Here is a 56238-nt window from a genome sequence, read left to right on the forward strand (position 1 = left end):
GGGGCCGCTCGGCGCGCCGGTGACGGCCTGCGCGGCCAGCGTCCAGGCGATCGGCGATGCGGCGCGGCTGATCCGCTCCGGCGAAGCCGATGTGGCGATCTGCGGCGGCGCCGAGGCCTGCATCGACAAGGTGAGCCTCGGCGGCTTTGCTGCTGCGCGTGCACTTTCCACCGGTTTCAACGAGACGCCGGAGCTGGCCTCGCGGCCCTTCGACACGGCGCGCGACGGTTTCGTCATGGGCGAAGGCGCCGGCATCCTGGTCATTGAAAGGCTCGAGCATGCGCTTGCCCGTGGCGCTACGCCGCTTGCAGAACTCGTCGGCTACGGCACGGCGGCGGACGCCTACCATATGACGTCAGGCCCCGAAGACGGCAACGGCGCACGCCGGGCGATGGAGGCCGCCCTCCGGCAGGCGAAGATTGCGGCTTCTGAGGTCAAGCACCTGAACGCGCATGCAACCTCGACACCGGTCGGCGACAGAGGCGAGATTGCCGCGATCGGCACGGTCTTCGGGCGCGATGGCGGCATTGCCGTCAGTGCGACGAAATCGGCGACCGGCCATCTGCTCGGGGCGGCCGGCGGGCTGGAGGCGATCTTCACCATCCTGGCGCTGCGCGACCAGATCGCCCCGCCGACCCGCAACCTGGTTGAGGCCGATCCTGATGCCGACGGCATCGATATTGTCGGCAAGACGGCGCGGCCGGTGGCGATGGACTATGCCATTACCAACGGCTTCGGCTTCGGCGGGGTGAATGCCAGCGCCCTCTTCCGGCGCTGGTCGTAAATCAGCTTTCCCTAAACGGAAAATCGCCTACACTTCTGCTCCATCAGGGATGCCTTTCCTGATGGAGCTGGAGATCACCCATGCGCGCCTTCTTCGCAGTCGTCATTCTGTGTGCCGCGTCCATACTCTCCGCCATCTCGGCCCGCGCCGAAGATCCGATCGACACGACGCGGGCGATGATCGAGGAACAGATCAAAGCCTTCCTCAAGGACGATGCGGAGACCGCCTATTCCTTCGCCGCTCCCGGCATCAGGGCGATGTATCCCGACAAGAACCTGTTCTTCGCCATGGTCAAGAAGAGCTACGAACCGGTCTACCATCCCGGCAACTACGCCTTTGGCCGCAGCCGCTCGATCGACAACGGTGCGCTGATCTATCACGAGGTGCTGATCTCAGGCCGCGACGGCAAGGACTGGACGGCGATCTACCAGATGACCCGCCAGCCGGACGGCAGCTACAGGATCAACGGCGTACAGATCATGCCGGATGCCGACAGCAAGGGCATCTAGTGGATTAAACATCCCTGCAGATTAAAGTTGTGTCCGTCGTTCCCGGAACGTATAGGGCTCAGGTCTTTCAATCCGGGGATGAAACTCGATGCTTTCCTTCAAGTGGTTGGTCACCGCTACGGTGATCGGCGTCGCCGCCATGCCGACGATTGCGCAGGCGGAATCCTTTTCGAAGCTTAAAGGGCAGGATTACGCCATCGGCAAACTCACCAAGGGGAAGGCCGGCGGCTACGGTTGGGTCGTCTCAAACGGCAGCAAGCGGTTCTTCTGCCGGCTGGATGCCAGCCTGGCTTATGTCGACAAGAAAGAGATGGTGAGCATCCTTGCGAGCGGACGGCTGATCAAGCTGGACCGTGCCGCGTTTGAGGCGTCGATCGGTGGCCCAGACCCGTCGATCCCGCAATGGAGCGATCTTCAGGCCGGCCGCGTCAAGCCGGCGGACGTTGGAAGCTGCACTCCTGCGGCCTGACGAACAGAAGATATCGGCAGCAGGTGACCGTCACCACGAGAGGGCAGATCATACGGGTTGGAGATCGCCCCTCGCCCATTCCTCCTGCGTCTCCGCCATGAAATCGGCGAACCGACCTTCGGCGATCGCCTTGCGGATGCCCTGCATCAGTTCCTGGTAATAGGCGAGATTGTTCCAGGAGAGCAGCATGCCGCCGAGCGCCTCGTTGGAGCGGACGAGATGGTGGAGATAGGCGCGGGAATAGTCTCGCGAGGCCGGGCAGTTCGACTGTTCGTCGAGCGGGCGCATATCCTCGGCATGGCGGGCATTGCGGATATTGACCTTGCCGCGGCGGGTAAAGGCCAGGCCGTGGCGGCCGGAACGGGTCGGCATGACGCAGTCGAACATGTCGATGCCGCGGGCGACCGACTTCAAAATATCGTCCGGCGTGCCGACGCCCATGAGGTAACGGGGCTTTTGCCCGGGCAGCACCGGCAGCGTCGTTTCCAGCATCTGCAGCATGACGTCCTGCGGCTCGCCAACGGCAAGGCCGCCGATCGCATAACCTTTGAGGTCGAGCTGGCTCAGCGCCTGCGCCGAACGGATGCGCAGGGCCGGAATATCACCGCCCTGGACGATGCCGAACATCGCCTTCCCCGGCTGCTCGCCGAAGGCGACCCTGCAGCGCTCGGCCCAGCGCAGCGACATTTCCATGGCGCGCTCGATCTCCTTCGGCTCGGCCGGCAACGCCACACATTCGTCAAGCTGCATCTGGATGTCGGAGCCGAGCAGGCCCTGGATTTCGATGGACCGCTCCGGCGACATATGGTGCAGGCTGCCGTCGACATGCGATTTGAAGGTGACGCCTTGCTCGTCGAGCTTGCGCAGGCCGGAGAGCGACATGACCTGGAAACCGCCTGAGTCCGTCAGGATCGGATGCTCCCAGCGGATCAGCTTGTGCAGGCCGCCGAGGCGGGCGACGCGCTCAGCCGTCGGGCGCAGCATCAAGTGATAGGTATTGCCGAGGATGATGTCGGCGCCGGTTTCGCGCACCTGGTCGAGATACATGGCCTTGACGGTACCGACGGTGCCGACCGGCATGAAGGCCGGCGTGCGGATTTCGCCGCGCGGCATGGAAATTTTTCCGAGGCGAGCACCGGCATCGGTCTTGTCAAGCGTGAATTGGAAGGTCTCTGTCATGTATCTTTCCGGAAAAGAAGGCTCGCGTCGCCGTAAGAGTAGAAGCGGTAGCCTGTCGAGATGGCGTGATTATAGGCCGCGTGCATGGTCTCGAAGCCTGAAAAGGCCGAGACCAGCATGAACAGCGTCGAGCGCGGCAGATGGAAATTGGTCATCAGCATGTCGACCGCCTTGAAGCGGTAACCGGGCGTGATGAAGATGCCAGTGGCGCCGGCCCAGGGCTTGATCTCGCCGCTTTCTTCCGCGGCACTCTCGATCAGCCGCAGCGAGGTGGTGCCGACGCAGATGATGCGCCCGCCCCTTGCCTTGACGGCATTCAGCCGTGCGGCGGCCTCAGCGCTGACGGTGCCGGTTTCCAGATGCATCTTGTGATCGGCGGTATCGTCTGCCTTCACAGGCAGAAAGGTGCCGGCGCCGACATGCAGCGTGACAAAATCGCGTTCGATGCCGGCTCTGTCGAGCGCTTCGAACAGGCCAGGCGTAAAATGCAGGCCGGCGGTTGGCGCGGCGACGGCGCCGTCTTCTCGAGCATAGATTGTCTGGTAATCCGCGCGGTCGCGCTCGTCCTCCGGGCGCTTGGCGGCGATGTAGGGCGGCAGCGGAATATGGCCGACGGCGGCGATCGCCTCGTCGAGCGCCGGGCCGGAAAGATCGAAGGCGAGCGTCACTTCACCAGCCTCGCCCTTTTCCTCGACGGTAGCATCGAGCGAGCCGAGGAAGCAGCTTTCGCCGCTATGACCAAAGGAAATGCGGTCACCCTCCTTGATGCGCTTGCCGGGCTTGGCAAAGGCTTTCCAGCGGCTCGGGCCGACGCGCATATGCAGCGTCGCCGACACCTGCTGGCCGCCGGCGCCATCGCGATGGCGGATGCCCTCGAGCTGGGCGGGAATGACCTTGGTATCGTTGAAAACAAGTGCGTCGCCCGCCCGCAGGAAGGAGGCGAGATCGCTGACGCGATGATCGGAGAGCACGCTGCCTGCATTGGGATCGACGACGAGCAGGCGCGCGCTGTCTCGCGGCTCGGCGGGCCGCAACGCGATGCGTTCATCGGGCAGATCGAAATCGAAAAGGTCTACGCGCATTAGGGCACTTTCAAAGCGAAACCCGCCCTCGCGCAGTCACGCAAGGGCGGGTTTCAGCAGAAATCACAATCAGACGTCGGCGGCAACCCGCATCGAGACGATCGAGTCCGGATCGGAAACCGGCTCGCCGCGCTTGATCTTGTCGACATTGTCCATGCCTTCGATGACCTGGCCCCAGACGGAATACTGCTTGTTCAGCCAGGGCGCATCGGTAAAGCAGATGAAGAACTGCGAGTTGGCAGAGTTCGGGTTCTGCGAACGGGCCATCGAGCAGGTGCCGCGCGTATGCGTGGTCGCGGAGAATTCAGCCTTCAGATCCGGCTTCGAGGAGCCGCCCATGCCGGCGCGACCGGGATTGAAGGTTTCCGAACCCTTCTTGCCGAATTCGACATCGCCCGTCTGGGCCATGAAATCCTGGATGACGCGGTGGAAGACGACGCCGTCATAGGCCTTCTCGCGAGCGAGTTCCTTGATGCGGGCGACATGTTCAGGGGCGACCTGCGGCAGAAGCTGAATGACAACCTTGCCCTTGGTGGTTTCCAGAATGATGGTGTTTTCGGGATCCTTGATCTCGGCCATAATCTTCTCCTCTTGTTTCTCTCGTAACTTACTTCTTGCCCAGGGTGACCTTGATCATCCGGTCGGGACTTTTGACTTCGCCGTTCTGGCCTTCGCCGCGCTTGATCTTGTCGACATTCTCCATGCCGGAAACGACCTTGCCGACGACGGTGTACTGGCCGTTCAGGAAGGAGCCGTCGGCGAACATGATGAAGAACTGCGAATTGGCGGAATTCGGATCCTGCGAGCGGGCCATGCCGACCGTGCCGCGCACAAACGGGGTCTTGGAGAATTCAGCCGGAATGTCGGGCATGTCGGAGGAGCCGGTGCCGGCAAGGCTGGCATCGAAGCCCTTTTCCATGTTGCCATATTTGACGTCGCCGGTCTGGGCCATGAAACCCTCGATGACACGGTGGAAGGCGACGTTGTCGTATTCGCCCTTATTGGCCAGCGCCTCGATCTGGGCGACATGCTTCGGCGCCACCTCAGGCATGAGCTGGATGACGACAGGGCCGTCCTTCAACTGCACGGTCAGATAATGATCGGCCGACTGGGCGAAGGCATCGCCGGCGAAGGAGGCGAGATACAATACGCCGGCAAATGCGAGATAAAAGAGTTTCATGTGGGCTCCATTGCGGCGGGTTCCGCCTGGTCTTTGCGCTTGCTCGTCTTTGTCTTGCAAGTCTTTGTAGTTGTTAATTTTGGCGCTTGGATGTGAGGGCTTGTAAGACGGCGGCCGGCACGAAGGCGCTGACATCGCCGCCCATGGCGGCGATCTGGCGGACCAATGTGGCGGTAATGGGCCGAGAGGCCGTGCCCGCCGGCAAAAAGATGGTCTGGATATCGGGCGCCATCGTCCTGTTCATGCCGGCCATCTGCATCTCATAATCAAGATCGGTGCCGTCGCGAAGCCCGCGGATCAGAAGCGTGGCGCCATGGGTGCGGGCGGCATCGACGACCAGATTGTCAAAGGCGACGACGGCGATATCGCCGGTCTTGCCGGGCAGCGCTTCGGCGAGCGAAAGGCGGATCAGCTCGGCCCTCTCCTCGAAGGAAAACAGCGGCGCCTTGCCGGGATGGATGCCGATCCCAACGATCACCTTTTCGGCGACGTTCAGCGCCTGGACCAGAACATCCACATGCCCGTTGGTGATCGGGTCGAAGGACCCCGGATAAAAAGCTGTCGTCATCTGGCCCGACCGTTGTTTGACGCCTTTTGTCACGGATGCCGCCTTCCCGCAAGTGATTTGGGCAACCATCCCGGACGGTTGAACGGCGGATGAATGACCCGTTCAAGGCGGTTTCAGACAGGATCTGCTTAATTCAAATCATCAAGACAGCCGATGCCATTCTGGCATCCGGCGCTCCCCGAAAGACCGGACCCATGCTGATCGTGCTCGTTGCACTTGCCGTCGTTTCCTCGCTGGCCGCCGAGATGGCTTATGGCTATTTCGCCGATCGATACGAGGTCAGCTGGGTGCGGCCGGCGCTTGCCGAGCACGCGGCGATCGTGCGGGCGCAAGGCCGCCTACGTGAAAGAAACGACGTTCGAATCTGAACGCCAGATGAACGAGACATTCAAGGAGGCTTCAGATCGGCATTGGTAAACACCGCCTCAACATCCGGCGGAACCATTTTAAAACGGATGCGTTCATTCAACCGACACATAGATGCGATTATCGCGGCAGGAAGGACTAAAGATGCCCGGCAAGATTACGATGATTAACGTGCTCTGGATGGTAATGGTCACGGGCATGCTGACCGCAACTGTCGCGCTCTATGATCAGAAGGCTGATACGTCCAAGGTTTATGGTCCCTATGCTTCGGCCCGGACGGCCGTACTGGGCCAGTACTGAGGGGCGACAACGCAACTCCCCAGGAAAGGAATGCCTATGTTCACGATCTTGACAGTGCTCACCGCCCTCATCAGCGTCATGTTCATAGTGTCTGTTGCCTCGACGATATCAGCGCTCCGGCGCGAAGGTGACGAGGTCAAGGCGCTGAACGAAAAACATAGAGCGTTCTAACTTTCCTTTTTTGCCAACCCCTTCCCCACCTTGAGCGGCCCCCTTCCGCTGCCCGAGGCCTTTCAAGCCGGATGCACCCAGCATCCGGCTTTTTCTTTGGATGTGGCGACCATTCCGGCTTGAAAGGAAAAGGCGACCTGAAAAGAAAAGGGCGGCCCGAAGCCGCCCCGTTCATCTGATCATTCTTCGGCAGGCCCGGCTGGACCACCATCGGCAATCGGCGCCTCACCGGCAGCACCTTCGTCGGCAGCAGCACCTTCGGCCACCTCGACAGCCTCCTCCGTCTCGTCGTCCTCCGGTTCACTGATGCGCTCGACCGAGACGACCTTTTCGTCCTTGTGCGTCGAGAAGATGGTGACGCCCTTGGTGGCGCGGCTGGCGATGCGGATGCCGCCGACCGGCACGCGGATCAGCTGGCCGCCATCGGAAACCAGCATGATCTGATCGCCGTCATCGACGGGGAAGGCCGCGACCAGCTCGCCGATCTCGCCTGTCTTCGACGTGTCGGTGGCGCGGATGCCCTTGCCGCCGCGGCCGGAGATGCGGAAGTCGTAGGACGACGAACGCTTGCCGAAGCCCTTTTCCGAGACCGTCAGTACGAATTGTTCACGGGCTCTCAACTCGTCGTAGCGCTCGTCGGAGAGTTGTCCCTCTTCGGTGACTTCTTCACCGACCAGAGCGATGTCTTCCTCGTCAACGCCCGTGGCACGCCGTTCGGCGGCGGAGCGCTTCAGATAGGCGGCGCGCTCCCACGGCTCGGCATCGACATGGCCGACGATCGTCATCGAGATAATGCGGTCGCTTTCGCCGAGATTGATGCCGCGCACGCCGATCGAGTTGCGGCCGGCAAAGACGCGAACGTCGTCGACGGAGAAGCGGATGCATTGGCCGAGCGCCGTGGTCAGCAGAACGTCATCACGTTCCGTGCAGGTCTCGACGGAGAGGATTTCGTCGCCCTCCTCCTCGAGCTTCATGGCGATCTTGCCGTTGCGGTTGACCTGGACGAAGTCCGACAGTTTGTTGCGGCGAACCGTACCGCGCGTCGTCGAGAACATGACGTCGAGATTGTCCCAGCTCTCCTCGTCCTCGGGCAAGGGCAGGATGGTGGTGATGCGTTCGCCGGGTGCCAGCGGCAGCATATTGATCAGCGCCTTGCCGCGCGAGGTCGGCGTGCCGATCGGCAGACGCCAGACCTTCTCCTTGTAGACGATGCCGCGCGACGAGAAGAACAGAACCGGTGTATGGGTATTGACCACGAATAGCCGGCTAACGAAATCCGCGTCGCGAGTGGTCATGCCGGAGCGACCCTTGCCGCCGCGGCGCTGGGCGCGATAAGTGGTCAGCGGCACGCGCTTGATATAGCCGAGATGCGAAACGGTGACGACCATATCCTCGCGGGCGATCAGATCCTCATCGTCCATTTCGAGGCCACCATCGACGATCTCGGTTCGGCGCGGCGTGCCGAATTCGTCGCGGACGGCAATCAGTTCGTCCTTGACGATCGTCTGGATGCGGACGCGCGACGAGAGAATATCGAGGTAATCCTTGATCTCTTCGCCGATTTTGTTGAGTTCGTCGCCGATTTCGTCGCGGCCAAGCGCCGTCAGACGGGCAAGGCGCAGTTCGAGGATGGCGCGGGCCTGCTCTTCGGAGAGATTGTAGGTCAGGTCCTCGTTAATGCGGTGACGCGGATCGTCGATCAGACGGATCAGGCTCTCGACATCTTCGGCCGGCCAGCGGCGGGTCATCAGTTCTTCGCGGGCCGACTGCGGATCGGGCGCCTGGCGGATGACGCGGATGACTTCGTCGATATTGGCGACGGCAATGGCAAGGCCGACCAATACATGGGCACGGTCGCGCGCCTTGCGCAGCAGGAATTTCGTTCTCCGGCTAACGACTTCCTCGCGGAAGGAGACGAAAGCACGCAGCATGTCAAGCAGCGTCAGTTGTTCCGGCTTGCCGCCGTTCAGCGCCACCATATTGCAGCCAAAGGATGTCTGCAGCGGCGTATAGCGGTAGAGCTGGTTGAGGATCACATCGGCATTGGCATCGCGCTTCAACTCGACGACGACGCGATAACCCTGGCGGTCGGATTCGTCGCGCAGATCGGAGATGCCTTCGATGCGCTTGTCGCGCACCAGCTCGGCCATCTTCTCGATCATCGTCGCCTTGTTCACCTGGTAGGGAATCTCGGTGATGATGATCTGCTCGCGATCGCCGCGCATCGGCTCGATGGCGGCGACGCCGCGCATGATCACCGAACCGCGGCCGGTCTCATAGGCCGAGCGGATGCCGGCACGGCCGAGGATCTTTGCACCCGTCGGGAAGTCAGGGCCGGGAATGATCTGCATCAGGTCCGGCAGTTCGATGGCCGGATCGTTGATCAGCGCGATGCAGCCGTCGATGACTTCGGAGAGATTGTGCGGCGGGATGTTGGTCGCCATGCCGACGGCAATGCCCCCGGCGCCGTTGACGAGCAGGTTCGGGAATTTGGCCGGTACCACGACCGGCTCGGAGAGTGTGCCGTCATAGTTATCGCGGAAATCGACGGTTTCCTTGTCGAGATCGTCGAGCAGCGAATGGGCCGCCTTTTCCAGGCGGCATTCGGTGTAACGTTCGGCCGCCGGTGGATCGCCGTCGACGGAGCCGAAATTGCCCTGACCGTCGATCAGCGGCAGCCGCAGCGACCAGGGCTGGGCCATGCGGGCAAGCGCGTCATAGATCGCGGAATTGCCGTGCGGATGGTATTTACCCATCACGTCACCGGTGACGCGGGCGCATTTGACGTATTTCTTGTTCCAGTCGATGCCGAGCTCGGACATGCCGTAGAGGATGCGCCGGTGCACGGGCTTCAGGCCGTCGCGCACGTCGGGCAGTGCGCGGCTGACGATGACGCTCATCGCGTAATCGAGATACGACCGCTGCATTTCCTCCATGATGGAGATGGGCTCGATGCCTGGCGGGAGCTTCCCGCCGCCGGGGGGTGTTTGCTCAGTCAAAACAGATCACGATCTCTTCTAGAATCACTTGAAGATTTATAGCGGAAAGCCTGTTCCCGCGCCAATTTCACGGTGCGTTTTGAACAGGCTTTTGCGGCTTAAAGAGGGTAAAACATACAAGTCGCGGGGCGGGAGCGGACAAATCCGCTGCCGGCGGCCGCGGGATATTTGCCAAATCGGAATCCCCGCTTCACAATCATAAAAACCTTGTGACTATATGCGGTTTCGGAGAGACGATGGCAAGCGCCGACCAATTGATCAACGCCTTCACGACGCTGCTCGTCACCATCGACCCGCCGGGGCTGGCGCCGATCTTCCTGGGGCTGACGACGGGCATGAGCCGGGCCGAGCGCACTCAGGTGGCGCTGCGCGGTTCGACCATCGCCTTCATCATCCTCGCCGTCTTCGCCCTGTTCGGCGCAAGCGTTCTCGGCGTGCTCGGCATCTCGATCGGCGCCTTCCGCATCGCCGGCGGGCTGCTGCTCTTCTGGATCGCCTTCGAGATGGTGTTCGAGCGGCGGCAGGAGCGCAAGGAGAAGGCCAGCGAGGCTGCCGTCACCAAGGATCACATCGAAAATATCGCCGTCTTCCCGCTCGCCTTGCCGCTGATCGCAGGCCCCGGCGCGATCTCGGCGACGATCCTGCTGGCCGGCACTCTGCCGACCACCGTCGAAAAAGCCCAGTTGATCGGCGTCATCGCCGCCAATCTGTTGCTGACCTTCCTGATGCTGCTGATCGCCGACAGGCTCGACCGCTTCCTCGGCGTCACCGGCAGGGCGATCCTCACACGGCTCCTAGGCGTCATCCTCGCCGCCCTTGCGGTGCAATTCGTCGTTGACGGTGCAAAAGCCGCGCTCAATCTCATCAGCGCGACGCCGCATTGAACGGCGCAATTCCAAAGAAAAAGAGCATGATGCCATTCAAAGGCATCATGCTCTCAACTCTTCTCCAAGCTAGGAAAAGCGGTTGATCAGAACGGGATGTCGTCGTCGAGATCGCGCGAGAAGTTACCGCCGCCACCACCGCCGCGGCTCGGCGATGAGGAGGGAGCCGGGGCGCCGTAATCGTCGCCGTAATCATTGTTGCTGCTGCCACGGCCGCCGCCGGAGCTTGCACCGCCGCCTTCACCGCGGCCGTCGAGCATGGTCAGCGTCGAGCCGAAGCCCTGCAGCACCACTTCAGTGGAGTAGCGGTCCTGGCCCTGCTGGTCCTGCCACTTGCGGGTCTGCAACTGGCCTTCGATATAAAGCTTGGCGCCCTTCTTCACATATTGTTCAACGACCTTACAGAGGCCCTCGTTGAAGACCACGACGGTGTGCCATTCGGTCTTTTCACGGCGCTCGCCGGAATTGCGGTCGCGCCAGGTCTCCGAGGTCGCGATACGAAGATTGGCGATCGGCCGGCCATCCTGAGTGCGGCGGATTTCCGGGTCCGCACCGACGTTTCCAATCAGAATTACCTTGTTTACGCTACCAGCCATGCTTCTCACCCTGCCTGCCGCCCTGCCCGGCGGCGTTAATCGATCAGCGCACCTTAAACCATCGCGGACCGCCGATGCGCGTGAACGGTCGTTAATCCACATGTTTATCCCATCAGAAAGCCGCATGCATTCATCAGGAATTTTGTTCTTTCTTTGTTCTAGTTTATCCGTATGATCCTGTCAACAGAATCGAAAACCTTGACTGTAGCGGACATTCAGCCTCGACTCGCCGGTCGGCATCACTAAATAAGGGCTGTTATCCCAAAGGACCAAAGCTGAGACGATGAGCGAACTGAAGACGATCTCCATCCGCGGCGCGCGCGAGCACAATCTCAAGGGCATCGATCTCGATCTGCCGCGCAACAAGCTGATCGTCATGACCGGTCTTTCCGGTTCGGGCAAATCCTCGCTGGCCTTCGACACGATCTATGCCGAGGGCCAGCGCCGTTATGTCGAGAGCCTGTCTGCCTATGCCCGGCAATTCCTCGAAATGATGCAGAAGCCCGACGTCGACCAGATCGACGGGCTGTCGCCGGCGATCTCGATCGAGCAGAAGACCACTTCGCGCAATCCGCGTTCGACGGTCGGCACCGTCACCGAGATCTACGATTATATGCGCCTGCTGTTTGCCCGCGTCGGCGTTCCCTATTCGCCGGCGACCGGCCTGCCGATCGAGAGCCAGACGGTCAGCCAGATGGTCGACCGCGTCCTCGATTTCGGCGAGGGCACCCGTCTTTATATTCTCGCGCCGCTCGTGCGCGGGCGCAAGGGCGAATACAAGAAGGAACTCGCCGAGCTGATGAAGAAAGGCTTCCAGCGCGTCAAGGTCGATGGCCAGTTCTACGAGATCGCCGAGGCGCCGGTGCTCGACAAGAAATACAAGCACGACATCGACGTGGTCGTCGACCGCATCGTCGTGCGCTCAGATGTTTCGGCCCGCCTGGCCGACAGCCTGGAGACCTGCCTGAAGCTCGCCGACGGGCTGGCGGTTGCCGAATTCGCCGACAAGCCGCTGCCGCCGGAAGAGACCTCGGCCGGCGGCTCGGCCAACAAATCGCTGAACGAGACGCATGAGCGCGTGCTGTTTTCGGAGAAATTCGCCTGCCCGGTCTCCGGCTTCACGATCCCGGAGATCGAGCCCAGACTCTTCTCCTTCAACAATCCTTTCGGCGCCTGCCCGACCTGCGACGGCCTCGGCGCCCAGCAGAAGATCGATCCGGACCTGATCGTGCCCGAGCCCGAGCGGACGCTGCGCGACGGCGCGATCGCGCCCTGGGCCAAATCGACCTCGCCCTATTACAACCAGACGCTGGAAGCACTTGGCAAACATTACGGCTTCAAGCTCGGCACCCGCTGGAACGATCTGTCCGACGAAGCCAAGGACGTTATCCTCAACGGCACCGAAGACAAGATCGAATTCCATTACGCCGACGGAGCGCGCTCCTATACGACGCACAAGAATTTCGAGGGCATCATCACCAATCTCGAGCGCCGCTGGAAGGAGACCGATTCCGCCTGGGCGCGCGAGGATATCGAGCGCTTCATGTCGGCTGCTCCCTGCCCTTCCTGCAACGGCTTCCGCCTGAAGCCGGAGGCCTTAGCGGTGAAGATCGGCACGCTGCATATCGGCGAAGTCACCGGCATGTCGATCCGCGTCGCCCGCGACTGGTTCGAGACGCTGCCGGCGAGCTTCAACGCCAAGCAGAACGAGATTGCGGTGCGCATCCTGAAGGAAATCCGCGACCGGCTGCGCTTCCTCAACGATGTCGGCCTGGAATATCTCAGCCTGTCGCGCAACTCGGGCACGCTGTCTGGCGGCGAAAGCCAGCGCATCCGGCTTGCCTCGCAGATCGGCTCGGGGCTGACCGGGGTGCTCTACGTGCTCGACGAGCCGTCGATCGGCCTGCACCAGCGCGACAATGCCCGGCTGCTCGATACGCTGAAGCACCTGCGCGACATCGGCAACACGGTCATCGTCGTCGAACATGACGAGGACGCGATCATGACGGCCGACGACGTGGTCGATATCGGCCCGGCTGCCGGCATTCATGGCGGTGAGGTTATCGCCCACGGCACGCCGCAGGATATCATGGACAGTCCGATGTCGCTGACCGGCAAATACCTCTCGGGCGAACTCGGCGTTCCCGTTCCCAACGAGCGCCGCAAGCAGAAGAAGGGCCGCGAGATCAAGGTCGTCGGCGCCCGCGGCAACAATCTGAAGAACGTTACGGCATCGATCCCACTCGGCGTGTTCACGGCGGTGACCGGCGTTTCCGGCGGCGGCAAGTCCACCTTCCTGATCGAGACGCTGTATAAATCGGCGGCACGGCGCGTCATGGGCGCGCGTGAAAACCCGGCCGATCACGACCGCATTGACGGCTTCGAGCATATCGACAAGGTGATCGACATTGACCAGTCGCCGATCGGCCGCACGCCGCGCTCCAATCCGGCGACCTATACCGGCGCCTTCACACCGATCCGCGATTGGTTCGCCGGCCTGCCGGAAGCCAAGGCGCGCGGCTACCAGCCCGGCCGCTTCTCGTTCAACGTCAAGGGCGGGCGCTGCGAAGCCTGCCAGGGCGATGGCGTCATCAAGATCGAGATGCACTTCCTGCCGGATGTCTATGTCACCTGCGATGTCTGCCACGGCAAGCGCTACAACAGAGAGACGCTCGACGTCACCTTCAAGCAGAAGTCGATTGCCGACGTGCTCGACATGACCGTGGAGGAAGGCGTCGATTTCTTCGCGGCGGTGCCGGCCGTGCGCGATAAGCTGCAATCGCTGAAGGATGTCGGCCTCGGTTATATCAAGGTCGGCCAGCAGGCGAATACGCTCTCCGGCGGCGAGGCGCAGCGCGTCAAGCTGGCCAAGGAGCTGTCGAAACGCTCGACGGGGCGCACGCTCTATATTCTCGACGAACCGACGACCGGCCTGCATTTCCACGACGTCGCGAAGTTGCTCGAAATGCTGCACGAACTGGTCAACCAGGGCAATTCGGTGGTGGTGATCGAACACAATCTCGAAGTGATCAAGACGGCCGACTGGGTGCTCGATTTCGGTCCCGAAGGCGGCGATGGTGGCGGAGAGATTGTGGCTGTCGGCACGCCCGAAGCGATCGTCAAGGAGAAACGCTCCTATACCGGACATTTCCTGAAGGAATTGCTGGAGCGGCGGCCGGCGAAGAAGGCGGTTGCGGCGGAATGACGATGCGGCTGGCGTCGCCCGATGATCTCAAAACGATCGCGACACTGACGGCAGCCGCATATCTGCTCTATACCCATCTCTTCGGTGCGCCACCGATCCCGGTGCCCTCTACAGTGCCTTCGGATTTCAGGGAACGGGTCGCCGGCCGAGCGCATATCGGCCAGGATGGTCGCTCGTCGACGTGACGAAAGAGATCGATGCGGCCAGAACGGCTGCGAACGGGGAGGACGACATGACGAAATCCGGCACTATCCGCACCGGCATCGGCGGCTGGACCTTCGAGCCCTGGCGCGGGCATTTCTTTCCCGATGACCTGAAGCAGAAGGATGAGCTGAATTTTGCCAGCCGCCAGTTGAAGGTTATTGAGGTCAACGGCACCTATTACAGCACGCAGAAGCCGGCGGTCTTTGCCAAATGGGCAGCCGACGTGCCCGAGGGTTTCATCTTTTCACTGAAGGCGACGCGTTTCGTCACCAATCGGCGGGTGCTTGCCGAAGCCGGTGAATCGATGGAGCGTTTCCTGTCATCGGGGATCAGCGAACTCGGCGATCATCTCGGGCCGCTGCTCTGGCAGTTCGCTCCGACGAAGAAGTTCGATCCGGACGATTTCGAGGCCTTCCTCAAACTGCTGCCGACAAAACAGGACGGGCTGGCGCTCCGCCACGTGGTCGAGGTCCGGCACGATTCCTTCAAGGTGCCGGAGTTTGTGGCGCTGCTTGCCAAATATGGCGTGGCGCCTGTTTGCGCCGAACATTTCGAATATCCGATGATCGCCGATGTCACGGCCAATTTCGTCTATGCCAGGCTGCAGAAGGGTTCGGACGATATTCCGACCTGCTATCCCGACAAGGACCTGGAGGCTTGGGCAAAGCGGCTGGAGACCTGGGCCGAGGGCAAGGTCCCCGACGATCTGCCGCTGATCGACGGGGATCGCAAGGTCAAGGCCGAGCCGCGCGACGTCTTCGCCTTCATGATCCATGAGGGCAAGGTGAATGCGCCGCATGGGGCGATCGCCCTGCAGCAGGCGCTGGCGAAATAAGCCAGCCCAATCTCGGAGCGGTTATGCCCCGACCGGGCTAGAGCGGCAATACGTGGGCCGCGAGTTCCTCCGCCGTCAGCCCCTTGCCGGCGCGGTGGCCGGCTGCGCCGTGCAGCCAGACGCCGGCGGCGGCGGCCTCGAAGGCCGGCAGGCCCTGCGCGAGCAATCCGCCGATAACGCCGGCGAGCACATCGCCGGATCCGGCGGTGGCAAGCCAGGCGGGCGCGTTGGTATTGATCAGCGCCCGGCCATCTGGCGCGGCGATGACGGTATCGGCGCCCTTGTAGACGATCGCGGCATTGGCGCGGCGGGCAGCGGCCAGGGCCTTGTCCACCTTCCCCAGCCCATCGTCGCCTGAGATATCGGGAAAGAGCCGCGAATATTCACCTTCGTGCGGCGTCAACACCAGGCGCGGTTCGCCTCGGAAAAGATCGAAAAGCTGCTGCGGATCGTCCTTGAACGAGGAGATGCCGTCGGCATCGAGCACGAGATGGCGATCGGCAAGGGCGGTGACGAAGCCGCGTGCCCTGGCGCCGATGCCGAAACCGGGACCGAGGACGAATGTCTGCAGCCGCTTGTCGGCAAGCCAGGCATCGAGTTCGGCCTCGTCGTCAATGGCATGCAGCATCACGGCTGTGAGATGCGCGGCATTGGCGGCCATCGCCGCATGCGGGGCGGCGATCGTCACCAGGCCGGCGCCGGCCTTCAGGCCCGAGATCGCCGACATGCGCGCGGCCCCCGTCTTGTCGGCCTCGCCTGAAAACACCACCAGATGACCGCGCTTGTATTTGTGGGTTTCCAGCTGCTCGACCGGCAGCACCGCCCTCCAGGCGTCAGGCCTGTTTTCGTCGATGGCGCCACTTGCCTCGGCCCTGACGATGCGGGCGGGAATGCCGATATCGAAGACTTCCAGTTCACCGCAAAGCTCCCTGCCCGGCATCAGCAGGTGCCCGGGCTTGCGGGTCATGAAGGTGATGGTGTTCTGCGCCTTGAAGGCCGCACCCAGCACCCTGCCGGTACGGCCATCGAGGCCGGAGGGCAGATCAATGGCGAGCACCGGAGGACCGGCCTCGGCGACCCGCTCGATCACCGCGCGGACTTCGGCCGGCACGTCGCGGCCGAGCCCTGCGCCAAACAACCCATCGATGACGACGTCGCCGCTTTCGGGACTATAGAGGTAGAGCTCCTGTCCCTGGAGCGCGCAGCCGGCGTGGGCGCGGGCGGCATCGCCCTTCAGCCTGGAGGGATCGCCAAAATGGAGGACTGCCACTGCAGCTCCGCCCTCCTGCAGGTGCCTTGCTGCCACATAGGCGTCTCCGCCATTGTTGCCCGGCCCGCAGAGCACGACGAAGCGCCGCGCGCCGGGATGAAGGCGCAGGGCCGCAGCCGCGACCGCGGCACCTGCCCTTTCCATCAGGCCAAAAGAATCAATACCGGATGCGGCAGCCGCCGCATCGACTGCGGCCATCTCGGCAGGCGTGAGAAGAAGGTCGGACAGTTGGTGACTCATTGGTCTATTCAATCGAAAAACGCCTAAAAAACAACCGCCTGAAAAATTAAAGAAACGAACTAATTTTGTGCATTTGCCTATCTTTTCATCCTACCCAGACGTGATTGCGCGACTCCTTAAACATAGGTTTTTTCCGACTTTCGATATGATTTTGATCGAAGGGCAGAGTTTTGCGGCAGTTTTGTCACCAAATCGACATCAGAATCTCCGCAAATGCGGCGGTTTCGGCGAAATTCGCGGATTTTTTTAGGAAGACGGATTTCAAACTGGCACGATATCTGCATCATATCCGGCGAGCGGGAAAATTCCTGCCATAACGGGAGAAGCGGAGAGACATTTTCTCATGAAAAAGATCGAAGCGATCATTAAGCCTTTCAAGCTGGACGAAGTGAAGGAAGCTCTTCAGGAAGTCGGCCTGCAGGGTATCACGGTCACTGAGGCCAAGGGTTTCGGCCGTCAGAAGGGTCACACGGAACTTTACCGCGGCGCCGAATACGTCGTCGATTTCCTGCCGAAGGTGAAGGTCGAGGTCGTGCTGGCCGACGAGAACGCGGAAGCGGTCATCGATGCGATCCGCAAGGCGGCGCAGACCGGCCGCATCGGCGACGGAAAAATCTTCGTCTCCAACGTCGAAGAGGTTATCCGCATCCGTACCGGCGAGACCGGCATCGACGCCATCTGACCCACTTTGCCAAGCGCGCAAAGTTCGATACGGTCAGCGCAGCCATGTATTGTCATCGTAAATCGGAGGAAGGTATTTAATGGCGTCCGCAAGCGAAATTCTGAAGCAGATCAAGGAGAACGACGTAAAGTTCGTCGATCTGCGCTTCACCGACCCAAAGGGCAAGCTGCAGCATGTGACGATGGACGTTGTCTGCGTCGACGAGGACATGTTCGCTGACGGCGTGATGTTCGACGGCTCCTCGATCGGCGGCTGGAAGGCCATCAACGAGTCCGACATGGTGCTGATGCCCGATACCGAGACGGTGCATATGGACCCGTTCTTTGCTCAGTCGACCATGGTCATCATGTGCGATATCCTCGATCCGGTCTCCGGCGAGGCCTATAACCGCGATCCGCGCGGCACCGCCAAGAAGGCCGAAGCCTATCTCAAGGCATCCGGTATCGGCGACACGATCTTCGTCGGCCCGGAAGCCGAATTCTTCGTGTTCGACGACGTCAAGTACAAGGCCGATCCCTACAATACCGGCTTCAAGCTCGACTCGACCGAACTACCGTCGAACGACGACACCGATTACGAAACCGGCAACCTCGGCCATCGCCCGCGCGTCAAGGGCGGTTATTTCCCGGTTCCGCCGGTCGACAGCGCCCAGGACATGCGCTCGGAAATGTTGACTGTGCTCTCCGAAATGGGCGTCGTCGTCGAAAAGCATCACCATGAAGTGGCAGCCGCCCAGCACGAACTCGGCATCAAGTTCGACACGCTGGTGCGCAACGCCGACAAGATGCAGATCTACAAATACGTCGTGCACCAGGTGGCCAATGCCTACGGCAAGACGGCGACCTTCATGCCGAAGCCGATCTTCGGCGACAACGGCTCGGGCATGCACGTGCACCAGTCGATCTGGAAGGGCGGCAAGCCGACCTTTGCCGGCGACGAATACGCCGGTCTCTCCGAGAGCTGCCTCTACTACATCGGCGGCATCATCAAGCATGCCAAGGCGATCAACGCCTTCACCAATCCGTCGACGAACTCCTACAAGCGTCTCGTTCCGGGTTATGAGGCGCCGGTGCTGCTGGCATACTCGGCTCGCAACCGCTCGGCCTCCTGCCGCATTCCGTTCGGCTCCAACCCGAAGGCCAAGCGCGTCGAAGTCCGCTTCCCGGATCCGACCGCCAACCCCTATCTCGCCTTCGCCGCCATGCTGATGGCCGGCCTCGACGGCATCAAGAACAAGATCCATCCCGGCAAGGCCATGGACAAGGATCTTTACGACCTGCCGCCGAAGGAGCTGAAGAAGATCCCGACCGTCTGCGGCTCGTTGCGCGAAGCGCTCGAAAGCCTCGACAAGGACCGCAAGTTCCTGACCGCCGGCGGCGTTTTCGACGACGACCAGATCGATGCCTTCATCGAATTGAAGATGGCAGAGGTGATGCGTTTCGAAATGACGCCGCATCCGGTCGAATACGACATGTATTATTCAGCCTAACCGGCTGCCAAGAAGGAATGCCCCGGTTCGCCGGGGCTTTCCCCTCCCCGGGTCATGGACGCCAGCAGGAGGATATGACGTTCATGTGACGCGTTCGCGCAAAAATCTTGATTTGCGCGGCACCAATCACCAAATTTGGTGATGAAAGGAAGTCGTACCATGAAAGAAAGAATAGCAAAGTTCAGTATCGGCGAAGTGGTTCGGCACAAGGTTTTTCCGTTTCGCGGCGTCATCTTCGACGTTGATCCGGAGTTCGCGAATACGGAGGAATGGTGGAATTCCATTCCGGCCGAAGTGCGCCCGAGCAGGGACCAACCCTTCTATCACCTGCTCGCCGAAAATGACGAAAGCGAATATGTCGCTTATGTGTCGGAGCAGAACCTGACGAACGATGAAAGCGGCACGCCGCTTCGCAATCCGCAGATCTATCAGATTTTCGATCAGGCCCCGTCAGGGCAGTTCAAACCCAAGATGAGCTTCGCCCATTAAAATCGGCTTGCCCGGCAAGTGAAACAAGGCCTCGCCTCTCCCAGCGAGGCCTTTTCTTTTGGCGCAAAATTCCGGCTGCCGCCACCTTTTCCCCGTGATGACGGGGAGCAGGGACAAGCCGCAAGATCTCGGTCCCTCGCCAACGCCTCGAAGGGGGACCTATCAACAAAAAACCCGACGCGAAGCCGGGTTTTTATTCAAATATGGCGGCAGGATTACTGCGCCTTGGCTGCCTTCTGGGCGTCTTCCAGCTTCTTGCGGGCTTCTTCGGCCTTCTTCTGCATGCCTTCCTGCAGGCTGCGCTGGCTTTCAGCGAGCTTGGATTCGGAAACCGGTTCGCCGTCATAAGCACCGGTGAAGCCTTCGAGCGAAATCTTGATCGGGTTCGGGGCGCGGCGGAAGTTGATCGAGGTGAAGATCACGTCGCTGCCCTTCTTGAGGCTGGCGATCATCGCATCGGTCAGCGGAATTTCAGCCGTGCACTTGTCCGGCAGGCAGACGGCATAGTCGAGCTTCTGGCCCTTGCCGCCGTCGATCTGCATGATGATGCCCGGGGGGATCAGGCGTGCGGTAGGTACCGACACCTGCAGGAGCTTGCGGTTGATCTTGCCGGTAACCGAGATCAGGCCGACGGCCGTGACAAGCTGGCCGCCATTGGCGAGAATCAGGTTCTGGACAACACAGATGTCGTTGTCTTCTTGCTTGCTGCAGGTCTTGTACCAGCCGAGCTTCGGAGCGCCGGCGGCCTGCGCCGGAGCATCGGCCGGAGCCTGTGCCGCCGCATCCTGGGCGAAGGAGGAGACCGGAGCCGAAGCGGCGCCGAACATCACTGCCAGAACGGACAGTGCTGCCCGCATTTTCTTTTCAGACTTGAACATCATAACGAATTCCGTCTCCTGATATCCGTTCGGAGCAGCGACTTGCCGCCCCAACCATCGGGTCGTTCGGCACCCACCTCTTAAAAAAATAAGGCAAATGCATGACCCCGAAACTTCGGGTTCACCTGTTACATCGCAGCGTTCAAGATATCCAGCATTTCTTTGGCAATTTGAGGCGCATTTCGTCGCGATGCCAAAGAAATCGCCGCTTCGTGTTGGAATCGTTCGACCCCATGATAATCTCCGCGGTGAATCATGCCCGTTTTCGTGGTCGCAAGGATTGCCGAATGCTCCGGATCGTCGTCCCCCTCGTCCTGTCGCTGCTGTGCGGCGCTGTTGCCGCCGAGCCGCTGCATGGCATCGCGATGCATGGCGAGCCGGCCTTGCCGGCTGATTATAAGCACTTTCCTTACGTCAATCCCGACGTGAAAAAGGGCGGCAAGATCACCTACGGCGTCGTCGGCACTTTCGACAGCCTCAACCCGTTCATACTAAAGAGCATGCGCACAACGGCGCGCGGCATGTGGGATCCGGAATATGGCAATCTCGTCTACGAATCGCTGATGCAGCGCTCCCGCGACGAGCCCTTCACGCTCTATGGCCTGCTGGCCGAAACGGTCGAATGGGACGACAACAGGAGCTTCATCCAGTTCAACCTCAATCCGAAGGCGAAATGGGCCGATGGTCAGCCGGTGACGCCTGAGGACGTGATGTTCACCTTCGAGCTGATGCGCGACAAAGGCCGCGTGCCCTTCGCCAATCGCCTCAACGTCGTCGCGAAGATGGAAAAGGTGGGCGAACACAGCGTGCGCTTCACCTTCAACGACAAGGCCGACCGCGAGACGCCCTTGATTTTCGGTCTTTTCCCGGTGCTGCCGAAACATGCGATCGATCCCGAGACCTTCGATCGTTCCTCGCTGACGCCGCCCGTCGGCTCCGGGCCCTATAAGGTGAAGACGGTGAAGCCCGGCGAGAGCATCACCTATGAGCGTGATCCGAATTACTGGGGCAAGGACATTCCCGCCAAGGTCGGCACGGACAATTACGACCAGATCACCGTTCAGTATTTCCTGCAGGATACGACGCTGTTCGAGGCCTTCAAGAAGGGCGATATCGACGTCTATCCCGACGGCAATCCCGGCCACTGGGCCAATGCCTATAATTTCCCCGCCGTCACCTCGGGGACTGTCGTCAAGGACGTGTACACACCGAAACTGCCCAGCGGTATGCTCGGCTTCGTCTTCAACACCCGCCGGCCGATCTTTACCGACACCAAGGTGCGCGAGGGTCTGTCGCTGGTGTTCGATTTCGAATGGGCAAACAAGAACCTCTATTCCGGCGCCTACAAGCGCACCCAGAGCTTCTGGCAGAACTCCGAACTGTCGAGTTTCGGCGTTCCCGCCAATGCGGCCGAGCTTGCCCTGCTCGGGCCTATCAAGGACAAAATCGCACCCGCGATTCTTGACGGGACCTACAAACTGCCGGTGACCGACGGCTCCGGTCGCGACCGCAATGTACTAAAGCAGGCGGTCGAATTGCTGAAACAGGGCCGCTATACGATCCAGGGCGGCAAGATGCTGGATGCCTCCGGCCGTCAGCTCGCTTTCGAGATCATGACGCAGAATGCCGACCAGGAGAAGCTCGCCATCGCCTACCAGCGTTCGCTGCAGACGATCGGCATCGCCGCTTCGATCCGCACCGTCGATGATTCGCAGTATCAGAGCCGGACGAACAGCTTCGATTACGATATGATCATGAAGTCCTACACCTCCTCGCTGTCGCCTGGAAACGAACAGCTCGGCCGCTGGTCGTCGGCTGCGCGCACCCGCGAGGGTACCGACAGCTTTGCCGGCGCCAACGATCCCGATATCGACACGCTGATCGACCACGTGCTCAGGGCACGCTCGGCCGAGGATTTCACCGCGGCGGTGCGCTCCTACGACCGGCTGCTGCTCTCCGGCCACTACGTGCTGCCGCTCTATCATATCGACCAGCAATGGGTGGCCCACAGCAAGCGCATCGGCCGTCCCGACAGCGTGCCGCTTAATGGCTATCAGCTGCCGGTCTGGTGGGATACAAGCGTGCAATAACAGCGGCCAAACGCCGAACGCACAGATAAGGAAGATCATCATGGAGCGTATCACCATCGACGTCGTCTCGGATGTCGTCTGCCCTTGGTGCTATCTCGGCAAGGCGCGACTGGAACTCGCCATCGCCGAAGTGCAGGACGAAATCGGCGTAGACATCAACTGGCGGCCGTACCGGCTCAATCCCGACTATCCCAAGGAAGGTGTCGACCAGAAGAAGGCGCTGGCTGAGAAGCTCGGCGGCGAGGAGCGCGTGGCGCAGGCCCACAAGATGCTCGCCGATTACGGCCGCGAGGTCGGCATCGCCTTCGACTTCGAGGCGATCAAAATCGGCCCGAACACGCTCGACGCCCATCGGCTGATCCACTGGGCGATGATCGAAGGCCGCGAGAAGCAGGACAGCATCGTCGCGGCCCTGTTCAAGGCAAATTTCGAGGAAGGCCGCAATGTCGGCGACCATGCCATACTGCTCGATATTGCCGGAAAGGCCGGCCTCGACCGTTCGGTCATCGCCTCGCTGCTTGCCTCCGATGCCGATCGCGACCTGATTGTCGCCGAGATCAAGGCGGCACAGCAAATGGGCGTCAACGGCGTGCCCTTCTTCATCTTCGACCAGCAATATGCCGTCAGCGGCGCGCAGACCCCCGATGTGCTGGCGAATGCGCTGCGTGATATCGCCAAGGCAAAGGCCGAGGCGCGATCGGGTCTCAACTGAGGCGCCGATGCGAATCGAAATCGAAGAGCCGCGACAAAATTGTGCAGACGATTTCGCAGTGCTCAAGCCTTGGCGAAGTCAATTCATCGCCGAAAGCGAACATGCGCTAAACAACCGCTGTTGGAGTTTTATTCCGGCACTTTCGACGACCTGTGAAAGCTGATTATAAAAGCCTTGGGCTTGCTCGTCCGGCGGGAACTTGCACACAACGTCTATTAACACTGCCCTGCCTTTGGCGTCGGGGTATGTTTCCAACATCTCACCGATCTCAACAAAACTTAAATAAGCGTTGAGCTTTTCTTTTAGCAACAGAAGGTGCTCACTATCCCTCCCTGTCCATTCAAGGTGATCCGTGATAGTCAATACGACTTCGCCTGTCGCATTATCGACCCCGATGGCATCAACTACAGTCGTTTGATCTAAAGCCATTTCAATTCCGTGAATAAGTGAAGCAGGTCCGGGAAGCCGCTGGAGAGATCCCAGCGTGGCTTCAGATTCCGCCCACAACCGGAATGCAGCGCACCTCGGTCTTCACCGAGTTGGCGATGAAACATTCGTCGTGGGCGCGATGATGCAGGGCTTCGAGTTCGCTCAATGTGGGCTGCTTTTCGCCGCTGAAGACGACATGCGGGCGGAGTGTCACTACGGTCATGGCGAGACGGCCTTCGGCGTTCTTCTCCATCACGCCCTCGGCGGCATCGGTGTAGCTGTCGACGCAGAAGCGCTGTTTGGCGGCGATCGAAAGGAACCAGAGCATGTGACAGCTGGAGAGCGAGGCGACGAAGGCCTCTTCCGGGTCGACGGCGTCCTCGGCGGAATAGGGCAGCGGAACCACGTGAGCGGACGAAGACGCCCTCACCTCGATGCCGCCGTCGAAGGTCCAGCGGTGGGCGCGGCTGTAGCGGTTGTCGGTGAAGGTCTCGTCGCCTCGCTGCCAGGCGATCGTCGCGCTATATGTCGCCATCTCCGTCTCCCTTTTTTTCAAGCAATCCCGGACGCAAAACCGCGGCACACTTTTGCTGGAATTGCTTTACTTCGCCATCTCGGCCAGTTGCGTCATGATAACAGCCGCACCCTGCAGGCGTTTTTCCGGGGTCGGCAGGTCGCGGGTCAGGAACAGGCTGTGATCGGGGCGAATCTTCGCCATCGCGCCCTGCTTGCCGATATAACCGACGAGGTTGGCCGGGTTGGGGAATTCCTTGTTGCGGAACTGCACGACGACGCCCTTCGGGCCGGCATCGAGCTTTTCGACATTGGCGGTGCGGCAGAGCGACTTGATGTAGACGATCTTGAGGAGATGCTGGACTTCGATCGGCATCGGCCCGAAACGGTCGATCATCTCGGCGCCGAAGCCGTCGATCTCCTTGAGTTCGGTGATTTCGCCGAGACGGCGATAGAGCGCCATGCGCAGATGCAGGTCGGGCACATAGTTCTCGGGGATCATCACCGTCGTGCCGACGGAGATCTGCGGCGACCAGCCGGTGTCGTGGATCTCGTCGACACCCTTGACCTCGGCGACCGCCTCTTCCAGCATCTGCTGATAAAGCTCGAAGCCGACCTCCTTGATGTGTCCGGACTGCTCCTCGCCCAGCAGATTGCCGGCGCCGCGGATATCGAGATCGTGGCTTGCCAGCTGGAAGCCGGCGCCAAGCGTATCCAGCGACTGCAGCACCTTCAGCCGGCGTTCGGCAGTTGCGGTCAGCACCTTGTTCACCGGCAGGGTGAAGAGCGCGAAGGCGCGCACCTTCGACCGACCGACGCGGCCACGCAACTGGTAGAGCTGCGCGAGGCCGAACATATCGGCGCGGTGGACGATCAGCGTGTTGGCTGTGGGCACATCGAGGCCGGATTCGACGATCGTGGTGGACAGCAGCACGTCGTAGCGGCCTTCATAGAAGGCGTTCATGATGTCTTCGAGTTCGCCAGCCGGCATCTGGCCATGGGCCACGGCGACCTTCAGCTCCGGCACATCGGACTGCAGGAAGGCGTGCACATCGGCGAGGTCGGCAAGCCTCGGGCAGACATAGAAGCTCTGGCCGCCGCGATAGTGCTCGCGCATCAGCGTCTCGCGGATGACGAGGCTGTCGAAGGGCGAGATGAAGGTGCGCACCGCCATGCGGTCGACCGGCGGCGTGGTTATCAGCGACAGTTCGCGCACGCCGGTCATGGCGAGCTGCAGCGTGCGCGGGATCGGCGTTGCCGACAGCGTCAGCACGTGCACGTCGCTCTTCAGCTCCTTCAGCCGCTCCTTGTGCTTGACGCCGAAATGCTGTTCCTCATCGATGACGAGCAGGCCGAGATTGGCGAATTTGATGCCGGCGCCGAGCAGCGCATGGGTGCCGACGACGATGTCGGTCTTGCCGTCTGCCACTTCTTTCTTGGTCAGCGCCAGCTCCTTGGCCCCGACCAGGCGCGAGGCCTGCTGGATGCGCACCGGCAGACCGCGGAAGCGCTCGGAAAAGGTCTTGAAATGCTGGCGGGCGAGCAATGTCGTCGGCACGACGACGGCAACCTGGGCGCCGTTCATCGCCGCGACGAAAGCGGCACGCAGCGCCACTTCGGTCTTGCCGAAACCGACGTCGCCGCAGACCAGACGGTCCATTGGCCGGCCGGCGCCAAGATCGGAGCGGACCGCCTCGATGGCATTGTCCTGGTCCTCGGTCTCGTCATAAGGGAAGCGGGCGGCAAACTCGTCATAGAGGCCCTCCGGCGTCGTCAGCATCGGCGCGTGGCGCGTGAGGCGCTCGGCGGCGATGCGGATCAGCGCATCGGCCATGTCGAGCAGGCGTTTCTTGAGCTTGGCCTTGCGCATCTGCCAGGCGCCGCCGCCGAGTTTGTCGAGTTGGGCGTCGGTGCCCTCGCCGCCGTAGCGCGAGAGCAGATCGATGTTTTCGACCGGCAGGAAAAGCTTGGCCTCGTCGGCATATTGCAGTTCGAGGCAGGCATGCGGGGCACCAGCCGCCTCGATGGTCCGCAGACCAATGAAGCGGCCGATGCCGTGTTCGGCGTGGACGACGATCGAGCCCTCGTCGAGACCTGCGACCTCGGCGATGAAATCGGCGGCGCGCTTGCGGCGCTTCGAGCGGCGTACCATGCGGTCGCCTAAGATATCCTGCTCGCCGATGACGACGAGGTCGCCGGTCTCGAAGCCGGATTCGAGACTGAGTACGGCAGCCGCGGCTTCACCTCTCGCCAGCGAGCCGACATCCTTCAATGCCTCGACCAGCTTGACCTTTTCCAGGCCGTGTTCGTTCAGCACCTGCAGCAGGCGCTCCAGCGAGCCTTCGGTCCAGGCGGTGACGAGCACTTTCGCCCCGGCCGCGCGGCGGTCGGCAATATGCTTGACGACGACGTCGAAGATATTGATGCGTTCGGCATCACCGCCGCCCTCGGCATTCGAGCGGGCCCAGCGCTGGCCCTGGCGGGCGTCGATATTGACGACCCGCCTCGCCTCGCCCTCATGCTCGTTGAAGGGGCTGATGCGGATCGCCCCGAGCGCGTCGAGGGTTTTGGCGAAAAGCTTGCTGTCGAGATAGAGCTGGCCCGGCGTCACCGGCTTATAGGGCGTGCCCTGCGACATCTGGCTCTTGGCCGGCTGACCGGAATTCAGGCGGGCGTCGTAATAATCGAAAACGAGCTTGGAGCGCTCTTCCGCCGCTTCACGCACCGTATGGTCGGTGACGACACGGAAGCCGCTGAGATAGTCGAAGACGGTATCGAGCTTCTCGTAAAAAAGCGGCAGCCAATGCTCCATGCCGGGATAACGGCGGCCTTCGGAGACGGCGAGATAGAGCGCGTCATCCCGCGTCGTTGCGCCGAAAGCCGAGAGGTAGTTCTTGCGGAAACGGCTGATCGTATCCGGCGTCAGTGTCACCTCGCTCATCGGATTGAGATCGAGGGAGCGGACCTGGCCCGTCGTGCGCTGGCTAGCCGGATCGAAGCTGCGGATCGATTCCAGCGTGTCGCCGAAGAAATCGAGGCGGACCGGTTCTTCCGAACCCGGCACGAAGACGTCGAGAATGCCGCCGCGCACGGCATATTCGCCGACCTCGCGAACGGTCGCGACGCGATCGAAGCCGTTGCGCTCCAGGCGTCCGGCGAGATCGTCCATGCGCAGCTGGTTGCCGGGACGGGCCGAAAAGCTCAGGCTTTCGATGACATCCTGCGGCGCCACCTTCTGCAGCATGGCATTGGCGGTGACGAGCACGATCGCGGCATGCGGTTTTTTCCGATGGGCAATCAGGCCGCCGAGTGCGGCAAGGCGGCGGGCCGAGGTGTCGGCGCTCGGCGAGACGCGGTCATAGGGCAAACAGTCCCAGGCCGGTAGTGTGAGAACCGGAATGTCGGGGGCGACGAAGCTCAGCATCTGCTCGAGATCAGCCATGCGGTGGCCGTCGGACATGACATAGGCGACCGGCTCTCCCGTTCGGGCGAGCTCGGCGAGCAGCAGCGTTTCGAGGCCGGCAGGCACATTGCCGATCGTCAGCGGCTCGGCAATGGCCGCAAGCTTCTTCGCATCAAAACCTGGGATCATTCCGGCGTCCTGAGGGGCTTGTCGAAATCGGGCGTATAGGCGGCAAGGCGGGCAAACATTGGCGTCTGGAAACGTTCGGGCACCGGCCATGTTCCCATGATCCAGCGAACAAGATCATTGTCCTCTTCTGCCATGATCGTCTCGAACTCATCGAGCTCGGCATCCGAGAGCGTCGCGATCTCGGCTTCGGCAAACTGGCCGAAGACCAGATCCATCTCGCGAATGCCGCGATGCCAGCAACGGAAAAGGATCCGGCGGCGGCGCTGGTCGAGACCGGCACTCGTGAGCGTGACACCTGTCATGGCATTACCTTCCTGTTGATGCGCCTCTATAGACCCTGGAAAGCGGCTTGTCAGCCTTGCCAAGGCCGCATTGTTCATCGCATTTTGACCGCATGCGCCCCGCCATTCTCGATCCGCTGTTTTCCCCCATTTCGGGCCTTCCGGGCGTCGGCCCGAAGATTGCCGACCTGCTGGTCAAGCTGCTCGGGCGCGAGACGCCGGAGGATTGCCGGGTCATCGACCTCATCTTCCACGCGCCCTTTTCGCTGATCGACCGACGCAACCAGCCGGGGATCGCCCTGGCGCCGCAAGGCGCCATCGTCACGATCACCGCCCGCGTCGACCGCCACCAGGTGCCGCCGCGCGGCAAGAGCAATGTCCCCTACCGCGTCTTCCTGCATGACGAAACCGGCGAGTTGACGCTGGTCTTCTTCCGGGGACAGGCGGCCTGGCTGGAAAAGCAGCTGCCTGTCGATGCGGAGGTGACCGTCAGCGGCAAGGTCGACTGGTTCAATGGCCGCGCCTCGATGGTGCATCCCGACTATATCGTCAGGGCCGAGGAGGCGGAGAACCTGCCGCTCGTCGAGCCGATCTATCCGCTGACGGCGGGGCTTTCACCGAAGACTCTGCGCAAGATCATCGATGCCGGCCTGCCGCGTTTTCCGGAACTGCCGGAATGGATCGACCTGGCGTTGACTGAGAAACAGGGCCTCCCGTCGATCCGCGACAGTTTTCACATGCTGCACGAGCCGCGCGACCCTTCCGATATAGACCCGCAGGCGCCTGCCCGGCGGCGGCTTGCCTATGACGAATTCCTCGCCGGCCAGCTTTCGCTCAGCCTGGTGCGCCAGAGGCTGCGCAAGGTGGCGGGGCAGCCGGTGCATGCGACCGGCGAAATCAGCGGCAAGATTTTGAAGACATTGCCTTTCTCGCTCACCGGTAGCCAGAACGAGGCGATCGCCGACATTCTGAAGGACATGGCCGGAACCGAACGCATGCTGCGGCTGCTGCAGGGCGATGTCGGCGCCGGCAAGACGCTGGTGGCGCTGATGGCGATGGCGGCAGTGATCGAGAGCGGCGGCCAGGCGGTGCTGATGGCGCCGACCGAAATCCTGGCGCGGCAGCACCATGCGACGATATCGAAATTCGCCGCCTCATCAGGGCTCGGCATTGAGGTCTTGACCGGGCGCACCAAGGGGCGCGAGCGGGAGGAGATCCTGGAGCGCATCGCTTCGGGCGCCGCCCAGATCATCATCGGCACGCATGCGCTGTTCCAGGACAGCGTCGCGTACGCCAACCTCATGCTGGCCGTCGTCGACGAGCAGCACCGTTTCGGCGTGCATCAGCGCCTGAGGCTGACGGCCAAGGGTATCTCACCCCACATGCTGGTGATGACGGCGACGCCGATCCCGCGCACGCTTGTGCTTGCCGCCTTCGGCGATATGGACGTTTCCAAGCTCACCGAGAAACCGGCCGGCCGCAAACCGATCCAGACGATCACCGTGCCGATGGAACGGACCGGCGAGATCGTCGGGCGGCTGCAAAGCGCGCTTGCCGAGGGCAAGAAAGCCTACTGGATCTGCCCGCTGGTCGAAGAATCAGAAGAACTCGACCTGATGTCGGCCGAGGAGCGGCATGCGACGCTCGTCTCAGCGCTTGGCCCGGATGTCGGCCTCATCCATGGCCGGATGAGCGGACAGGAGAAGGATGCGGCGATGATGGCGTTCAAGACCGGCGAGACCCGGCTTCTCGTCGCCACCACCGTCGTCGAGGTCGGCGTCGACGTGCCGGATGCGACGATCATGGTGATCGAACATGCCGAGCGCTTCGGCCTGGCGCAATTGCATCAGCTGCGCGGCCGCGTCGGGCGCGGCGACGAGGCCTCGACCTGCATCCTGCTCTATAAGGGGCCGCTCGGCGAGACCGGCCATGCCAGGCTGTCGATCATGCGCGAGACGGAGGACGGTTTCCGCATCGCCGAGGAGGACCTGAAACTCCGCGGCGAAGGTGAATTGCTCGGCACCCGCCAGTCCGGCACGCCGGGCTTCCGCATCGCCAGCCTCGAGGCGCATGCCGACCTCCTGGAAATCGCCCGCAAGGATGCGGCCTACCTGATCGAGCGCGATCCGGAACTGACCAGTGAAAGAGGAACGGCGATCCGCACCCTGCTCTACCTCTTCCGCCGCGACGAGGCGATCCGGTTCCTGAGAGCCGGTTAATCAGCCTTCGAAACCGCCACCGGCTTCGGCCGCGGCAACTGCTTCGGCTTCGGCTCGGATTGAGGCGGTTCAGGCGCCACAAGGCCGCCCGAAATCAGGAACTTTGCGGCATCCTCCGGCGACATGTCGAGCACGACGATCTTCTCACGCGGGACGAAGACGAGGAAACCGGCCGTCGGCACCGGCGTCGGCGGCAGGAAAACCGCGACCATATCCTGGCCCATCGCATTGAACTTTGATGCGATCTCGCCCTTGGCGTCGGTGGCGATGAAGACCAGCGCCCAGAGGCCCGGACTTGGATATTCGATCAGGCCGACTTTCTTGAAGGAGTTCGACTGCTCCTTCAGCACTGTTTCGAAAATCTGCTTCACGCTTCTATAGATCGTGCGCACCAGCGGCATGCGCTGGACAACCGATTCGCCGAAACCGACGATGCTCTGGCCGATGAGGTTCTTGCCGAGAAAACCGACGACGGTGATCAGCACGACGGCAGTCAGCAGGCCGAAACCGGGAATAGCGAAATTGAGATAGCTTTCCGGATTCCAGCGCGCCGGGATATAGGGTCGGACCCAGCTGTCCGACCAGTGGATGAAGGTCCAGGTCAGCCAGATGGTGATCGCGATCGGGGCGCAGATGATCAGGCCTGCGAGAAAATTATTCCTCAGCCGGGTCGCGACCGGCATTCTGGGGGCATTGTCGGTCATCTCTACTGATGAACTCCATCTCGGTCCTGGACAGGCCGGAACGCCGGCCCTTCCCCCTTTGTCCGCCGACCAAAATTGCCAGAATTCGGGGTCCCGCACAATATGTTTCGGCGCGAAGGCCGGGGCTCTGCAGGCTTATTCCACGGTCACGGATTTCGCCAGATTGCGGGGCTGGTCGACATCGGTGCCCATGAAAACGGCGGTGTGATAGGCGAGCAGCTGGATCGGCAGCGAGAAGATCATCGGCGCGATGATTTCGTCGACCACAGGCAGAGTGATCGTCGCCATGGTCGGCAGTTTCGAGGCGGCGGCACCGGCCTCGTCGGTGATGAAGATGATGCGGCCGCCCCGCGCTGCGACCTCCTGCATGTTCGAGACGGTCTTTTCGAAGAAACGGTCGTAAGGGGCGATGACGATGACTGGCATGTTCTCGTCGATCAGCGCGATCGGTCCATGCTTCAACTCGCCGGCGGCATAACCTTCGGCGTGAATATAGGAAATTTCCTTGAGCTTCAGCGCGCCTTCCATGGCCAGCGGGAAGCTGGTGCCGCGGCCGAGATAGAGCACGTCCTTGCATTTCGACAATTCGCGCGACAGGCTTTCCATCTGCGGCTGGATAAGGTTCAGCACCCGGCTCATGATCCGCGGCATTTCGGCGAGATGGCGCACCAGCGCCCTCTCCTCATCGGCACTCACCGTACCGCGCGCCTTGCCGGCGCCGATCGCCAGCGATGCCAGCACGGCAAGCTGGCAGGTGAAGGCCTTGGTCGAGGCGACGCCGATTTCGGGGCCGGCCATGATCGGAAAGACGGCGTCGGATTCGCGGGCGATCGTCGATTCGCGGACATTGACGATGGCGCCGATCTTCAGGCCGTTCTCCCGGCAGTAGCGCAGCGATGCCAGCGTATCGGCGGTTTCGCCGGACTGCGAGATGAACAGTGCCGCCTGCGACGGCGAGAGCGGCATTTCGCGGTACCGGAATTCGGAAGCGACGTCGATTTCAACAGGCAGGCGGGCATAACGCTCGAACCAGTATTTACCGACGAGGCCGGCGAGATAGGCGGTGCCGCAGGCCGAGATCGCCAGGCCGGTCGCCGCCTTGAAGTCGATCGCAGCGGCGTTGGCGCCGATCGTGTTCTCGGCGAAATCGACATAATGGCTGAGCGCGTGGGAAATAACCTCCGGCTGCTCGTAGATTTCCTTTTCCATGAAATGGCGGTGATTGCCCTTGTCGACGACATAGGCGGTCGCCTGCGAGATCTGGCGGGCGCGCTTGACCGGCTTGCCGCTAAAATCGATGACGGCGACGCTGTCGCGGGTGATGACGGCGCAATCGCCGTCGACCAGATAGGTGATCTCATTGGTAAAGGGCGAAAGCGCAATTGCATCCGAACCGAGGAACATCTCGCCACGGCCATAACCGACGGCAAGCGGCGGGCCGGAACGGGCGGCCATGATCGTTCCGGGATCGGCCTTGAGCATGACGGCGAGCGCATAGGCGCCGGTCAGCCGGTTCAGCATCTGCAGCATGGCGGCGCGCGGCTCCAGGCCTTCGCGCAGATGTTTTGCCATCAGCTGGGCGACGACTTCCGTATCGGTCTGGGTTTGAAAGACTGCGCCCTCTTCGGTCAATTCGTCGCGAAGCTCGGAGAAATTCTCAATAATGCCGTTATGGACGACGGCCACACCTTCGACGAAATGCGGATGGGCGTTGGTCTCATTGGGCACGCCGTGGGTCGCCCAGCGCGTATGGGCGATGCCGACCACGCCGGGCAGCGGTTCGGCGTCGAGGCGCTTTTCCAGATTGAACAGCTTGCCTTCGGCACGGCGGCGATCCATCACCCCCTCATGGATGGTAGCGACACCAGCGGAATCATAACCGCGATATTCGAGACGCTTCAGCGCATCGACCAGGCGCCCGGCAACAGGCTGATTTCCGACGATCCCCACAATGCCGCACATGCAATATATTCCCCATAAAGGCTTCGATAACGAGGCCAGTCCTAACGATTTCTGCTTATTTCTCAATCACCTCGGCGGTCACTTTCAATTTCCGCCGGTTACGCAAGGCCGCTCAGCTCTTCGCCTTCTTCGCCGCCTTGATGGCAAGCGCGCGCTCGCGCAGCAGCGTCGCGCGGCCGGGCTTGATCTCCTGGCGGGCGCGGCCGAGCGCCAGTGCATTAGCCGGCACGTCGACTGTGATGACGCTGCCGGAGGCGATATAGGCGCCGTCGCCGATTGTCACCGGCGCGACCAGCGAGGAGTTGGAACCGATGAAGGCGTTTTGCCCGATCACCGTCTCGCTCTTGTTGACGCCGTCATAATTGCAGGTGATCGTGCCGGCGCCGATATTGCTGCCGGCGCCGATGACGGCATCGCCGATATAGGTGAGATGGTTGACCTTGGCGCCCTCGCCGATCCGGCCGTTCTTGACCTCGCAGAAATTGCCGACCTTCGAACCGTCAGCGAGATCCGCACCCGGCCGCAGCCGCGCGAACGGGCCGACAGTCGCGCCCCGGCTGACATGAGCGCCTTCGATATGCGAGAAGGCATGAATGACGGCGCCGCTGTCGATTGCCGCGCCGGGGCCAAAGACGACATTCGGCTCGATCAGTGCGTCCTGGCCTATGACGGTATCGTAGCAGAGAAACACCGTCTCCGGCGCGATCATGGTGACGCCTGATAGCATCATCTGGTGACGGCGGCGCTCCTGCCAGAAGCGCTCGATGACGGCGAGTTCGGCGCGGTTATTGCAGCCGGTCATCTCGATTTCTGGCGCATCGACGGCGGTGACACGGCCGCCGAGCGACCGGGCGATCTCGACAAGATCGGTCAGATAGAATTCGCCCTTGGCGTTGGCATTACCGATGCGCGAGAGAAGATCGAGCGCCTTTTTGCCGTTGATCGCCATCAGCCCGCTGTTGCACCAGGTCACAGTGCGCTCGGCATCGGTCGCGTCCTTCTCCTCGCGGATGGCGATCAGTTCGCCGTCCTTGACGAGCAGGCGACCGTAGCCTGTGGGGCGATCGGTGTGGAAGCCGATGACAACGATATCGCTGCCATCGGCAAGCCCCTGGCGGGCGGCCTTCAGCGGTCCATCGGTCTGCAGCGGCACGTCGCCATAGGTGACGAGAATATCGTCATAGCCCTTGGCGATCGCCTCGCGCGCCGCTAGCACCGCGTGGCCGGTGCCGAGGCGTTCCTTCTGTAGGCAGGATTCGATGCCGACGCCGGCAACGCTTGCGGCCTTTGCCACATCTTCGGCATCACGGCCGACGACAAGGGCGACCGACGAAATGCCGGCGGAGGCGACCGCCTCGACCACATGGGCGATCATCGGTCGTCCGGCGACCGGATGCAGCACCTTCGATTTCGAGGATTTCATCCGCGTGCTGTCACCGGCGGCAAGGATGACGGCAAGACAAGTACGTTCCATGATCTGCTCCGCGAATCCGCGCCATGAGGCGGCTTTGTTGCCTCATACTGCATAATTGCTGAAATCGGAATCGATTTTCGGAAAGCACGCTGCGTGGATTGAAAGCCTTGTAGCGCCCTTCGCGCGCCCGGAAAGATGCGCGGCGCTGCAGACACGCAAAAGCTTTTTGCCAGTGTGAAATCTAGGTCGAAATCGGCACTCTGACGGTCTCCGAACCGCGGGCGGCGAAGGCCTCGTGCACATGATGGCGGCCATCCAGGATGACGATCTCCATCGCGCGGCGCGCGGCAGCGCTATCCCCGGAAACGATGGCATCGACGATGCGCATGTGGGTATCGGCGATATTGGCGAAGCCGTTTTCGGAGGGCGGCGTGCTCATGCGGAACATGCCGACGAGGGCCGCTTCGATGAGGCTGCCCAAGGTGCGCATAAAGGGATTGTGCGAGGCTTCGGCGAGCGCCAGGTGAAAACGAAGGTCGGCGAGCGCCAGGCTGTCGGCAGTGTGGCCGCTCGCCGCCATATCGAGCGCCAGTGCCCGCAGCGTCTCGATATCATCCGCATTCGCCCGCTCGGCGACGAGACCGGCAGCGAAAGGTTCGACCGCAAGACGGATATCATAGAGCTGCAGCAGGAACTCTTCCGTGACGCCGCTGTCGAAGTGCCAGGCGATGATCTCGCTGTCGAACATGTTCCAGAGGTTCTTCTCGGTCACACGCGTACCGACCCGCGCCTTGGCGACGACCATGCCCTTGGCGGCAAGCGTCTTCATCGTCTCGCGCAAGACGGTACGGGACACCTTGAAGCGCTGCGCCAGTTCGGTATCGCCGGGCAGGATCGAGCCGACGGGATAGGTGCCGGCGACGATCTCCTTTCCGAGCTCGTCGACCACCTGCGCGTGGCTCGTCCGGGTTCTGCGCCCCGTCTTCCGTGTCTCGTCCAATTTGTTGCGCAAGCGATCCGTCTCCCCCTCAAGCGTACCTCTTGTTCAGACTGGAAACGAACAGGATCGCCTTCTGCATCAGAATGAATGCAAACAGCAGGAGGCCAATCAGGATCTTGGTCCACCAGCTCGACAGCGTGCCGTCGAAGGTGATGTAGGTCTGAATGAGCCCCTGGATCAGGATACCGATCAAGGTTCCCGCCACGAATCCCGCGCCCCCGGTCAGCAGCGTCCCTCCGATGACGACCGCCGCAATGGCGTCGAGTTCGACGCCCACTGCTGCAAGAGAATAACCAGCAGAGGTGTACAGCGAAAAAACGATCCCGGATAGGCCTGCCAGAAAGCCCGACAGCGCATAGATCTGGATTGTCGTGCGGCCGACCGGCACACCCATCAGCCGCGCCGTCTGCGGGCCGCCGCCGAGCGCATAGACATTGGTGCCGAAGCGGGTGCGCTGGGCGATGAAAATGCCTACAGCAAAGACCAGAAGCATGATGCCGCCGATCAGCGTCAGCCGGCCGCCGCCAGGCAGGCGCCAATAGAGGCTGGTCAGCGTCGAATAATATTCGTGATCGATCGGGATGCTGTCGATCGAGAGCACGAAGGCCATGCCGCGCGCCAGGAACATGCCGGCGAGCGTGACGATGAAGGCCGGCATTTCGAGATAGTGGATGATTGCGCCCATGACCGCGCCGAAGGCGGTGGTGATGACGAGCACGATCGCAAAGGCAAGCAGCGGATGGATCGAGGTCTTCTGCAGGATGACTGCCAGGAAGACGCCGGTGAAGGCGATGACCGATCCGATCGACAGATCGATACCGCCCGAGATGATGACGAAGGTCATGCCGACGGCGGCAATGCCGAGAAAGGCATTGTCGGTCAGGAGATTGCCGATGACGCGGGTCGACAGCATGTTCGGATATTGCAGCGTGCAGCCGGCATAGGCGAGCACGAAGATGACGATGGTCGCCAGCAGCGGCAGGTATTTGGAGTTCATTTCGGCTACTCCCTTCCGCTCTGCCGGCGGCTGGCGAAGATGGCGAGCGATTGCACCGCCGGCGACTGGATGACGAGGATGACGATAATGATGACCGCCTTGATGATCAGGTTGAACTCAGGCGGGAAGCCGGAAGACAGGATGCCGGTATTCACCGCCTGGATGATCATCGCGCCGATCAGCGATCCGACAATGCTGAAGCGTCCGCCGAGCAGCGAATTGCCACCGACGACGACGGCGAGGATGGCGTCGAGTTCGAGCCAGAGGCCGGCATTGTTGGCATCGGCGCCCTTGATGTCGGCGGCGACGATGATGCCAGCGATCGAGGCACAGAGCCCGCTCAGCATATAGACGGCCATCAGCAGCACCGGCGTTCGGATGCCGGACAGCGTGCTGGCGCGGCGATTGATGCCGACGGCCTCGATCAGCATGCCGAGTGCGGTGCGGCGCACGAGCAGCATGACGAGCAGGCCGACGAGAAACCAGATGACCACAGGCATCGGCAGCAAGGCCATGGAACCGCTGCCGAAGAAGGTCAGCCCATCATCGTTGAAGGTCAGGATGGCGCCCTCGGTGATCAGCTGGGCGATGCCGCGGCCAGCGACCATCAGCACCAGCGTGGCGATGATCGGCTGGATATTGAGCGCGGCCACCAGGAAACCGTTCCAGACGCCGCAGGCGATACCGATCACCAATGTCAGGAAAATCGTGTAGGCCACTGAATTTCCCGAAACAATCGACGATGCAGCGACGGCGCCGCAGATGGCGACGACCGCCCCGACGGACAGGTCGATACCCTTGGTGGCAATCACCAGCGTCATGCCGATCGCCAGCAGCGCCACCGGCGCGCCGCGATTCAGCACGTCGATGAGGCTGCCATAGAGGCGCCCGTTTTGAACCACGACATTAAAAAACTGCGGCGACGTTATGAAATTCAACAAAAGAATGACAACCAGCGCGATCAATTGCGGCGCCAGGCGATAGGCCAGCGCATTCCGGGAGGACTTCATGCTTCCTCCCTCTTGTGCTCGGCGGCGGCAATGGCATCGACGATGCCGGCGGCGGTGATACGTTCGCCCGTCAATTCGGCGATATGCTGCCTGTCGCGAAGCACGATAACACGTGAGCTATAGGCGACAAGCTCTTCAAGTTCCGATGAAATTACGATCAATGACATGCCTTCGGCGCAGAGCTGTTCGATGAGCCGGATGATTTCGGCATGAGCGCCGACATCGATGCCACGGGTCGGCTCGTCGAGGATGAGAAACTTGGGATTGGTGGCCAGCCAGCGGGCAAGGATCGCCTTCTGCTGGTTACCGCCGGAGAGCAGCCGGATCGGTTTTTCGCGATCGGTGGTGCGGATATCGAGCGCCTTGATGTAGCGGTCGGCAAGCGCATTCTGCTCGGCGCGCGACAGCGGCCGCGTCCAGCCGCGGCGGGCCTGCAGCGCAAGCGCGATGTTCTCCCTGATCGACAGGTCACCGACGATGCCGTCGGTCTTGCGGTCCTCGGGGCAGAAGCCGAAACCCTTTTCGATTGCGGCGCGCGGGCTGGACAGCGTCACCGGCTGGCCGTCGATCGTGGCGCTGCCGCTGTCGGCATGTTCGACGCCGAAGAGCAGTTCGGCAGTTTCGGTACGGCCGGAGCCGAGCAGTCCGGCAATGCCGACCACCTCGCCGGCGCGTACATCGAGATCGAAGGGCTTGACCTTGCCGCGTTTGCCGTAGCCTGCGAAGCGGTACCGGACCTCACCGGCGGCAAGGCTATGCTCGCGCACAGTCTCCTCGACGTGCGCGAGTTCCCGGCCGAGCATCATGGCGATCAGGCCTTGGCGCGGCAGATCGGCGGCGTCGCGGGTGCCGACGAGCTTGCCGTTGCGCAGCACGGTGATGCGGTCGCTGATGGCATAGACCTGCTCGAGAAAATGGGTGATGAAGACGATGCCTAGACCGCGCTTCTTCAGGTCCTCGATGATGCGGAAGAGCAACGCGACTTCCTGATTGTCGAGGCTTGCCGTCGGCTCGTCCAATATCAGCACCTTACCGGAAAGATCGACGGCGCGGGCGATGGCGACGACCTGCTGGACGGCGACGGAGAAACGGCCAAGCTCGGCGGTGACGTCGATATCGATGCCGTAGCCGGTGAGCAATTCGCGCGCCTTGCGGTTCATCGCCCTGACGTCGGTCATGCCGAAACGCCTTGGCTGGCGTCCGAGAAAGAGGTTTTCGGCGACACTCAGATTGGCAAGGAGGTTGACCTCCTGGTAGACGGTGCCGATGCCGAGCTTCTGGGCGGCGAGCGTATTGGCTGGATTGATTTCATGGCCATCGAGCGTCAGGCTGCCCTCGTCACGATGATAGGCGCCGGTGATGCATTTGATCAGCGTCGATTTGCCGGCGCCGTTTTCACCGAGCAGCGCATGCACTTCGCCCTTGCGCAGCGTGAAATCGACCTTGTCCAACGCCACTGCGCCGGGAAAGAATTTCGATATTCCGGAAGCCGCGAGAACATTCTCGAAATCGTGAATCATAGGGCTCTGTTTTCCTGATATTGACGGCAAAAGCCGCGCCGCGGCCGGACATGACGTCCCAAGGCGGCAAGGCAGTTCCGCACCGGTCCATGATGGGCCGGTGCGGTTCTACAGCGCTTGAATGCTGCATCATGTCTCCCTCAATCGATCCCGATTCAGGGATTGCAGCAGCGTCACATCAGATCAGTAGCCCTGACCCTTCTTCTCTTCGTAGACCTTCATCGGCTCGTCGGCAGGCGTGTAGAGCTTGGATTCGGTCTGGATCCACTTCGCCGGCGCCTTCTTGTCCTTCAGGTAGGCATCGAGGGCATCGAAGGCCGGACCTGCCATGTTCGGCGTCAGCTCGACCGTGGCGTTGGACTCGCCTTCGGACATGGCCTTGAAGATATCGGGCACGGCGTCGATCGAGACGACGAGGATATCCTTGCCGGGCTTCAGGCCGGCTTCCTTGATCGCCTGGATGGCGCCGACGGCCATGTCGTCGTTATGGGCGTAGAGAGCGCAGATATCCTTGCCGCCATTCTCGGCCTTCAGGAAGCTTTCCATGACTTCCTTACCCTTGGTGCGGGTGAAGTCACCGGTCTGGCTGCGAACGATCTTGAGGTTGTCATGACCGGCGAGAGCCTCTTCGAAGCCCTTCTTGCGGGCGATGGCCGGCGAAGAACCGGTGGTGCCCTGCAACTCGACGACGTTGCACTTCTTGTCACCGACGGTCTTGACCAGGAAGTCGCCGGCGACCTTGCCTTCGTGTGTCAGGTCCGAAGTGACAGCCGTCAGATAGAGATCGTCCGGAGCCTTGATAGTGCGGTCGAGAAGGATAACCGGAATCTTGGCTTCCTTGGCTTCCTTGAGAACGTCGTCCCAGCCGGTTTCAACAACCGGCGCAATGAGAATGGCGTCGACGCCCTGAGCAATGAAGGAGCGCAGAGCCTTGATCTGATTTTCCTGCTTCTGCTGCGCATCGGCAAACTTCAGATCGATGCCACGCTTCTTGGCCTGTTCCTTGGTGACGGTCGTTTCAGCCGCACGCCAGCCCGATTCCGAGCCGATCTGCGAGAAGCCGACAGTCAAGCCACCGGCCGAAGCCGAACCGAACGTGCAGGCAGCAAGAATCGTGGCACTCAAAAGTGCAGTCTTCAATTTCATGATTTCCTCCCAAGCCGCATCTCGCGGCGCAGGGTCAAAAAATCATATAGTATTACTTTTGTAAATCGGAATCTTGGGATGCACTGCAGCAAAAAAGGGCGCCCACAGAGGGGCGCCCTTCGCAACTGCGAATTGAGGAGGGCTTATTGTGCCGGCAGCTTGTCGTCGACGCCTTCGACATAGAAATTCATGCCGAGCAGCGTGCCGTCATCGGCCTTCTCGCCGGCCTTCAGCCAGGGCGTGCCGTCCTGCTTGTTGATCGGGCCGGTGAAGGGATGCAACTCGCCCGACTTGATCTTGGCTTCGGTTTCCTCGGCCATCTTCTTCACGTCGTCAGGCATGTTGGTGTAGGGCGCCATCTTCAGGATGCCGTCCTTCAGGCCGTCCCAGCTCTGCTCGGACTTCCAGGTGCCGTCGAGCAGCGCGTGCACGCGCTTGGAGTAGTAGGTTCCCCAGGTGTCGACGATTGCCGTCAGCTGCGCCTTCGGGCCGGCCGCAATCATGTCGGACGCCTGGCCGAAGGCGTGGATGCCGCGTTCTTCGGCAACCTGCATCGGCGCCGTCGTATCGGTATGCTGCGTCAGCACGTCGACGCCCTGGTCGACCATGGCCTTGGCGGCATCGGCTTCCTTGCCCGGGTCGAACCAGGTATTGACCCATATGACCTTGAGCTTGAAGCTCGGATCGACCGACTTGGCGCCTTGCTCGAAGGAGTTGATGCCCATCACCACTTCCGGAATCGGGAAGGAGGCGATGTAGGCGGCGCCGTGATTCTTCGAGGTCTTCGCGGCGATCTGGCCGAGGATGTAACGGCCTTCGTAGAAGCGCGAATTGTAGGTGGCGAGATTGGGGCCTGATTTGTAGCCGGTGCCGTGCTCGAACTTCACATCCGGGAACTTGGCGGCGACCTTGACGGTGGCATCCATGAACCCGAAGGACGTGGTGAAGATCAGCTTGCAGCCGGAGCGGGCAAGGCGTTCGATGGCGCGCTCGGCGTCCGGTCCTTCAGGCACGTTTTCGAGGTAAGGCGTATCGATCTTGTCGCCGAATTCGGCCTGGACCTGCTGGCGGCCGAGATCGTGAGCCTGGGAATAGCCGCCGTCGGTGTGCGAACCGACATAGACGAAGCAGATTTTCGTCTTGTCGGCGGCCTGTGCGGCAGACGAGATGCCGATCACGGCGGCAGCCGAGGCGGCGAGTGTGAGTGCTAACTTCTTCATAGTAACCCCTGTTGGTTTGAAGTTGGAAACCCGTCTGTTGTTGTTGCTTTATCGCTCCGGTACGAAGGCTTTTCCGAGCGACGCGGGCGTGTTGATCAACGTCGTTCGCCGATTATGAGAAATGATGATGAGAACCACAATAGTCGCGGCATAGGGCAGCATCGAAAGGAACTGCGAGGGAATGCCGAGGCCGAAGGCCTGCGCGTGCAGCTGCAGAATGGTGACCGCACCGAAGAGATAACCGCCTGCAAAGACCCGCCACGGCCGCCAGGAGGCGAAAACGACAAGCGCCAGCGTGATCCAGCCGCGGCCGGCCGACATGTTCTCCGCCCACTGCGGCGTATAAACAAGCGACAGCTGCGCGCCGGCAAGACCGGCACAGGCGCCGCCGAACATCACCGCGAGGTATCGCGTGCGGATGACGTCAATGCCGAGGGCATGGGCCGAGCCGTGACTGTCGCCGATCGCTCTCAGCTTCAAGCCGGTGCGGCTGCGGAACAGGAACCAGCTGACGCCGATCACCAGCGCAATCGAGAGATAGAAGATCAGATCCTGCCTGAAGAGCACATGGCCGATGAGCGGAATATCCGACAGTATGGGAATGACGATCTCTTCCAGCCGGATGCCGGGCACGCTGACATAGGCTTCGCCGAGCATGCCGGACACACCAAGGCCAAGAAGGGTGAGCGCCAGCCCGGTCGCCACCTGGTTCGCCACCAGCGTCAGCGTCAGGAAGGCAAACAGCAGCGAGAAAAGCGCGCCTGCCGCAATGCCGCAGACGATGCCGACGTAGGGCGAGCCCGACAGCTGGGCGCCGGCAAAGGCGGCGACCGCGCCCATGATCATCATGCCTTCGACACCAAGGTTCAGAACGCCCGAGCGCTCGGCCACCAGCTCGCCGAGGGCGGCGATGACGAGCGGCGTCGAGGCGGTGATGACAGTCAGCAGAATGGCTTCGAAGATGCTCATGCCGCCCCGCCCTTTAGCCGCGACCAGACGATGCGGATTTTGTAATAGATCAGTGTATCGCAGGAGAGCACGAAGAAGAGCAGCAGGCCCTGGAAGACGCGGGTGACCTTGTCGGAGACGCCGAGCGACAGCTGTGCCGCCTCGCCGCCGAGATAGGTGAGCGCCAGCACCAGGCCCGAGGCAATGATGCCGAGCGGATTAAGGCGGCCGAGAAAGGCGACGATGATGGCGGTAAAACCGTAGCCTGGCGAGATCGCCGGTTGCAGGTGGCCAATCGAGCCTGAGACCTCACTGATGCCGGCAAGGCCAGCAAGAGCGCCTGAGAACAGGAAGCTGAACCAGATCATCTTCCTGGAGGAGAAACCGGCAAAGCGCCCTGCCCGATCGGATTGGCCGAGCACGACGATCTCGAAGCCCTTCAGCGTATAACGCAGCATGAACCAGACGGCGATGGCCGCCACAATTGCAAAGATGAAGGCCCAATGGGCGCGGCCCGATTCTTCCCAGATCGCCGGCAGCACCGCTTCCGGAGCGAAATCGCGCGAGACCGGGAAGTTGAAGCCTTTCGGATCGCGCCAGGCGCCGCGGATCAGCCAGTCGAGGAAGAGCTGGGCAATATAGACCAGCATGAGCGATGTCAGGATCTCGTTGGTGTTGAAATGCGCCTTCAAAAGCGCCGGAATAGCCGCAAACAGCGCGCCGCCGAGCGCGCCTGATATCAGCATCAGCGGCAGCACCAGCGGCGAATGCCAGTCGTAGAAGACGATCGGCAGATAGGAGCCGGTGATGGCGCCGATGGTGAACTGGCCTTCGGCGCCGATATTCCAGTTGTTCGAGCGATAACAGACGGCGAGACCGACGGCGATCAGGATCAGCGGTGCGGCCTTGATCGCCAACTCATGCAGTGACCAGACCTCGAGCAGCGGCTCGACGAAGAAGGCGTCCAGTGCTTCGACCGGGTCCTTGCCCAGCATGGCGAACATGATGGCGCCGAAGGCGAGCGTCAGGACAAGAGCCAGGAGCGGCGAGACGAAAGCGTAGAGCTTCGAGACGTCGGGGCGTTTTTCCAGTTCAATGCGCATGCGCTGCCTCCGCACCGGGGCTGCTCTGATGCAGGCCGCCCATCAGCAGGCCGATCTTTTCACGCGTCAGTTCGCCCGCCGGGAACGGGCTGGAAAGGCGGCCTTCGGAGATGACGGCAATATCGGTCGCCACTTCGAATATCTCATCGAGATCCTGGCTTATGACGACGACGGCCGAACCATTTCTGGCAAGATCGACGAGAGCCTGGCGGATGCGGCTTGCAGCCCCGGCATCCACACCCCAGGTCGGCTGGTTAACGACGAGGACGGCCGGCTGGCGGTCGAGCTCGCGGCCGACGATGAATTTCTGCAGATTGCCGCCGGACAAGGAGCCGGCCGCCGGATCATCACCGCTTTTGCGGACATCCATCGCTTCGGAAATCCGCCGCGCGGCGGATTTCACCGCGCCGTGGCGGATGATGCCGAGCAGACCGAGAAATGCCTTGCGATCCGACTGGCTGCGGGCCAGCACCAGATTGTCCGACAGTTTCATGGCGGAGACGGCGGCATGGCCGTGCCGCTCCTCCGGCACGAAGCCGGCGCCGAGCAGGCGGCGGGCGGTAATGCCCCGATCCCCCACGGGCCTGTTGCGGATGACGATCGCATGGGCCGAGTCGACCGGATATTCACCGGAGAGCGCATCGAAAAGTTCGCTCTGGCCGTTGCCGGCAACGCCGGCAATCGCCAGGATTTCACCTGCACGCACCGTCATCGAGACATCGCGCAGCGGCATGGCGAAAGGTGTGCGCGCGGCGACGGAAAGGTTGGCAACGGCCAGCTGCACCTCGCCTTTGTTGCTGCGTTCGGGATGGGTGACGGCCGCCACCTCACTGCCGACCATCATGCGGGCAAGCGAGGCGGGCGTTTCCTGCTTCGGATCGCAGGCGCCGGTGACGCGGCCATGGCGCAGCACCGTGGCGCGATCGCAGATGCGCTGCACCTCTTCCAGGCGGTGGCTGATATAGAGAACCGAACGGCCCTCGGCGCGCAGCTTGAACAGCGTCTCGAACAGCCTGTCGGCCTCCTGCGGCGTCAGCACCGAGGTCGGCTCGTCGAGAATGATCAGCTTCGGGTTCTGCAGCAGCGCCCGGACGATCTCGATGCGCTGGCGCTCGCCGACCGAGAGATCGGCGACATGGGCATGCGGATCGAGCGGCAGGCCGTAGGCTTGCGACAGCGTCCTCGCCTCTTCGGCGATCCTGTCGATCGGGACGGCGTCATCGAGCGACAGCGCGATGTTTTCGGCAACCGTCAGCGCCTCGAACAGCGAAAAATGCTGGAAGACCATGCCGATGCCGTGCTTGCGGGCTTCACCCGGCGAGGTGATCGCAACAGGCTCGCCCTGCCAGAGGATATGTCCGTTGGTCGGCTCCAGCACGCCGAACAGCATCTTCACCAGGGTGGATTTGCCTGCGCCATTTTCGCCGAGAAGCGCGTGAATTTCGCCCGGCGCGATATCGAGATCGATTTCATTGCAGGCGGCAAAGCCACCGAAAAACTTCGTCAGCTTCTGCACGGATAATAACGCACCGGAATCCGGCACATTCAATGGCGACACGTTCCCCTCATTTCTTCTGCCAACCGGTCCGTTCGGATCTCATGGAATCAGCAGCGTCGTTCCTGTTGTTTTTCTTGTTTCCAGATCCGCGTGAGCCCGCCCAACCTCACGTAACGGATAGGTTTGATTGATATTGATACGCACTTTGTTGCTTTGCACAACATCAAATAGCGCTTTGGCACTGTCGATCAGTTCCTGGCGCGCGGCGATGTAAGTGAAGAGTGTCGGCCGCGTCGCATAGAGCGAGCCCTTCTGCGCCAGCATGGCAAGGGTGAAATTCTCGATCGGCCCCGAGGACTGGCCGAAGGAGGCGAAGAGGCCGCGCGGCTTCAGGCAATCGAGCGACTGTGGAAAAGTATCGCGGCCGATCGAATCATAGACGACATCGACACCCTTGCCGCCGGTTATCTCGCGGACACGCTTCGCGAAATCATCGCTCTTGTAATTGATCACATGGTCATAGCCATGGGCGCGCGCCAACTCGATCTTCTCCTCGGAGCCCGCCGTGCCGATGACGGTGGCGCCGAGCGCCTTTGCCCATTGGCCGGCGATCAGTCCGACGCCGCCGGCAGCGGCATGAAACAACAAGACCGTTTCAGGGCCGACCTTGAAGGTGCGGTTCAAGAGATACTCGGCGGTCATGCCCTTCAGCATCATCGCCGCCGCCGTTTCGAGTTCGATGCCATCAGGCACATGCACGAGATGGCGGACGTCGATATTGCGCTCAGCGCTATAGGCGCCGTCGGCGCTGGCATAGGCCACGCGATCGCCGAGCTTGAAATCCGTAACACCGGGACCGACCGCCGTGACGGTGCCGGCCCCCTCCTTGCCGGTGACGAACGGCAGATGTGGCACCTTGTAGGAGCCGTTGCGGAAATAGACATCGATGAAATTGAGGCCCACCGCCGCCTGGCGGATCTGCACCTCACCGGTCGATGGCTCGGGGAGATCGACGTCGACATAGTCGAAAACCTCAGGCCCGCCCGTCCGTGAAAATGAAACCGCCTGCGTCTTCGTCATCTCAACCGTCCTTTGTTTCGCGTCCGAGAGCGGGGAAGAATTGCAGCACCGCGCCGATGACGTAAAGATAGAGCCCGGTCACGATGAAGAGAATGAGCGCCCATTCAGGCGTGTCGAAATGCATCAGCAGCGAAAAAATGCCGAGCGCCGACCAGAGGAAAAAGACACCGAGGTTGAGCGGGCGCAGCCTTTTGACCCGGACCGGATGCAGGAAATTGATCGGCAGGAAGGTCAACACTACCGAGACGATGACGACGGCGAGCGCGGTCATGGCACTGGCATCGATAACGAACAGCGTAAAGACGATCATGTTCCAGACGACGGGGAAGCCGGAGAAGAAATACTCATCCGTCTTCATGCCCATGTCGGCATAGTAGATGGCGCTCGAAACGACGATCAAGCCGGCGGCGACGAAGGACCAGGGCTCGCCGATCATGCCGCTCTGATAGAGCGCGAAAGCCGGCAGCAGCACATAGGTGACGTAATCGATGATATTGTCGAGCGTATCACCCGACCAGTTCGGCAGCACTTCCTTGACGCGCACCTTGCGGGCGATCGGTCCGTCTATGCCGTCGACGAGCAGGGCAAGGCCCAGCCACCAGAACATGTCGATGAAGCGGTGTTCGGCAGCGGCAACGACGCCGAGAAAGGCAAGGAAGGAGCCCGAGGCCGTCAGGATATGGACTGAGAAGGCGCGCATCTCCGCGTAAGGAACGCGCTTGTAGTTGAAAATTTTCATATTCCCCCGACCGCCCTATCGCGCTCGCCCCGGCAAGCGTCTTTATTCGCCACACATCGCCCGACCCCTCTTCCTGAATCGGGTCCCGACACCGTAGGTCTTTGTTGTCGCACCGTTTTTGCTGAAAACCGGCATGCAGTTGCGGCGCGCCGCTCTAATATGCATCCTTTGCCGGGCTTCGCCAGCGGGAAAACGACATTCCCCGCCTGCCCCTCCCTCCCCATTGAATCCTGACGATGACATGCATATTTCCCTTCTGGAGCGTCGCGTGGAATGGAATGCCTTTAATTCGGGCCCGATTTGTAATATCTCGCTCGCATCCGACAGTTCATCCGACGAATACGGGATCCGCTACCGAAATGAACGCGCCTGCAAAGACCGAAGACTTCGCCACGTCCATCCCCGCCGGCGTCTATGCCGAGACGGTGCTTGCTGTGACGCATTACACCGACCGGCTCTTCCGCTTCACGATGACCCGGCCGCAGGGCTTCCGTTTCCGTTCCGGCGAATTTGCGATGATCGGCCTGATGGTCGAGGGCAAACCGGTCTTCCGCGCCTATTCGATCGCCAGCCCCGCCTGGGCCGAAGAGCTCGAGTTCTTCTCGATCAAGGTGCCGGACGGCCCGCTGACCTCGCATCTGCAGGCGATCAAGCCGGGCGACCAGGTGCTGATGCGCAAGAAGCCGACGGGCACGCTGGTGCTCGACGCGCTGACGCCGGGCCGTCGTCTCTATATGTTCTCGACGGGAACGGGTGTTGCGCCTTTCGCCAGCCTGATCCGCGATCCCGAGACCTATGAGAAGTTCGAGGAAGTCATCCTCACCCATACAACCCGCGATGTCGCCGAGCTGCAATACGGCTTCGACCTCGTCAACGAGATCGAGAACGACGAGTTGCTGAAGGAAGTGGTCGGTGACAAGCTGCGCCATTATGCGACCGTCACGCGCGAGGATTTCGAATATCGCGGCCGCATCACCGACCTGATCTCGTCGGGCAAGCTGTTTACCGATCTCGGCGTACCGCCACTCGATCCAGCGATCGACCGCGGCATGATCTGCGGTTCCTCGGCCATGCTGAAGGACACCAAGGAACTGCTCGAAAAGGCCGGCCTCAATGAAGGCGCCAATAGCAAGCCTGCCGAATTCGTCATCGAGCGCGCTTTCGTCGGCTGAGGTTTTCTCCGACAACCAGATCTGACGGCGGCTCCGGAAACGGGGCCGCTTTTATTTGCGGGCGAGATAGTCGATCAGTACCGCCATGGCGGCGCGCGCTTCTTCCGCCCTGCCCTGATGGATGGCGCGGATGACGGCGACGTGCAGCGTGATGGCGCGGTCGGTGCGCTCCGGGTTCGCGGTGGAATACCAGAGGCGGCGAGAATGCGTCTGCACCGGACCGAGCGCGGCGGTGATGAAGCCGTTGGGACAGGCCTCTTCGAGGATTTCGTCGAAGGCTTTATCGGCGGCGAAGAAGCCGGCGAGATCGCCGGTGACGGCGCATTCGTCCATGGCGTCGGCGCAGTCGTTAAGGCGCTGGCGCTGCTCATCCGTCGCATGTTTGGCGGCAAGGCTTGCCGCAATCGGCTCCAGCTCACGGCGCACCTGCATGACATTACCATGATCCTCGGGCGCGATCCCAGCCACCTGCAGCCCGACCCGCGGCTTCACCAGGATCAGCCCCTGCCAGGCAAGCTTCTGGATCGCCTCACGCACCGGCGTGCGCCCATGGCCCGCCATGTCGATCAGCTGTTTTTCGGTAACGAGCGCGCCTGGCTTCAGCGCCAGTGTGACGATCAGGTGCTCCAGCGCGAGATAGGCGAGATGACTCTGTGACGTCTGCATGCTGAAAATCCGGCGCCGATCTGATATATCAAATGGTTGCACGACAAAAAGCCGAAGACAAGTCGGCATTGAAATATCAGAATAGAGACAAATAGATAACAGCGGCGTGAGTTTCGTGGACTCAGGCGTCTACGCTACGAAAGAACTCATTTTTCCGCCCCACCCTCCGTCATGCTCACAGCATCCACCGGCAGTGGCATGGATCCTCGGCTTAAGACCGAGAGGACGGAGAATGAGGTTGGCGTTCTGCCAAACTCACCCTCGCGTAAAGAGCCACGCCGCGTCACCCCCAATATCAGGCCGCGCCCTGCCCTCGATCAACCCTTGCGATCGCGCTTCACTCGTGCCGCAGAGCCTCGATGGGGTTCAACTGTGCTGCCCGTCTTGCGGGGAAATAGCCGAAGATCATGCCGATTGCGGCGGAGAAGAGGAAGGCGACGGCGACCATCATCGGGCTGAAGACGAAGGGGACTTTCAAGAGGGTGACCGCCACGAGACCGAGGCTCAGGCCGAGCACGATGCCGGTGATGCCGCCGAAGAGCGAGAGCGCCACCGCCTCGACCAGGAACTGGGTGAGAACCTGGTTTTCGAGCGCGCCGATCGCCAGCCGGATGCCGATTTCCCGGGTTCGTTCGGTGACGGAGACCAGCATGATGTTCATGATGCCGATACCGCCGACGAGCAGGCTGATGGCGGCCACCGCGCCGAGCAGGCCGGTCAGCAGCGTCGTCGTGCCGGTCATTGCCTCGGCGATCTGGGTCATGTCGTTGACGTTGAAATCGTCCTGTCGGCCGGGAATGATCTTGCGCCGCTCGCGCAGCAGATTTTCGACATCGGCCTGGATCTTGGCGGTCGAGACGCCGTCGCGGGCTGAGATGATGATCTGCGGCACATTGCTGCTGCCGCTGATGCGCCGCTGGAACACCTTGACCGGCATGATGACGACATCGTCCTGGTCGGTGCCCATGCCGGACTGGCCGCGCTTGGCAAGGACGCCGATGACGGGGCACGAGACCTTGCCGACGCGGATCTGCTGGCCTGTGGGATCGGCGGCGCCGAAGAGCTGCGAGCGCACGGTTTCGCCGATGATGCAGCGGGACTGGCCGCGTTCTTCGGCCGGCGTGAAAATGCGGCCGAGCGCCAGGTTCCAGTCCTGGGCAACGAAATAGTCGTTAGTGGTGCCGGAGACGCTGGTCGAATGGTTCTGGCCGCCTGATATCACGGTTGCCGTTGATTGGTTGAGCGGCGCCACGGCCCTGAGGCCGCCGATCTGGTCGCGGATGGCGGCGACATCCTTGATGCTGAAGCGTTTGGCCTCGGAGCTCGCCCGGCCGGGGCCGAACTGGCCAGGACGGACGAACAGCATGTTGGTGCCGAGCCGCGACAGCTCGGTCGAGACCTGGGCGGTGGTGCCGTTGCCGATCGTCACCAGGGCGATGACGGCGGCAACGCCGATGACGACGCCGAGCACGGTCAGGAAGGAGCGCAGCATGTTGCGGCTGATGGCGCGTAGTGCCAGCTTCAGCGTCTCAAAGAACATGATCCGCCCTCCTGCGATGCTCGACCTCGGTCTCCAGCTTGCCGTCGACGAAACGCAGCAGCCGCTGCGCATAGGCGGCGATATCGGGTTCGTGCGTGACCATGACGATGGTAATGCCCTGCTCGCGGTTCAGCCGGGTCATCAGGTCCATGATCTCGACGCTGGTCCTGGTGTCGAGATTGCCTGTCGGCTCGTCGGCCAAGAGCAGCGCCGGCTCGGTGACGATGGCGCGGGCGATGGCGACGCGCTGCTGCTGGCCGCCTGACAGTTCCTGGGTCTTGTGATGTTCGCGGCCGGAGAGGCCGACCAGCGCCAGCGCTTCGCGGGCCCGTTCGCGCCGCTCGCGCACCGCCATGCCGCGATAGATCAGCGGCAGCTCGACATTTTCCACCGCCGAGGTGCGCGACAGAAGGTTGAAGCCCTGGAAGACGAAACCGAGCATATGACGGCGCAACAGCGTCAGCTGGCTGCGGTCGAAGCCACTGGTCGGGATGCCCTGGAAGACGTAATCGCCTGATGCCGGCACGTCGAGGCAGCCGAGGATATTCATCGCCGTCGACTTGCCGGAGCCGGATGGACCCATGATCGCGACGAATTCATGGGTGTTGATCGCCAGATCGACATGGTCGAGCGCGCGGATGGCCGCCTCGCCCTCGCCGTAGATTTTCGAGACCTGCCTGAATTCGATGAGTGGCGGGTTAGCCATCCCACTTCTCCGCCTAGTTCGCACGCGTCGTGGCGTCGGTCACCAATGCGTCATTTTCCCTAAGGTCGCCGGAGACGACCTGGGTGAACTGGCCGTCGGACGAGCCGACCTGGATGACGACAGGGGTGGGCCGGCCTTCGCGCAGCACCCAGACGCGCCGCTCTGCGCCCGTCAACGCCTGACCTGCATTGCCGCCGCGCTGGCGTGGCGGGCCGAAGATCCCGAAAATGCCGCGACCGCGCCTTTCGCCCTGTGCCGGCGCATAACGCAGTGCCGCATTCGGCACCATCAGCGTGTCCTTGACAGCCTCGACGGTGACGTCGGCCGTCGCCGTCATGCCGGGGCGCAGCAGAAGGTCGGCATTGTCGACCGAAAGCACCGCCTTATAGGTGACGACATTGTTGACCACTTCGGAGGCGAAGCGGATCTGCTCGATCTCGGCGGGAAAGGTCCGGTCGGGATAGGCGTCGACCGAAAACTTCGCCTTCTGGCCGACGGCGATCTGGCCGACATCGGCCTCGTCGACATCGACCTGCAGCTCCATTTTCTTCAGGTCGCCGGCGATGGTGAAAAGGATAGGCGCCGAAAGCGAGGCGGCGACCGTCGCGCCCGGATTGATGGCGCGGGTGAGGATGACGCCGTCGATCGGCGAGATGATCTTCGCCTTGGCGAGATTGACCTCGGCCAACTGCAGGTCGGCCTCCGAGGCCAGCACTTCGGCTTCGTTGATCTGTTTGGCGGCGACGGCCGAATCATATTTGTAGGTGGCGTCGTCGAGGCTCTGCTGGGTGGAGACGTTGCTCTTGACCAGGCTCTTCAGCCGCTCGAGCGAGGTGCCTGCCGATTGCATATCGGCATCGGCCTTGACGACATTCGCCTTGGCGGAATTCAGCTTGGCGCGCGAACTCTTCACATCCGCCTCGAGCTTGTTGGTGTCGAGAAGAGCCAGCACCTCGCCTGCCTTGACCGTGCTGTTGTAATCGACATTGACGTCGCGGACCGTGCCGGAAAGTTCGCTCGATATATCAACCTGCTCGGTCGGTTGCACCGAGCCGGTGGCGGTGACGAGCACCGTCAGGCCACCGCGTTTTACCGGCTGGGTGGCATAGCTCACTTCGCTTTGCCCGCGGTCCATATAGAAATAGGCGGCGGCGGCGGCCGCGGCGATGAGGATCAGCAGGATGAGCAGGCGTCCACGCCAGCGGCTGCGCTTGCCCTGCCGTCGCGATGCGGCAAGGACCGCCGCGAGGTCGGATGCGCCGTCTGTCTGCGCCCCGGTCTTCTTGCCGGTTCCGGTATCGTTCATGTCATCCTCGATCAGTCAGCGGCCGTCTCGGTCCGCAGCGAAATAAGCACAGCGCAGATGAACCGGGCATTAGCGTTGCCGCCGAACTGGCACGGAATTGCGGATGGGGGAAATGAAATATTGGTAATAAAAGTCAAGTTTTGGTGCGAAAGCGCTCGTCAGTCCGCATCCTCGGAATATTGGCCGGCGCCGAGCAGCGGACGCAGCCAGGCTTCGCGCCGCTTGATCCAGACTTCATAGTCCGGCGCGAGGTCGGTCGGCAGATTGTCGAGCGAGCCCACACGGATTTCCGCCTCATCGTCCCTGAGGCAGAAAAGCCTGCCGCCGCAGGTCGGGCAGAAGCTGCGGCCGGCGAAGGTGGCGATCTCGCCGCTGTGGGAAAAAGCCTGCCGCGGCCAGACCGCGAAGAAGACGAAGGCGGAGCCGCTGGATTTACGGCAATCGGCGCAATGGCAAAGGCCGACGCGCAATGGCTCACCCTCGACGCGATAGGCCACTGCCCCGCATAGGCAGCTTCCGGTGCGGATGCTCATCGCGGGCGTCAGGCGTCGAGGCTCGTAGGCAGCCCCGGCGGGCGCCGCTTTGCCGCCATCAACAGATCGAGTTCGGTGGCGGAGGGACCGAACTTGTCGTAGAGGCGTTTCGCCTCCTTGTCGTCCAACCGATATTTCCTGGCAAATTCGCTGATGCTGTAGGGGCGGCCCCGCAACACTCTTCGCGCCGGGGTCGCCGTATTCGGTGCGTCGGTCATGAGTTTCTCCTTTCTTTCCATACCCTTTAAGCTAGAGCGACAGGCTGAATTGGAAAGAGCCGATGGGCTGCGCCGAGCCTTTCCGGCATGGAGCGATGGGGTTTAGTCGGGAACCTTCTTGCGGCCACGCGCATTGTCAATTCGAGGTTGCGGGTCGCGCCAAGCGGACGCGGCGGTGCCGGAGAACATCGGGATTTTTCCGCTTTCTCCTGATGGCCAACGAAATGGCAGGCGAGCTCCCTACCCGCCCGGTCCGCTTCCTCATCCCTCCTATCGATAGGAGGTCACAAAATATTAACGTGGGGAACGCATGCGCCGGAGCGTAGTTCTTTGCCTGAGGTCGACGTGGCCTCGTTCAAACCTAAGGAGAACCGTATGGCAAACCAAGGTGGATCCCATGAACAGCACGTCAAGACCGGTCAGCAGAGTCACAAGAAAGACTCCAATGCCCGCAGCGCCTCATCAGGCGGCCGCGACGCGCAGTCCAGCGGAACCCGCGGCGGAAGCCATGAACAGCATGTTAAGGCAGGTCAGCAAAGCCACAAGAATAACCAACACTAAAGCTGATGTTACGTGAAAATTGGGCTCGCGCTTCGGCGCGGGCTTTTTCGTGATCCTTGAAGTTGGGTGGGCATTTCGATAGCATCATAGATCTGACACGGCCACGAAAAATATGAAGAAACTCAATCTCGGAATGCCTCAGAGAGGCCTGCTCTTTCAATCCTACTTCGTGGGCATGACATTAGCCCATATTCCGTTGTTCTTTGAAGGAATCGGAGTGATAACATTTGTATTTAAATTTATTTTTTCAATACCCGTCATGCTCGCGATATATTTCCTATATTCTCTTAAATACATTCAAGTACATTCACGCCCATTTTTCTGGTCGTTTCTAACATTTATTTTTTCTTTATGCGTGGTTATGTTGATTTACTTTTTGTTACTTTTCGACGGCGGCCAGAGTGATTTTCGTCTTTTATCTGTTTTTTTGATCCTTGCCGTACCCTCGTTGCTAATTGCCTGCGGTTATTTCGCCCTCAGACTTTGGCTGCAGATAAGTTGCTCGCGCGGACGGCAGAGCGAAGCTACGATTTGACGAACGGCGCCTTCGTGGATTGGACGCTGAGGCGTCAAGACAGACGCCGACCATCCTCGCCGAAGAGATGCAGCACAGCCGGGTCGAGATGCAGAGGCAGGCTGTCGCCGGATTTCATCTGCTGCTGGCCTGCGAAGACCGCGATCAGCTTCTTGCCGGCCGTGTCGGCGTGGACAACGGTTTCGGAACCCAGTTCCTCGACAAGGGTGATCCGCGTGTCCAGCTTGCTCGCGCTCGCTCCGTCGGCAAGGGTTATGTGCTGTGGCCGTATGCCGATGCTTATCCTCTCGCCGATCGGGCGCGTCTCCTGGGCGATCGCGGAAAGGCGATGGCCGCCGACGGTTTCGACTTGGGTAAAACCGCCTTCGTGCCCGACGACCGACCCTTCCAGAAAATTCATGTGCGGCGCGCCGATGAAGCCGGCGACGAAGCGGTTTGCCGGCTTGTTGTAGAGTTCCAGCGGTGTTCCCACTTGCTCGATCCGGCCGCCTCTCAACACGACGATGCGGTCGGCGAGTGTCATCGCTTCCACCTGATCGTGGGTGACGTAGATCATCGTTGCCTTCAGGCGGGCGTGAAGGGCAGCGAGTTCGGCGCGCATGCTGACCCGAAGTTCGGCGTCGAGATTGGAGAGCGGTTCGTCGAGCAGGAAGGCATCCGGGCGGCGGACGATGGCGCGGCCGATCGCGACGCGCTGACGCTGGCCGCCGGAGAGCTGGCCCGGACGGCGCTGCAGAAACGGCTCGATCTCCAGCATGCGCGCGGCATCAGCGATGCGCGCTTCGATCTCGGCCTTCGCCACCTTGGTATTCTCGAGACCGAAGGCGAGGTTCTCCCGCACGCTCATATGCGGATAGAGCGCATAGGACTGAAAGACCATGGCAAGGCCGCGGTCGGCGGCGCCGATCTCGGTGACATCCTTGCCGTCGATGGCGATACTCCCGCCCGACGGCTTGTCGAGGCCGGCGATCAATCGCAGCAGTGTCGATTTCCCGCAACCGGACGGGCCGACGAAAGCGACGAACTCGCCGTCGTTGACCTCAAGCGAGACATCGCGGATGACCTCGACGGCGCCGAAATTCTTGACGATATTTCTGAGCTCGAGCCCGCTCATGTACTCTCCTGTTTCATATTATTTCAGCCCCGAGCCGGCGATGCCTGTGGTGATGAAGCGCTGCAGGAAGACGAAGATCAGCACGACGGGGATCATCGAGACGACGGTCATGGCGAGGATGTAGTGCCATTGCACATTGAGTTCGCCGGCATAGACGTTGAGGCCGACCTGCAGCGTGTAAAGCTCCTTGCGCGACAGCACGATCAACGGCCAGAGGAAGTCGTTCCAGCGCCAGACGACCGAGAAGATCGCCAACACCGCCAGCGCCGGCGCCGACAGCGGCAGGACGATGCGCCAGTAGATCTGCCATTCGCTGGCCTTGTCCATGCGCGCGGCGTCGATCAGTTCGTCGGGGATGGTCAGCATATATTGCCGGAGCAGGAAGACCCCTGTCGGGGTGGCGACCGTCGGCAGGATGACGCCCCAGAGACTGTCGAAAAGGTTCAGCGTGCCGATGACGGAATAGAGCGGCACGACGATGACCGAGAGCGGCACCATCAGCGTCGCCAGGATCATCAGCATGACGGCGGTGCGGCCGGGGAACTGGTATTTCGACAGCGCGAAGGCGGCCATGGAATTGACCAGCAGCGTGATGGCTGTCGCGACCACCGTCACGAAAACCGAGTTGCGCAGGAACAGCAGAAAATCGAAATGCTGAAACGGTTCGGTGTAATTGCCGCCGGCGAAATCGACCTGGCGCACCGGCGTGCGGTCCTTGATGTTGACCTTGACGATGTCGCCCGGCTGTTTCGGATCGACCATCTGGCCCATGATGCCGATGCGGCGGACTTCGGCGAGCTGGCGGCTGCTGCCATCCGGCATCGTGACATTATAAAGCGGCAATGGCTTGTCGTAGCCCGGCACCACGGCCTGCTCGGTGACATAGGGCAGGAAGGATGGCGGGAATTCGGCGAGTGCTGCCGGCGTCTTGAACGAGGAAAAGACCAGCCAGACGGCCGGGCCGAACATCAGGAAGACGCCCGAGATCAGCCATATCCAGGTGACAACATCAGTCCAGTGCCAGCCGCGGCCGCGGCGGCGCAGCAGAAAGGTGCCGACGGCGCTCATTGGCGTGTCCCCTTCTTCTCGTTGCGGCTGCTGACGCCGAGCTGGACCAGCGTCAGGATGACGAGCACAATGCCCATCAGGATCGAAGCGGCCGAGGCGAGCCCCGGATTGCGCAGCGAACTCGCAAAACCGGTCTCGTAAATGAACTGGGTGATGTACATGGTGCTGGTGCCGGGCCCGCCGCCGGTGAGCACAAAGACCTCGTCGAAGATCTGCACGGCGCGGATTAGCGCCAGCACCAGGACGACAATGAGGTTCGGCAT

53 protein-coding genes and 1 pseudogene (2 of these 54 running past the window's edge) are annotated in these 56238 nt (G+C 61.6%); 18 read left to right on the forward strand and 36 right to left on the reverse strand.

Annotated elements, in window-relative coordinates; translation table 11 throughout:
* From fabF to ATY29_RS28400, 3 genes are all read left to right on the forward strand, one after another.
* On the forward strand, positions 1-784 hold the 3' portion of the coding sequence (gene fabF / locus ATY29_RS28390; RefSeq protein ID WP_003573143.1) for a beta-ketoacyl-ACP synthase II. It extends 482 nt beyond the left edge of the window; the window shows 784 of its 1266 coding nt (coding positions 483-1266); the start codon falls outside the window, past its left edge; it ends in the stop codon at positions 782-784.
* Positions 785-864: 80 nt separating this feature from the next.
* Positions 865-1293, forward strand: coding sequence for a DUF4864 domain-containing protein (locus tag ATY29_RS28395; protein ID WP_097533494.1), 429 nt, complete (start codon positions 865-867; stop codon positions 1291-1293).
* Between the two features lie 88 nt (positions 1294-1381).
* Positions 1382-1762, forward strand: a complete 381-nt coding sequence (locus tag ATY29_RS28400) for a hypothetical protein (protein WP_097533495.1) — start codon at positions 1382-1384, stop codon at positions 1760-1762.
* Positions 1763-1810: 48 nt separating this feature from the next.
* On the opposite strand, the gene tgt is transcribed toward ATY29_RS28400, so the two are convergent.
* The 5 genes from tgt to coaD form a co-directional block, all read right to left on the reverse strand.
* On the reverse strand, positions 1811-2941 hold the full coding sequence (tgt, locus tag ATY29_RS28405) for a tRNA guanosine(34) transglycosylase Tgt (protein ID WP_097533496.1): 1131 nt from the start codon (positions 2939-2941) through the stop codon (positions 1811-1813).
* The gene (gene queA, locus ATY29_RS28410; RefSeq protein WP_097533497.1) at positions 2938-4023 is read right to left on the reverse strand and encodes a tRNA preQ1(34) S-adenosylmethionine ribosyltransferase-isomerase QueA; all 1086 of its coding nucleotides are present in this window, start codon (positions 4021-4023) and stop codon (positions 2938-2940) included. Before queA ends, tgt begins: the two co-directional genes overlap by 4 nt.
* Positions 4024-4092: 69 nt before the next feature.
* Positions 4093-4602, reverse strand: coding sequence for a peptidylprolyl isomerase (locus ATY29_RS28415; protein ID WP_003573154.1), 510 nt, complete (start codon positions 4600-4602; stop codon positions 4093-4095).
* Positions 4603-4630: 28 nt separating this feature from the next.
* Positions 4631-5203 carry a peptidylprolyl isomerase gene (locus ATY29_RS28420; protein ID WP_097533498.1) on the reverse strand — a complete coding sequence of 191 codons (573 nt, stop codon included), beginning with the start codon at positions 5201-5203 and terminating at the stop codon, positions 4631-4633.
* 73 nt (positions 5204-5276) lie between these two features.
* Positions 5277-5771, reverse strand: a complete 495-nt coding sequence (coaD, locus tag ATY29_RS28425) for a pantetheine-phosphate adenylyltransferase (protein ID WP_025416167.1) — start codon at positions 5769-5771, stop codon at positions 5277-5279.
* 89 nt (positions 5772-5860) lie between these two features.
* Between coaD and ATY29_RS38385 the strand changes: the two genes are divergently transcribed.
* From ATY29_RS38385 to ATY29_RS38225, 3 genes are all read left to right on the forward strand, one after another.
* A complete protein-coding gene (locus ATY29_RS38385) occupies positions 5861-6139 on the forward strand; it encodes a hypothetical protein (RefSeq protein ID WP_097533499.1) in 279 nt (92 codons plus the stop codon).
* Positions 6140-6281: 142 nt separating this feature from the next.
* Complete coding sequence (locus ATY29_RS37085) at positions 6282-6437, forward strand: hypothetical protein (protein WP_003573160.1); 156 nt, start codon at positions 6282-6284, stop codon at positions 6435-6437.
* Between the two features lie 36 nt (positions 6438-6473).
* A complete protein-coding gene (locus ATY29_RS38225; RefSeq protein ID WP_280176782.1) occupies positions 6474-6608 on the forward strand; it encodes a hypothetical protein in 135 nt (44 codons plus the stop codon).
* A 179-nt stretch (positions 6609-6787) separates the two neighbouring features.
* Here ATY29_RS38225 and gyrA read toward each other — a convergent pair whose 3' ends face one another.
* Positions 6788-9607 carry a DNA gyrase subunit A gene (gene gyrA, locus ATY29_RS28435; RefSeq protein WP_025416165.1) on the reverse strand — a complete coding sequence of 940 codons (2820 nt, stop codon included), beginning with the start codon at positions 9605-9607 and terminating at the stop codon, positions 6788-6790.
* A 236-nt stretch (positions 9608-9843) separates the two neighbouring features.
* Between gyrA and ATY29_RS28440 the strand changes: the two genes are divergently transcribed.
* On the forward strand, positions 9844-10491 hold the full coding sequence (locus tag ATY29_RS28440) for a MarC family protein (RefSeq protein WP_003573165.1): 648 nt from the start codon (positions 9844-9846) through the stop codon (positions 10489-10491).
* 86 nt (positions 10492-10577) lie between these two features.
* Here the strand turns inward: ATY29_RS28440 and ATY29_RS28445 are convergent, their stop codons facing one another.
* Entirely contained in the window at positions 10578-11087 is a 510-nt protein-coding gene (locus ATY29_RS28445; RefSeq protein WP_025416164.1) for a single-stranded DNA-binding protein, read from the reverse strand.
* 283 nt (positions 11088-11370) lie between these two features.
* On the opposite strand from ATY29_RS28445, the gene uvrA reads away from it, so the two are divergent.
* From uvrA to ATY29_RS28460, 3 genes and pseudogenes are all read left to right on the forward strand, one after another.
* A complete protein-coding gene (uvrA, locus tag ATY29_RS28450) occupies positions 11371-14292 on the forward strand; it encodes an excinuclease ABC subunit UvrA (protein WP_003573168.1) in 2922 nt (973 codons plus the stop codon).
* Positions 14289-14497 (forward strand): annotated as a pseudogene (locus ATY29_RS28455) (hypothetical protein); the annotation flags it as partial. The gene uvrA and the pseudogene ATY29_RS28455, both read left to right, overlap by 4 nt.
* Before the next feature lie 27 nt (positions 14498-14524).
* Positions 14525-15331, forward strand: coding sequence for a DUF72 domain-containing protein (locus ATY29_RS28460; RefSeq protein ID WP_097533609.1), 807 nt, complete (start codon positions 14525-14527; stop codon positions 15329-15331).
* Between the two features lie 37 nt (positions 15332-15368).
* Here the strand turns inward: ATY29_RS28460 and ATY29_RS28465 are convergent, their stop codons facing one another.
* The gene (locus ATY29_RS28465) at positions 15369-16841 is read right to left on the reverse strand and encodes a bifunctional ADP-dependent NAD(P)H-hydrate dehydratase/NAD(P)H-hydrate epimerase (RefSeq protein ID WP_025416161.1); all 1473 of its coding nucleotides are present in this window, start codon (positions 16839-16841) and stop codon (positions 15369-15371) included.
* A gap of 343 nt (positions 16842-17184) precedes the next feature.
* On the opposite strand from ATY29_RS28465, the gene ATY29_RS28470 reads away from it, so the two are divergent.
* From ATY29_RS28470 to hspQ, 3 genes are all read left to right on the forward strand, one after another.
* Entirely contained in the window at positions 17185-17523 is a 339-nt protein-coding gene (locus ATY29_RS28470; protein WP_003539626.1) for a P-II family nitrogen regulator, read from the forward strand.
* A gap of 79 nt (positions 17524-17602) precedes the next feature.
* Complete coding sequence (gene glnA, locus ATY29_RS28475; protein ID WP_003573174.1) at positions 17603-19012, forward strand: type I glutamate--ammonia ligase; 1410 nt, start codon at positions 17603-17605, stop codon at positions 19010-19012.
* 159 nt (positions 19013-19171) lie between these two features.
* On the forward strand, positions 19172-19501 hold the full coding sequence (gene hspQ, locus ATY29_RS28480) for a heat shock protein HspQ (protein WP_003573176.1): 330 nt from the start codon (positions 19172-19174) through the stop codon (positions 19499-19501).
* A 215-nt stretch (positions 19502-19716) separates the two neighbouring features.
* On the opposite strand, the gene ATY29_RS28485 is transcribed toward hspQ, so the two are convergent.
* Positions 19717-20382: an invasion associated locus B family protein gene (locus ATY29_RS28485; protein WP_025416160.1), complete on the reverse strand. Its 666-nt coding sequence runs from the start codon at positions 20380-20382 to the stop codon at positions 19717-19719.
* Positions 20383-20666: 284 nt separating this feature from the next.
* Between ATY29_RS28485 and ATY29_RS28490 the strand changes: the two genes are divergently transcribed.
* A complete protein-coding gene (locus ATY29_RS28490) occupies positions 20667-22469 on the forward strand; it encodes an extracellular solute-binding protein (RefSeq protein WP_097533500.1) in 1803 nt (600 codons plus the stop codon).
* Between the two features lie 40 nt (positions 22470-22509).
* Positions 22510-23181, forward strand: coding sequence for a DsbA family oxidoreductase (locus tag ATY29_RS28495; protein ID WP_097533501.1), 672 nt, complete (start codon positions 22510-22512; stop codon positions 23179-23181).
* Between the two features lie 78 nt (positions 23182-23259).
* Here the strand turns inward: ATY29_RS28495 and ATY29_RS28500 are convergent, their stop codons facing one another.
* The 4 genes from ATY29_RS28500 to ATY29_RS28515 all read right to left on the reverse strand — a co-directional run bounded on the left by ATY29_RS28500 (position 23260) and on the right by ATY29_RS28515 (position 28017).
* Positions 23260-23610 carry a DUF6572 domain-containing protein gene (locus ATY29_RS28500; protein ID WP_097533502.1) on the reverse strand — a complete coding sequence of 117 codons (351 nt, stop codon included), beginning with the start codon at positions 23608-23610 and terminating at the stop codon, positions 23260-23262.
* Positions 23611-23671: 61 nt separating this feature from the next.
* Positions 23672-24145, reverse strand: coding sequence for an OsmC family protein (locus tag ATY29_RS28505; protein WP_097533503.1), 474 nt, complete (start codon positions 24143-24145; stop codon positions 23672-23674).
* A gap of 66 nt (positions 24146-24211) precedes the next feature.
* On the reverse strand, positions 24212-27715 hold the full coding sequence (gene mfd / locus ATY29_RS28510) for a transcription-repair coupling factor (RefSeq protein ID WP_025416158.1): 3504 nt from the start codon (positions 27713-27715) through the stop codon (positions 24212-24214).
* Positions 27712-28017: an FAD assembly factor SdhE gene (locus ATY29_RS28515; RefSeq protein ID WP_097533504.1), complete on the reverse strand. Its 306-nt coding sequence runs from the start codon at positions 28015-28017 to the stop codon at positions 27712-27714. The genes mfd and ATY29_RS28515 overlap by 4 nt, the downstream gene beginning before the upstream one ends.
* Positions 28018-28109: 92 nt before the next feature.
* On the opposite strand from ATY29_RS28515, the gene recG reads away from it, so the two are divergent.
* Positions 28110-30215, forward strand: a complete 2106-nt coding sequence (gene recG, locus ATY29_RS28520) for an ATP-dependent DNA helicase RecG (protein WP_003573186.1) — start codon at positions 28110-28112, stop codon at positions 30213-30215.
* Here the strand turns inward: recG and ATY29_RS28525 are convergent.
* The 14 genes from ATY29_RS28525 to pcsA all read right to left on the reverse strand — a co-directional run bounded on the left by ATY29_RS28525 (position 30212) and on the right by pcsA (position 46556).
* Entirely contained in the window at positions 30212-30919 is a 708-nt protein-coding gene (locus ATY29_RS28525; protein WP_003573187.1) for a DUF502 domain-containing protein, read from the reverse strand. The genes recG and ATY29_RS28525 overlap by 4 nt on opposite strands.
* A gap of 135 nt (positions 30920-31054) precedes the next feature.
* Positions 31055-32881 (reverse strand): glutamine--fructose-6-phosphate transaminase (isomerizing), encoded by a 1827-nt coding sequence (gene glmS, locus ATY29_RS28530; RefSeq protein ID WP_097533505.1) that lies wholly within the window; start codon positions 32879-32881, stop codon positions 31055-31057.
* A gap of 112 nt (positions 32882-32993) precedes the next feature.
* Positions 32994-34355 carry a bifunctional UDP-N-acetylglucosamine diphosphorylase/glucosamine-1-phosphate N-acetyltransferase GlmU gene (gene glmU / locus ATY29_RS28535; protein ID WP_025416156.1) on the reverse strand — a complete coding sequence of 454 codons (1362 nt, stop codon included), beginning with the start codon at positions 34353-34355 and terminating at the stop codon, positions 32994-32996.
* A gap of 181 nt (positions 34356-34536) precedes the next feature.
* Entirely contained in the window at positions 34537-35307 is a 771-nt protein-coding gene (locus ATY29_RS28540) for a FadR/GntR family transcriptional regulator (RefSeq protein WP_003573190.1), read from the reverse strand.
* Between the two features lie 16 nt (positions 35308-35323).
* Positions 35324-36292, reverse strand: coding sequence for a galactofuranose ABC transporter, permease protein YjfF (gene yjfF, locus ATY29_RS28545; protein ID WP_003579213.1), 969 nt, complete (start codon positions 36290-36292; stop codon positions 35324-35326).
* Positions 36293-36297: 5 nt separating this feature from the next.
* The gene (locus tag ATY29_RS28550) at positions 36298-37302 is read right to left on the reverse strand and encodes an ABC transporter permease (protein WP_097533506.1); all 1005 of its coding nucleotides are present in this window, start codon (positions 37300-37302) and stop codon (positions 36298-36300) included.
* Positions 37299-38822 (reverse strand): galactofuranose ABC transporter, ATP-binding protein YtfR, encoded by a 1524-nt coding sequence (gene ytfR / locus ATY29_RS28555; RefSeq protein ID WP_003573193.1) that lies wholly within the window; start codon positions 38820-38822, stop codon positions 37299-37301. The genes ATY29_RS28550 and ytfR overlap by 4 nt, the downstream gene beginning before the upstream one ends.
* A gap of 183 nt (positions 38823-39005) precedes the next feature.
* Positions 39006-39968: a galactofuranose ABC transporter, galactofuranose-binding protein YtfQ gene (gene ytfQ, locus ATY29_RS28560; protein WP_097533507.1), complete on the reverse strand. Its 963-nt coding sequence runs from the start codon at positions 39966-39968 to the stop codon at positions 39006-39008.
* A 143-nt stretch (positions 39969-40111) separates the two neighbouring features.
* The gene (locus ATY29_RS28565; RefSeq protein ID WP_097533508.1) at positions 40112-41188 is read right to left on the reverse strand and encodes a BMP family ABC transporter substrate-binding protein; all 1077 of its coding nucleotides are present in this window, start codon (positions 41186-41188) and stop codon (positions 40112-40114) included.
* A 48-nt stretch (positions 41189-41236) separates the two neighbouring features.
* Entirely contained in the window at positions 41237-42157 is a 921-nt protein-coding gene (locus ATY29_RS28570; RefSeq protein ID WP_003573196.1) for an ABC transporter permease, read from the reverse strand.
* Positions 42154-43239 carry an ABC transporter permease gene (locus tag ATY29_RS28575; protein WP_097533509.1) on the reverse strand — a complete coding sequence of 362 codons (1086 nt, stop codon included), beginning with the start codon at positions 43237-43239 and terminating at the stop codon, positions 42154-42156. Before ATY29_RS28575 ends, ATY29_RS28570 begins: the two co-directional genes overlap by 4 nt.
* Entirely contained in the window at positions 43229-44797 is a 1569-nt protein-coding gene (locus ATY29_RS28580; protein WP_097533510.1) for an ABC transporter ATP-binding protein, read from the reverse strand. The genes ATY29_RS28575 and ATY29_RS28580 overlap by 11 nt, the downstream gene beginning before the upstream one ends.
* A 39-nt stretch (positions 44798-44836) precedes the next feature.
* Positions 44837-45817, reverse strand: a complete 981-nt coding sequence (locus ATY29_RS28585; protein WP_003573200.1) for a quinone oxidoreductase family protein — start codon at positions 45815-45817, stop codon at positions 44837-44839.
* 1 nt (position 45818) lies between these two features.
* Positions 45819-46556, reverse strand: coding sequence for a phosphatidylcholine synthase (gene pcsA / locus ATY29_RS28590; RefSeq protein ID WP_003573202.1), 738 nt, complete (start codon positions 46554-46556; stop codon positions 45819-45821).
* Between the two features lie 359 nt (positions 46557-46915).
* Between pcsA and ATY29_RS28595 the strand changes: the two genes are divergently transcribed.
* Complete coding sequence (locus ATY29_RS28595) at positions 46916-47728, forward strand: ferredoxin--NADP reductase (RefSeq protein ID WP_025416150.1); 813 nt, start codon at positions 46916-46918, stop codon at positions 47726-47728.
* A 51-nt stretch (positions 47729-47779) separates the two neighbouring features.
* Here the strand turns inward: ATY29_RS28595 and ATY29_RS28600 are convergent, their stop codons facing one another.
* The 6 genes from ATY29_RS28600 to ATY29_RS28625 all read right to left on the reverse strand — a co-directional run bounded on the left by ATY29_RS28600 (position 47780) and on the right by ATY29_RS28625 (position 52697).
* Positions 47780-48394 carry a GntR family transcriptional regulator gene (locus ATY29_RS28600; protein WP_025416149.1) on the reverse strand — a complete coding sequence of 205 codons (615 nt, stop codon included), beginning with the start codon at positions 48392-48394 and terminating at the stop codon, positions 47780-47782.
* 337 nt (positions 48395-48731) lie between these two features.
* Positions 48732-49934, reverse strand: coding sequence for an ABC transporter permease (locus ATY29_RS28605; protein ID WP_025416148.1), 1203 nt, complete (start codon positions 49932-49934; stop codon positions 48732-48734).
* Complete coding sequence (locus ATY29_RS28610; protein WP_097533511.1) at positions 49924-50640, reverse strand: ABC transporter ATP-binding protein; 717 nt, start codon at positions 50638-50640, stop codon at positions 49924-49926. Before ATY29_RS28610 ends, ATY29_RS28605 begins: the two co-directional genes overlap by 11 nt.
* Before the next feature lie 13 nt (positions 50641-50653).
* A complete protein-coding gene (locus tag ATY29_RS28615) occupies positions 50654-51946 on the reverse strand; it encodes an efflux RND transporter periplasmic adaptor subunit (protein WP_097533512.1) in 1293 nt (430 codons plus the stop codon).
* Positions 51947-52104: 158 nt separating this feature from the next.
* The gene (locus ATY29_RS28620; RefSeq protein ID WP_097533513.1) at positions 52105-52479 is read right to left on the reverse strand and encodes a GFA family protein; all 375 of its coding nucleotides are present in this window, start codon (positions 52477-52479) and stop codon (positions 52105-52107) included.
* A gap of 8 nt (positions 52480-52487) precedes the next feature.
* Positions 52488-52697, reverse strand: coding sequence for a hypothetical protein (locus ATY29_RS28625; RefSeq protein ID WP_003573215.1), 210 nt, complete (start codon positions 52695-52697; stop codon positions 52488-52490).
* Between the two features lie 375 nt (positions 52698-53072).
* Between ATY29_RS28625 and ATY29_RS28630 the strand changes: the two genes are divergently transcribed.
* Positions 53073-53258, forward strand: coding sequence for a hypothetical protein (locus tag ATY29_RS28630; protein ID WP_097533515.1), 186 nt, complete (start codon positions 53073-53075; stop codon positions 53256-53258).
* A gap of 569 nt (positions 53259-53827) precedes the next feature.
* On the opposite strand, the gene ATY29_RS28640 is transcribed toward ATY29_RS28630, so the two are convergent.
* The 3 genes in view from ATY29_RS28640 to ATY29_RS28650 are tightly spaced (at most 18 nt apart) and all read right to left on the reverse strand, a layout consistent with a single transcriptional unit that may run on beyond the window.
* Positions 53828-54907 (reverse strand): ABC transporter ATP-binding protein, encoded by a 1080-nt coding sequence (locus ATY29_RS28640; protein WP_003573220.1) that lies wholly within the window; start codon positions 54905-54907, stop codon positions 53828-53830.
* Between the two features lie 18 nt (positions 54908-54925).
* Positions 54926-55975, reverse strand: coding sequence for a carbohydrate ABC transporter permease (locus tag ATY29_RS28645; RefSeq protein WP_003573222.1), 1050 nt, complete (start codon positions 55973-55975; stop codon positions 54926-54928).
* Positions 55972-56238, reverse strand: the end of a protein-coding gene (locus ATY29_RS28650; RefSeq protein WP_097533519.1) for a carbohydrate ABC transporter permease. It continues 771 nt past the right edge of the window; only the last 267 of its 1038 coding nucleotides appear in the window; the start codon falls outside the window, past its right edge — the gene reads right to left on this strand; it ends in the stop codon at positions 55972-55974. The genes ATY29_RS28645 and ATY29_RS28650 overlap by 4 nt, the downstream gene beginning before the upstream one ends.

It is taken from the genome of Rhizobium hidalgonense, assembly GCF_002914525.1.
Classification (GTDB): Bacteria; Pseudomonadota; Alphaproteobacteria; order Rhizobiales; family Rhizobiaceae; genus Rhizobium; species Rhizobium hidalgonense.

What these genes read in the sequence shown, in the direction of transcription:
- ATY29_RS28395 (WP_097533494.1), top strand. Translation starts at nt 865, where the DNA reads ATGCGCGCCTTCTTCGCAGTCGTCATTCTGTGTGCCGCGTCCATACTC.
- ATY29_RS28400 (WP_097533495.1), top strand. Translation starts at nt 1,382, where the DNA reads ATGCTTTCCTTCAAGTGGTTGGTCACCGCTACGGTGATCGGCGTCGCC.
- tgt (WP_097533496.1), bottom strand. Translation starts at nt 2,941, where the DNA reads ATGACAGAGACCTTCCAATTCACGCTTGACAAGACCGATGCCGGTGCT.
- queA (WP_097533497.1), bottom strand. Translation starts at nt 4,023, where the DNA reads ATGCGCGTAGACCTTTTCGATTTCGATCTGCCCGATGAACGCATCGCG.
- ATY29_RS28415 (WP_003573154.1), bottom strand. Translation starts at nt 4,602, where the DNA reads ATGGCCGAGATCAAGGATCCCGAAAACACCATCATTCTGGAAACCACC.
- ATY29_RS28420 (WP_097533498.1), bottom strand. Translation starts at nt 5,203, where the DNA reads ATGAAACTCTTTTATCTCGCATTTGCCGGCGTATTGTATCTCGCCTCC.
- coaD (WP_025416167.1), bottom strand. Translation starts at nt 5,771, where the DNA reads ATGACGACAGCTTTTTATCCGGGGTCCTTCGACCCGATCACCAACGGG.
- ATY29_RS38385 (WP_097533499.1), top strand. Translation starts at nt 5,861, where the DNA reads ATGAATGACCCGTTCAAGGCGGTTTCAGACAGGATCTGCTTAATTCAA.
- ATY29_RS37085 (WP_003573160.1), top strand. Translation starts at nt 6,282, where the DNA reads ATGCCCGGCAAGATTACGATGATTAACGTGCTCTGGATGGTAATGGTC.
- ATY29_RS38225 (WP_280176782.1), top strand. Translation starts at nt 6,474, where the DNA reads ATGTTCACGATCTTGACAGTGCTCACCGCCCTCATCAGCGTCATGTTC.
- ATY29_RS28440 (WP_003573165.1), top strand. Translation starts at nt 9,844, where the DNA reads ATGGCAAGCGCCGACCAATTGATCAACGCCTTCACGACGCTGCTCGTC.
- ATY29_RS28445 (WP_025416164.1), bottom strand. Translation starts at nt 11,087, where the DNA reads ATGGCTGGTAGCGTAAACAAGGTAATTCTGATTGGAAACGTCGGTGCG.
- uvrA (WP_003573168.1), top strand. Translation starts at nt 11,371, where the DNA reads ATGAGCGAACTGAAGACGATCTCCATCCGCGGCGCGCGCGAGCACAAT.
- ATY29_RS28460 (WP_097533609.1), top strand. Translation starts at nt 14,525, where the DNA reads ATGACGAAATCCGGCACTATCCGCACCGGCATCGGCGGCTGGACCTTC.
- ATY29_RS28465 (WP_025416161.1), bottom strand. Translation starts at nt 16,841, where the DNA reads ATGAGTCACCAACTGTCCGACCTTCTTCTCACGCCTGCCGAGATGGCC.
- ATY29_RS28470 (WP_003539626.1), top strand. Translation starts at nt 17,185, where the DNA reads ATGAAAAAGATCGAAGCGATCATTAAGCCTTTCAAGCTGGACGAAGTG.
- glnA (WP_003573174.1), top strand. Translation starts at nt 17,603, where the DNA reads ATGGCGTCCGCAAGCGAAATTCTGAAGCAGATCAAGGAGAACGACGTA.
- hspQ (WP_003573176.1), top strand. Translation starts at nt 19,172, where the DNA reads ATGAAAGAAAGAATAGCAAAGTTCAGTATCGGCGAAGTGGTTCGGCAC.
- ATY29_RS28485 (WP_025416160.1), bottom strand. Translation starts at nt 20,382, where the DNA reads ATGATGTTCAAGTCTGAAAAGAAAATGCGGGCAGCACTGTCCGTTCTG.
- ATY29_RS28490 (WP_097533500.1), top strand. Translation starts at nt 20,667, where the DNA reads ATGCTCCGGATCGTCGTCCCCCTCGTCCTGTCGCTGCTGTGCGGCGCT.
- ATY29_RS28495 (WP_097533501.1), top strand. Translation starts at nt 22,510, where the DNA reads ATGGAGCGTATCACCATCGACGTCGTCTCGGATGTCGTCTGCCCTTGG.
- ATY29_RS28500 (WP_097533502.1), bottom strand. Translation starts at nt 23,610, where the DNA reads ATGGCTTTAGATCAAACGACTGTAGTTGATGCCATCGGGGTCGATAAT.
- ATY29_RS28505 (WP_097533503.1), bottom strand. Translation starts at nt 24,145, where the DNA reads ATGGCGACATATAGCGCGACGATCGCCTGGCAGCGAGGCGACGAGACC.
- mfd (WP_025416158.1), bottom strand. Translation starts at nt 27,715, where the DNA reads ATGATCCCAGGTTTTGATGCGAAGAAGCTTGCGGCCATTGCCGAGCCG.
- ATY29_RS28515 (WP_097533504.1), bottom strand. Translation starts at nt 28,017, where the DNA reads ATGACAGGTGTCACGCTCACGAGTGCCGGTCTCGACCAGCGCCGCCGC.
- recG (WP_003573186.1), top strand. Translation starts at nt 28,110, where the DNA reads ATGCGCCCCGCCATTCTCGATCCGCTGTTTTCCCCCATTTCGGGCCTT.
- ATY29_RS28525 (WP_003573187.1), bottom strand. Translation starts at nt 30,919, where the DNA reads ATGACCGACAATGCCCCCAGAATGCCGGTCGCGACCCGGCTGAGGAAT.
- glmS (WP_097533505.1), bottom strand. Translation starts at nt 32,881, where the DNA reads ATGTGCGGCATTGTGGGGATCGTCGGAAATCAGCCTGTTGCCGGGCGC.
- glmU (WP_025416156.1), bottom strand. Translation starts at nt 34,355, where the DNA reads ATGGAACGTACTTGTCTTGCCGTCATCCTTGCCGCCGGTGACAGCACG.
- yjfF (WP_003579213.1), bottom strand. Translation starts at nt 36,292, where the DNA reads ATGAACTCCAAATACCTGCCGCTGCTGGCGACCATCGTCATCTTCGTG.
- ATY29_RS28550 (WP_097533506.1), bottom strand. Translation starts at nt 37,302, where the DNA reads ATGAAGTCCTCCCGGAATGCGCTGGCCTATCGCCTGGCGCCGCAATTG.
- ytfR (WP_003573193.1), bottom strand. Translation starts at nt 38,822, where the DNA reads ATGATTCACGATTTCGAGAATGTTCTCGCGGCTTCCGGAATATCGAAA.
- ytfQ (WP_097533507.1), bottom strand. Translation starts at nt 39,968, where the DNA reads ATGAAATTGAAGACTGCACTTTTGAGTGCCACGATTCTTGCTGCCTGC.
- ATY29_RS28565 (WP_097533508.1), bottom strand. Translation starts at nt 41,188, where the DNA reads ATGAAGAAGTTAGCACTCACACTCGCCGCCTCGGCTGCCGCCGTGATC.
- ATY29_RS28570 (WP_003573196.1), bottom strand. Translation starts at nt 42,157, where the DNA reads ATGAGCATCTTCGAAGCCATTCTGCTGACTGTCATCACCGCCTCGACG.
- ATY29_RS28575 (WP_097533509.1), bottom strand. Translation starts at nt 43,239, where the DNA reads ATGCGCATTGAACTGGAAAAACGCCCCGACGTCTCGAAGCTCTACGCT.
- ATY29_RS28585 (WP_003573200.1), bottom strand. Translation starts at nt 45,817, where the DNA reads ATGACGAAGACGCAGGCGGTTTCATTTTCACGGACGGGCGGGCCTGAG.
- pcsA (WP_003573202.1), bottom strand. Translation starts at nt 46,556, where the DNA reads ATGAAAATTTTCAACTACAAGCGCGTTCCTTACGCGGAGATGCGCGCC.
- ATY29_RS28595 (WP_025416150.1), top strand. Translation starts at nt 46,916, where the DNA reads ATGAACGCGCCTGCAAAGACCGAAGACTTCGCCACGTCCATCCCCGCC.
- ATY29_RS28600 (WP_025416149.1), bottom strand. Translation starts at nt 48,394, where the DNA reads ATGCAGACGTCACAGAGTCATCTCGCCTATCTCGCGCTGGAGCACCTG.
- ATY29_RS28605 (WP_025416148.1), bottom strand. Translation starts at nt 49,934, where the DNA reads ATGTTCTTTGAGACGCTGAAGCTGGCACTACGCGCCATCAGCCGCAAC.
- ATY29_RS28610 (WP_097533511.1), bottom strand. Translation starts at nt 50,640, where the DNA reads ATGGCTAACCCGCCACTCATCGAATTCAGGCAGGTCTCGAAAATCTAC.
- ATY29_RS28615 (WP_097533512.1), bottom strand. Translation starts at nt 51,946, where the DNA reads ATGAACGATACCGGAACCGGCAAGAAGACCGGGGCGCAGACAGACGGC.
- ATY29_RS28620 (WP_097533513.1), bottom strand. Translation starts at nt 52,479, where the DNA reads ATGAGCATCCGCACCGGAAGCTGCCTATGCGGGGCAGTGGCCTATCGC.
- ATY29_RS28625 (WP_003573215.1), bottom strand. Translation starts at nt 52,697, where the DNA reads ATGACCGACGCACCGAATACGGCGACCCCGGCGCGAAGAGTGTTGCGG.
- ATY29_RS28630 (WP_097533515.1), top strand. Translation starts at nt 53,073, where the DNA reads ATGGCAAACCAAGGTGGATCCCATGAACAGCACGTCAAGACCGGTCAG.
- ATY29_RS28640 (WP_003573220.1), bottom strand. Translation starts at nt 54,907, where the DNA reads ATGAGCGGGCTCGAGCTCAGAAATATCGTCAAGAATTTCGGCGCCGTC.
- ATY29_RS28645 (WP_003573222.1), bottom strand. Translation starts at nt 55,975, where the DNA reads ATGAGCGCCGTCGGCACCTTTCTGCTGCGCCGCCGCGGCCGCGGCTGG.